Here is a 55976-nt window from a genome sequence, read left to right as displayed (position 1 = left end):
CTGCTGCTGGTGCTGCTGCTGGCCGGCGTGGGCGCCTGGGCCTGGTACAGCCTGATCGGGCGCTGGCACGAAAGCACCGACGATGCCTACGTCAACGGCAACGTGGTGGAGATCACCCCGTTGGTGACCGGCACTGTCACCAGCATCGGCGCCGATGACGGTGACCTGGTGCATGCCGGCCAGGTGCTGCTGCAGTTCGACCCGGCCGACAGCGAGGTGGCACTGCAGTCTGCCGAGGCCAAGCTTGCCCGGACCGTGCGCCAGGTGCGCGGCTTGTACAGCAACGTCGACTCGCTCAAGGCGCAGTTGCAGACGCGCCAGGCCGAGTTGCAGAAGGCCCAGCAGAACTACAACCGGCGTAAAGTGTTGGCCGACAGCGGCGCGATTGCCGCTGAAGAGATTTCCCATGCCCGCGATGACCTCACCGTGGCCCAGGCGGCCGTGAACAGCGCCCGCCAGCAGGTCAATACCAGCTCAGCGCTGGTGGACGACACCGTGGTGTCTTCGCACCCTGATGTCATGGCCGCTGCTGCCGACCTGCGCCAGGCCTACCTCGACCACGCCCGCACCACCTTGGTGGCGCCGGTGACCGGGTATGTCGCCAAGCGGACCGTGCAACTGGGCCAGCGTCTGCAGCCGGGCACGGCGACCATGGCGGTCATCCCGCTGGACGAGGTATGGATCGACGCCAACTTCAAGGAAACCCAGCTGCGCAACATGCGCATCGGTCAGCCGGTAGAGATCAGCGCCGACCTGTACGGCAGCGAAATCAAATACAGCGGCACGGTCGACAGCCTCGGTGCCGGCACCGGCAGCGCGTTCGCCCTGCTGCCCGCGCAGAATGCCACCGGTAACTGGATCAAGATCGTCCAGCGCGTGCCGGTGCGTATCCACCTGAGCGCCGATCAACTCAAGGACCACCCGCTGCGCATTGGCCTGTCCACCGTGGTCGAGGTCGACCTGCACGATCAGAGTGGCCCGGCGCTGGCCCAGCAACCGCCGCAACAGGCCAGTTACACCACCCAGGTGTATGACCGTCAGCTGGTCGAGGCCGATGGCCTGATCGCCCGGCTGATCCATGAGAACAGCGCCAACGGCAAGACGGCGCAACGATGAGCAACGCTGCCCCGGCCCAATTCACGCCGCCAAGCCTGTTGCTGACCACCATCGGCCTGTCGCTGGCGACCTTCATGCAGGTGCTCGACACCACCATCGCCAACGTGGCGCTGCCGACCATTTCCGGCAACCTGGGGGTGAGTTACGAGCAGGGCACCTGGGTGATCACGTCGTTCGCGGTAAGCAATGCCATTGCCTTGCCGCTGACCGGCTGGCTCAGCCGGCGTTTCGGTGAGGTCAAGCTGTTCATCTGGGCCACGCTGCTGTTCGTGCTGGCGTCGTTCCTGTGCGGTATTGCCCAGTCGATGCCGGAACTGGTGGGCTTTCGTGTGCTTCAGGGGGTGGTGGCCGGGCCGTTGTACCCGATGACCCAGACCCTGCTAATTGCCGTGTACCCCCCGGCCAAGCGGGGCATGGCCTTGGCGCTGCTGGCGATGGTCACGGTGGTGGCGCCGATTGCCGGGCCAATCCTGGGCGGCTGGATCACCGACAGCTACAGCTGGCCATGGATCTTCTTCATCAACGTGCCGATCGGCTTGTTCGCCGCAGCGGTGGTGCGGCAGCAGATGCGCACGCGGCCGGTGGTCACCAGCCGCCAGCCGATGGACTACATCGGGTTGCTGACCCTGATCGTCGGGGTCGGGGCGTTGCAGGTGGTGCTCGACAAAGGCAATGACCTGGACTGGTTCGAGTCGTCGTTCATCATCACCGGCAGCCTGATCTCGGTGGTGTTCCTGGCGATCTTCATCATCTGGGAGCTCACCGACCGCCACCCGGTGGTCAACCTTCGGCTGTTCGTGCACCGCAATTTCCGCATCGGCACGATGGTGCTGGTAGGCGGGTATGCGGGGTTCTTCGGCATCAACCTGATCCTGCCGCAGTGGCTGCAGACGCAGATGGGCTACACGGCTACCTGGGCAGGCCTGGCGGTAGCGCCAATCGGTCTGCTGCCGGTGATCATGTCGCCGTTCGTGGGCAAGTACGCGCACCGTTTCGATCTGCGTCTGCTGGCGGGGCTCGCGTTTCTGGCGATCGGCACGAGCTGCTTCATGCGGGCTGGCTTCACCAATGAAGTGGACTTCCAGCACATTGCCCTGGTGCAGTTGTTCATGGGGATTGGCGTGGCCTTGTTCTTCATGCCGACCTTGAGCATCTTGCTGTCGGACTTGCCACCGCACCAGATCGCCGACGGCTCTGGGCTGGCGACGTTCCTGCGCACGCTGGGGGGGAGCTTTGCGGCGTCGTTGACGACGTGGATCTGGATTCGCCGGGCTGACCAGCACCATGCCTATCTGAGCGAGCACATCAGCCAGTACGAGCCGGCCACACGGCACACGCTGGAGCAACTGGGAGGGGCGAGCCCGCAGAGCTATGCGCAGCTGGAGCAGATACTCAACGGCCAGGCGTACATGATGTCCACCGTGGATTATTTCACGTTGATGACGTGGGTGTTCGCCGGGTTGATCCTGCTGGTGTGGTTTGCCAAGCCGCCGTTCACCGCGAAGGCGGCGCCGGGCTCGGCGGGGCATTGACGGCCCGGGGCGCGCACTTGGCAGCCCCGTGTGATCTATTCCCCTGCGATTCTTTTTCCCCTATTGTCGATCTTTCCTTACCAGGCAATCGGCAGATCCATGGAGAAAGTCATCGTCATCACGGGTGCCAGCCGTGGCATTGGCGCCGCCACTGCGTTGCTGGCTGCACAGCAGGGCTACCGCATCTGTATCAACTACCACGCCGACGATCAGGCCGCGCAAAGCATTCTCGCCCAGGCCCGTGCACTGGGCGCTGAAGCCATCAGCGTGCGCGCCGACGCCAGTGTCGAGGATGAGGTGATTCAGCTGTTCCACCGCGTCGACCAGGAACTCGGCCCGGTCACCGCGCTGGTCAATAATGCCGGCACCATCGGCCAGCAGAGTCGCGTCGAGGACATGTCGGAGTTTCGCCTGCTCAAGGTGATGAAGACTAACGTGGTCGGCCCGATGCTGTGCGCCAAGCACGCGCTGCTGCGCATGGCCCACCGCCATGGCGGCCAAGGCGGGGCCATCGTCAATGTGTCTTCGGTTGCCGCCCGCCTGGGCTCACCCAACGAATACGTCGATTACGCCGCGTCCAAGGGCGCCCTCGATACGTTTACCCTGGGCCTGGCCAAGGAAGTGGCAGCAGAGGGCGTGCGGGTCAATGGGGTGCGTCCCGGTTACATTCATACCGGCTTCCATGCCCTGTCCGGCGACCCGGACCGCGTGAGCAAGCTCGAGCCCGGCCTGCCCATGGGCCGTGGTGGTTACCCTGAAGAGGTCGCCGAAGCGATCCTCTGGTTGTTGTCGGAAAAGGCGTCTTACTCCACCGGCAGTTTCATCGATTTGGGCGGCGGCCGCTGAATGCTGCCCGTCAGGGCAGCTCGTCCAGCAGCTGGCGTACGCGCTCGGCCAATGCTTCGAGTTCGAAGGGTTTGGTCAACACCTGGGTGCCTGGCGGCAGCTCGCCATCGCTCAGCGCCGCCGTTTCATCGTACCCCGTCATGAACAGTACCCGCAGGCCGGGGTACTTCAGCCGGCACTGTTCCGCTACCTGGCGGCCATTGAGGCCACCGGGCAGGCCGATGTCGCTGAGCAGCAGGTCCGGCCGCGCAGCATTGGCCAGGTGGGCCAGGGCCGCAGGGCCGTTGTCGAAGGCCTCGACTTGATAGCCCAGCTCTTCGAGCACTTCACCGACCACCAGGCGCAACGCTGCCTGGTCTTCGACCAGCAAGATGCGTTGCCCGCTCGCGTGGCTGCTCTGCAGCGACGTACGCTCAGGCTCGCAGGCGCTCGCTTCAACCGATTGGTGATGACGCGGCAGGTACAACTCTACCCGCGTCCCGTGGCCGGGGGACGAAAGCAAGCGCACGTGGCCACCGGACTGGCGCACGAAACCGTAGGTCATCGATAGCCCAAGGCCAGTGCCTTGGCCCATGGGTTTGGTGGAAAAGAACGGGTCGAAGGCGCGCGCCGCTACTTCTGCACTCATGCCGGTGCCGTTGTCGACCACCCGCAGGCACACATAGTCCCCGGCGGGCAGCTCCAGCTGCCGTGCATGGTCACTGTCGAGGACGAGGTTTTCACCTTCGATGTCGATCGCGCCCCCTTCCGGCATCGCGTCGCGGGCGTTGATGCACAGGTTGAGCAGGGCGCTTTCCAGTTGGGGTGGGTCGATGAAGGTCGGCCACAGCGGCGTGGTGAAGTGGCTGCGCAAGGCAATGCCTGGGCCAATGGTGCGGCGAATCAACTCCTCCATGCCCCTCACCAGCGTTGTGACCTGGGTGGCGTGGGGCTGCAAGGTTTGCTGACGCGAGAACGCCAGTAACCGATGCACCAGCAACGAGGCCCGCTTGGCCGAGCTGCTGGAGAGCTCCAGCAGCGGGTCAAGATCGTTGTAGCGTTTTTGGCCCAAGCGCTGACGCATCAATTGCTGGGCGTTGAGGATGCTGGCGAGCAGATTGTTGAAGTCGTGGGCGATGCCGCCGGTGAGCTGGCCGACGGCCTCCATTTTCTGCGCCTGGATCAATGCCTGTTCGGCCTTGGCCAGGCGTTGCTGTTCCTGCACCCGGTCACTGATGTCGTAGGCGAACAGATAGGCACCTTGCAGGTTACCGTCAGGGTCACGCAGGGCATTGAAGCGCAATTCGAAGTGGCGTTTGTCCGGCGCCAGGCCAAATGCCGCCACTTCGGTGAACTGCTCGCCGGCCAGCGCACGTTGCCACAAGGCCAGGATTAGCTCGCTGTCAGAAGCGATGGCACCCATCAATGTTGGTAGGTGCTCGCCGATTTCGGGCATGCGCCCGTACAGTGAATGAAACACTTGCCTGGCCTGGCGATTGACCGCCAACCAGCGCATGTGGGTATCGAGGACATGGACGTTGAACACACTGTGATCGACCAGCTCGGCGAACAGCCTGCGTTCGGCCAGGGCCTCGCTGACCCGCTGCTCAAGGTCTTCATTGAGCTGCTGCAGCGCATGCTCGGTCCTGCGGCCTTCGGTGACATCCTTGAACAGCACCGCCACCTGGCGGCGCTCCGGCGGCTCGACGCGAAAACTTGAAATGGCCAGCACACGGCCGGTGGCAATCAGTTCCTGCTCGAACTGCAAGGGCTCACCGGTGCGCAGTACGGCACCGTAGCGGGCTACCCAGTCGTCGGCCTCGTCGGGCACCATCTCGCGCACGCTCTGCCCGACCACATTGGCGATCCCGGCGTGCCTGGCATACGCAGCGTTGGCCAACACATGCACGTAGTCACTGAGCGGGCCGTGCGGGCCGTCGCAGAACTCGATGATGCAGAAGCCTTCGTCCATGGTGTCGAACAGAAAGCGAAACAGATCGCCCCCCATTGCCTGCTGCTGTGCCAGGGTCGTTTCGAGCTCGGCATTGCGCGTTTGCAGCTCTTGGAGCTGCTGACGCAGGTGAAGCAGTTCGCGTTGCGGCATCGGGGCTTCCGGGCTTGCGCTGAAGGGCATTGTGCAACTTTAGCCTGCCCAGCCAGGCGTCGGCTAGAACGATCGCACAATGCGCCCGAGGGTTTCCATGGCCCGTTCGGCATCGTCATGCCAGGGGCTGCCGTAGTTCAGCCGGATACAGTTACCAAAGCGGCGAGTGGGCGAGAAGATCGGCCCTGGGGCGATGCTGATGCCCTGCGCCAGCGCCATGTGGAACAGTTTCAGGGCGTCCATCTGCTCGGGCAGTTCCAGCCACAGGAAGTAGCCCCCGGCCGGTTGGCTGACCCGGGTCTGTGCCGGGAAATGCCGGGCGATGGCAGCGAGCATGTTGGCCTGCTGGCCTTCCAGGGCGTAGCGCAGCTTGCGCAAATGGCGGTCGTAGCCGCCGTGTTGCAGGTAATCGGCGATGGCCGCCTGGGCGGGCATCGAGGCGCACAGCGAGGTCATCAGCTTGAGCCGCTCGATTTTCTGCGCAAAGCGCCCGGCAGCGACCCAGCCGATGCGGTAGCCGGGCGCCAGGCTCTTGGCGAACGAACCACAGTGCATCACCAGGCCCTGGGTGTCGAAGGCCTTGGCCGGTTTGGGCGCCTGTTGCGAGTAATACAGCTCGGCGTAGACATCGTCCTCGATCAACGGCACCTGGTGGCGCTGCAGCAGTTCGACCAGCGCCTGTTTCTTGGCTTCGGGCATGCTGGCGCCCACTGGGTTCTGGAAGTTAGTCATGCACCACACCGCCTTGACCGGGTGCTTCTCCAGGGTTTGCGCCAAGACCCCCAGGTCCATGCCTTCGCGGGGGTGAACCGGAATTTCCACCGCCTTGAGCTTGAGCCGTTCCAGCACCTGCAGGCAGGCGTAGAAGGCCGGCGCCTCGATCGCCACCAGGTCGCCCGGTTCGGTCACTGCCTGCAGGCACAGGTTCAACGCCTCCAGCGCACCGTTGGTGATCAGCAGCTCTTCCATGGGCAGCATCAGCCCGCCGACCATGTAACGCAGGGCGATCTGCCGGCGTAGCTGCGGGTTGCCAGGCGACAGATCAGTCACCACCATGCGCGGGTCCATCGCCCGGCTGGCGCTGGCCAGCGAACGCGACAGACGCTGCAGCGGGAACAGCTCCGGGCTTGGGAAGGCCGAGCCGAACGGCACGGTGTTCGGGTCCTTGATCGACTCGAGGATGGAAAACACCAGCGCGCTGACATCCACATCGGTCGATTCGCTCAGCGGCTCCAACGCCTGCGGCTCCTTGAACTGGCGCGGCGCATGGGCGTTGACGAAGTAGCCCGAGCGCGGCCGTGCGCGTATGAGCCCGCGGCGCTCGAGCAGGTAGTAGGCCTGGAACACGGTCGACGGGCTGACCCCGTGGGTCTGGCTGGCGTAGCGCACTGAGGGTACGCGCTGGCCGGGCCCGAGCACCCCGGAGCGGATCAGTTCGGCAATGTCGTCGGCGAAGCGTTCGTAGCGTTTCATGTTGGCTCGGCAAGCAAGGTGAACAGTCAGTGTAAGGGATCAGCGGTTGACCGGTGCCACGAAGCGGGTGTGAGCCACGCTGCGCACGGCCGGTTGGTCGCTGTCCTGTATTTCGAAAGCCAGGTCCTGCGAACTGCTGGTCGGGCGCTCGGCGAGCATGGCCACCGACACCGGTAGCTCGCTCATCTCTCCGGCCGGGATGACCAGTTCGGTTTTGCCCTGCAGCGCGAACCCGTCGGCGTCCAGCAGCCGCAGGTGATAACGCTGGCTCTGCGAGGTCTTGTTGATGACCTTGAGCAGGTAAATGTTCTCGACCTGGCCCTGGGCATTCTCGCGGAACAGGCCGCGGTCCTTGAGCACGTCCAGCGACACCATCGGGCGCATCTGCAAGGCTGCGACCAGGGCCGCCAGCATGATCAGCAAGGCGACGGCGTAGCCTACAAGGCGAGGGCGCAGCCAGTGCGTGGTGCCGCCTTGCAGGCTGTGTTCGGACTTGTAACCGATCAGGCCGCGCGGGTAACCCATCTTGCCCATGACGTTGTCGCAGGCGTCGATACAGGCCGCGCAACCGATGCAGGCCATCTGCAGGCCCTCGCGAATATCGATGCCGGTGGGGCAGACCTGCACGCACAGGGTGCAGTCGATGCAATCGCCCAGGCCTTGCGCCTGGGGGTCGCTACCTTTCTTGCGCGGGCCGCGTGTTTCGCCCCGGCGCGGGTCGTAGGCAACGGCCAGGGTGTCCTTGTCGAACATCACGCTCTGAAAGCGCGCATAGGGGCACATGTGCAGGCACACTGCCTCGCGTAGCCAGCCGGCATTGAGGTAGGTGGCGGCGGTGAAGAAGACGACCCAGAACAGCGCAACGCCGCTCAGTTGCAGGCTGAACAGCTCTAGGGCCAGCGCACGGATCGGCGTGAAGTAACCGACGAAGGTCAGGCCGGTGACCACGGCGATCGCCAGCCACAGGCCGTGCTTGAGTACGCGACGGGCCAGCTTGTTCAGGCTCCAGGGGGCCGCGGCGAGCTTGATACGCTGGTTGCGATCACCCTCGGTGACCTTTTCGCACCACATGAACAGCCACGTCCAGACGCTTTGCGGGCAGCTGTAACCACACCACACACGGCCGGCATACACGGTGCTGGCAAACAAACCGAAAGCGCCGATGATCAGCAGCGCTGACAGAAGGATGAAGTCCTGTGGCCAGAAGGTGGCCCCAAAGATGTGGAATTTGCTGCTGGATAGGTCCCAGAGCACAGCCTGGCGGCCGTTCCAGTCGAGCCAGGCGGTGCCGAAGAACAGAACGAACAGTGCACCTGCAAAACCGATGCGCAGGTTGCGGTACAGGCCCGTGAAGCTTCGGGTATGGATACCGCTGACGGTAGTCGGCTTGGCGGCGGCCAGGTCGATGGCTTGAATTCTGTCGTTCATGGCGTCGGTGCTCTGTTGGCCTCGATCAGGCCTGAGCACTATGGCCCCCGAGCTGTTTTCAGCACAGGCTCAGGTTGCGCGATAAAAACCGTATCAGATTGCCGGCAATGGCCGTTGACCCCTTAGATTACGGAGCCTGGAACGCTGGCCTTCAGATGCCTGCGGCTATCCACCGCACCGGCAACCGTCAACGCGTCAGCCTCGGTTTCAGTGATAGGAACACGCTGACCGGCCAACAGCGCCACAGACATGTGCAATTGCTCGTCCGTCACGATTTCGATCGCCGAGCCTTCGCCTTCAAGGCGCAGGTCAGCGCTGATCAGGGTGCAACGGCGGGTGCTTTGATCAATTTCCACTGGCATGGGAGGGTCCTCCAGGTTGCAGTTACACGTGTGACCGCGCGTCGTGGAGGGTTGCTGCATCGTTCCGCCGGGCGGGCACTTTGCGGGCAGTGCAGAGGTCAATCTTCACAGGCAGCACACTATTGCTCTGGCCTGGAAGCGCATCAATGGACCTTATCTGGCAAACCCTGCAAGCAGAATTCGCCGACCTTACCGATGCAGGCGAAGTCACCCGTGTTCTCCTGCGCCTGCTGATGGCGGCGGTGCTCGGCGCCGTGCTGGGGTTCGAGCGCGAGCACAAAGGCAAATCCGCCGGTGTGCGCACGCACATGCTGGTGTCGATGGGCGCGGCGCTGTTCGTGCTGGCCCCCAGCATGGCCGGTGCCGATGAGCAGGCTTTGAGCCGCGTGATCCAGGGTATCGTCGCCGGTATCGGGTTTCTCGGTGCGGGCACCATCCTCAAGGGTAATGGCCAGGACACCAGCCATGTCAAAGGCCTGACCACCGCGGCGGGGTTGTGGATGACCGCTGCCATTGGCACGGCCGCAGGCATGGGGCGTGAAGCCACGGCGCTGATCAGCACCCTGCTGGCGTTGCTGGTGCTGGCGACGATGCCGTTGGTGGTGGAGAAGGTCGAGGGGCAGGACGAGGAGAAACAGAAGGAGGAGGAGGGCAGGAAGCACTGAGGGGAGCCGAAGCTCCCCTCAAAGCGTTGTTGCCTGCTCTTTTCTTATTATTGAAGACTGGCCTTTTGTTGTTTTTGTCAGCCTGTCCTGGTGTTGCGAGCGACCCCCATCCGGGGTCAAGAGCAAACGTATTTTTTTGAGCGCTGACCTGCTTTCATCCTGAAGATCCGATTCTGGCTGTTGCTGCCTCGAGGCAGTTTTATTGTTCTGTGCCAGCTCGCGGGGCGAACCCCTGAAAAGCGTGTCGACTCCAAAAAAATCTGCTTGCTACGCCTCTGCCGTGTTGTTCTTGTTATGTCAGAGCCGTTACCTGTTGTTTTTATTGGGTGTCACATTTTTTGTTGTTGTTGTACGAAAGATATAGCAGGTGCCGTGCCAACTTTTGAAATTCCTTTAAAATCAATGGCTTGGTCATGAAGGCAAAAATCTCGTGCCCTGAAATTCTGTCGATTTGTTTCCCTGTTACCCGATTTTTTGCTGGCGGCTGTGGGGGCGGTAACACTCCACCCACAGGCCTGTGACAACCGTGTGAATCACTGCGCACTGCGAGCCCGCGCCACCCGCGAGCCATTGGCACGGCCCAGCACGCTGCTGATGCGCTGCCCAGCAGCGATCAGGCGGTCGAGGTCGATGCCGGTTTCAATGCCCAGCCCCTGCAGCAGGTACACCACATCTTCGCTGGCAATGTTGCCGGTGGCGCCCTTGGCATACGGGCAACCGCCCAGCCCTGCGACCGAGCTGTCGAACACGCTGATGCCTTCGAGCAGGCTGGCATACACATTGGCCAGCGCCTGGCCATAGGTATCGTGGAAGTGGCCGGCCAACTGTGCGCGTGGCACCTGCGCCGATACCACTTCGAACAACCGCCGGGTGTCACCGGCGGTACCGGTGCCGATGGTGTCACCCAGCGAAACCTCGTAGCAGCCCATGTCATGCAGGGCCTTGGCCACCGGGGCGACCTGTTCGGCGCTGACCTTGCCCTCGTAGGGGCAGCCGAGCACACAGGAAACGTAACCGCGAACGCGCACACCGTGGCTGCGGGCGGCCGCCATGATCGGCTCGAAGCGTGTGAGGCTCTCGGCGATGGAGCAATTGATGTTGCGTTGGGAAAACGCCTCGGAGGCCGCGGCGAACACGGCGACTTCCTTCACCCCGGCCGCCAGCGCGTCCTCGAAACCGCGCAAGTTGGGCGCCAGGGCGGCGTAGGTCACACCCGGGCGCTGATGGATGCCGGCGAACACCTCGGCAGAGCCGGCCATCTGCGGCACCCACTTGGGCGAGACGAAACTGCCGACTTCGATATAGGCCAGGCCAGCGGCGGTGAGGTCATCGACCAACTGCACCTTGTCGGCCACGCTGATGGGCTGGGCTTCGTTCTGCAGGCCGTCGCGGGGGCCGACTTCGACCAGGCGGACTTTTTCGGGCATGGACATGGCGGGGTTCCTGTGGCGGGTCAACGGTTGTCGTTATTGTTCAAGGTGGTGGCCAGGGCCTGTTCGCAGCGTTCCTGGGCCGTATCGAGCTCCAGTTGCATCTGGTGGATGTCGAGCATCTGCTGTTCGAGTTGGGCGCGGCGCTCGGCGATTTTCGCCAGCATGCTGTTGAGCTGCTTGAGGTTGCCGCTGGTAGGGTCGTACAGCTCAATCAGTTCACGGCATTCGGCAAGGGAAAAGCCGATGCGCTTGCCACGCAGAATAAGCTTCAGGCTGACCTTGTCGCGGGCCGAGTAGATGCGTTCCAGGCCACGGCGCTCGGGGCTGAGCAAGCCCTGCTCCTCGTAAAAGCGGATGGCGCGGGTGGTGATGTCCAGCTCACGGGACAGGTCGGAGATGCTGTAGGTCTGGCTGCTCATGCTTGGGCTCGGCAAGGGGTATGGCGGTATCCTGAATGCAGGTTGACGTAAACGTCAAGCAGGGCGGCAGGGCTGTGTCGATTTTGCAGCCGAGAACAGACCGGGCCAGGCCGCGCGCCCCTCAATCAGGTTGCACCGAGCGGCGATACGCTTTGGGCGTCTGCCCGCTCAAACGCTTGAAGAACCGCGCAAAATACGTTGGGTCCGTGAACCCCAGGTTGTCCGACAATTGCCCGATGCTCATGCGTGTGTAGCGCAAATTGCGCCGTGCCTCCAGCAGCAGGCGCTGATGCACCACCTGCAGGGCAGTCTGCCCGCTCAACGCGCGGCACAGTTGGTTGAGGTGCAGGCTGGGGATTTGCAGCCGTGCGGCAAACGCCTCCACTGACAGGTGCTCGCGAAAATGCGCCTCGACCAGGCGCAGGTATTGCCCAAGCAACTGGCGGTCACGTTCGTCACGGTTGCGCGGTGGCTGGCCCAGTAGCTGACGGCGGCTGATCCACACCATCAGCGCCGTCACCAGAGCGTCGAGCAGAGGCGCCCGTGACGGCGCGTTGCCCTGGTATTCCTGCTGCAGCGTCTCGATCAGGTTGCGCAGGCGCACGCGGTCCTTGCCCAGTGGGTAACAGCCAGCCTTGGCCAACACACCCAGCGGAGCACCCAGGCGCTGTTCCAGGTCGGCCACCAGCGCGGTGCCAAAGGTCAGCACATGCCCCTGAATGTCGGCGCTGAAGCGAAAGCCATGCACCGTCAGTGGGGGCACCACCTGGATGGCCGCTTCGTCAATGGCGCTGCGCACGCCTTCGATCTCCACCTGGGCCTGGCCACGCTGCACGTACAGCAGCTGGAACAGCTCAGCGTGCTGGTGCGGCTTGATCTCCCAGTGGTGCAGGCGGCTGCGCGCCGGGATCGGTTCGCAGTGCAGCAGGTCGGTGCCGGGCCAGGCGTGGTTCTCACCGTACAACTGGAACAACGGGACGCCGGGGAGCGTGGATTTCATGGTGAAAAGCCCTGTCCGCTAATCGAACGATTTTTGTAAAAGTGCAGGTTTTGCATGGGATAGCACACATATTCGGCAAATTTACCCAGTAAAAATGCAGGTGCAAACCCAATAGTGCGAGACAACAACAATGAAAACTCAGGTTGCAATCATCGGTGCCGGCCCGTCGGGCCTGTTGCTTGGCCAATTGCTGGACAGGGCCGGCATCGACACGGTCATCCTCGAGCGCCAGACCCCCGATTACGTCCTCGGCCGAATCCGTGCCGGTGTGCTCGAGCAAGGCACCGTCGAGCTGTTGCGCGAGGCCGGTGTGGGCGAACGGATGGACCGCGAAGGGTTGGTTCACGAAGGCGTCGAACTGCTGGTCGGTGGCCGCCGCCAACGCCTGGACCTCAAGGGGCTCACCGGCGGCAAGACGGTCATGGTCTACGGCCAGACCGAGGTCACCCGGGACCTGATGCAGGCACGCCAGGCCAGCGGCGCGCCTATCATCTATTCGGCCTGCAATGTGCAGCCCCACGAACTCAAGGGCGAGCGGCCGTACCTGACGTTCGACAAGGATGGCCAGACCCATCGCCTGGACTGCGACTACATCGCCGGTTGCGATGGCTTCCACGGGGTTTCCCGGCAAAGCATTCCAGAAGGTGTGCTCAAACACTACGAGCGGGTGTACCCGTTCGGCTGGCTGGGCCTGTTGGCCGATACCCCGCCAGTCAACCATGAGCTGATCTATGCCCACCATGAGCGGGGTTTCGTGCTGTGCAGCCAACGCTCGCAAACACGCAGCCGCTATTACCTGCAGGTGCCGTTGCAAGCACGTGTGGAGGACTGGCCCGATGAGCGTTTCTGGACTGAGCTCAAGGCCCGCCTGCCCGCCGATGTGGCGGCGCGCCTGGTCACTGGTCCTGCCCTGGAAAAGAGTATCGCCCCACTGCGTAGCCAGGTGGTCGAACCCATGCAGTACGGGCACCTGTTCCTGGTCGGCGATGCCGCGCACATCGTCCCGCCCACTGGCGCCAAGGGCCTCAACCTGGCGGCGTCGGATGTCAACTACCTGTACCGGATCCTGCTCAAGGTATACCGCGAAGGGCGTACCGATCTGTTGCAGCAATACTCGCCACTGGCCCTGCGCCGGGTATGGAAGGGTGAGCGCTTCAGCTGGTTCATGACGCAACTGCTGCATGACTTTGGTGGGCACAAGGATGCCTGGGACCAGAAGATGCAGGAAGCAGACCGCGAGTATTTCCTGACGTCGACGGCCGGGTTGGTGAACATTGCCGAGAACTATGTGGGGTTGCCCTTCGAGGAGGTAGCCTGAGGTGCGCGCCTGGCGAAAGGTCGCCAAGGCTTGAAGTCAGGCGTGGGGATGGCGGACAGTGCGCTGCTCGATAGCTGAAGCAGGAAGCGTACCGATGACTGTCCCAACTCACCTGATTGGCGCCCTGTGCCTGGCCGCAGCCAGTAGCTGGGCCTGGGCCGACCAAGCGCTGCCTGCGCCGCCTGAGCTTGCCTCCGGCTACCGCAGCGGCTTGCAACCGGTGCAGGCCAGCCGGCACATGGTCGCCGCCGCCAACCCGCTGGCGAGCGAGGCCGGGCGGGCGATGCTGCGCGCCGGGGGCAGTGCCATCGATGCGGCAATCGCCATGCAGATGGTGCTCACCCTGGTCGAGCCGCAATCGAGTGGCATCGGCGGGGGCGGGTTCATCCTGTACTGGGATGGCCATCGTGTGCAGGCCTTCGATGGCCGGGAAACGGCCCCGGCGGCGGTGACCGAAGCCCTGTTTCTGCAACCGGACGGTTCCCCGATGCCGTTCCGGGACGCACAGATTGGCGGGCGTTCGGTGGGCGTTCCTGGGGTTTTGCGTGCCTTGAAGCTGGCGCACGACCAGCATGGCAAGCTGGCGTGGCGTGAGCTGTTCGCGCCAGCCATCGCCCTGGCGCGCAACGGTTTCCCGGTGTCCGAGCGCTTGCACACCTTGTTGGCCGCTGACCCTTTCATTGCCCGTTCGCCCGCCATGGCCCGGTACTTTCTGGATGCCCAGGGCCAGCCGCTGGCGGTCGGCACGCGGCTGCGCAATCCCGAGCTTGCACAGGTCCTTGAAGACATTGCCGAGCAAGGGGTAGAGGCCTTCTACACCGGTGAGATCGCCGAGGCCATCGTCGCCCAGGTGCGCGCGCACGCCAATGCCGGGCAGTTGTCGCTGCAGGACTTGCGCCAGTACCAGGCCAAGGAGCGCACCCCGGTGTGCGGCCCGTACAAAGCCTGGCAGGTTTGTGGCATGCCACCGCCGTCCTCGGGTGGGGTGACGGTGTTGCAGACGTTGGGCATCCTTGAAGCGGTGCAGCGTGGCGCAGCGCAACGCGACCTGGCAACCCAGTTGCCGCGCCAGGCACCCTCCGTAGCAGGCCTGGAACCCACCCCGCTGGCGGTCCATCTGCTGGCCGAGGCTGAACGGCTGGCCTACGCCGACCGCGCCCAGTACCTGGCCGACGACGACTATGTGCCGGTTCCGGTCAAGGCATTGATTGCCCCGTCGTATCTGGCCAGTCGCGCTGTGCAGGTGCGTGACTACAGCATGAAGCGCGCCCGCCCGGGCACTCCCGAGGGGGCGAACCTGGCGCTGGCACCGGACCGTTCACCGCTGCGTATTTCCACCTCGCACCTTAGCGCCGTGGACGACAACGGCCAGGCCCTGGCCATGACCACCTCGATCGAGGCAGCATTCGGCTCGCACCTGATGGTCAAAGGCTTCCTGCTGAACAACCACCTGACCGATTTCTCGTTCATCCCGCAGGAACAGGGCAAGCCTGTGGCCAACCGTGTCGAACCAGGCAAACGGCCGCTGTCGGCGATGGCACCGACGCTGGTATTTGCACGGGACACCGGGGCGCTGGTGGCCAGCCTGGGCTCACCCGGCGGCTCTCAGATCATCGGCTATGTGAACAAGGCACTGATCGGCCTGCTGGACTGGCGGCTCGACCCGCAGCAGGCTGCCAACCTGCCCAATTTCGGTAGCCGTAACGCCGGTACCGAAGTGGAGGCCGGGCTGAGCAGTGCGGCGCTGGTCAGGCAATTGACGGCCTGGGGTCATGAGGTCACGCCGATGACCATGACCAGCGGTATGCAGATCATCCAGCGCACGGCGGCAGGTTGGTCGGGCGGGGCCGACCCCCGACGTGAAGGCGTGGCACTGGGTGACTAGCCGTGGTAGAAGACAGTCTCGCCATTTAGAAGTTGAATAACCCGATGTCCATCAGCGTGAAATCGAATAGAGCCCTGTTCGACCTCGACCTGCTGCGCGCCATTGTCGTGGTCGCCGATTGCGGCAGTTTCACCACGGCGGCAGCGCGCCTGCATTCCACCCAATCGACCATCAGCCAGAAGGTGCGGCGGCTTGAGGAGATGGTGGGCCACCGCCTGCTGGTGCGTGGCAACCGCGACGTGTTGCCCACCGATGCCGGCCAGACCTTGCTTGGCTATGCCCGCCACATGCTGGCGCTCAATGACCAGATGCTCGAAGCCCTGGCCGGCGCCATGGTCGGTGTCACGGTGCGACTAGGGGTGCCCGAGGACTTCGTCGGCGGGCGTACCACCAACGCGCTGTCGGCGTTCAGCCGCCTGCACCCTCAGGTCAAGCTGGAGGTCACCAGCGGGCTGTGCCGCGACCTCAGCCAGGCCTACGACAACGGCGAACTCGACCTGGTCTTGCTCAAGCAGCGGCGCAACAGCCGCGAGGGCGTGGCGTGCTGGCCCGAGCGCCTGCAATGGATCGACAGTGCGCGAATGCCGTCCTTCGAACTCGACCCGATCCCGCTGGTCACCTTCCCGCCCCGTGGGCTGTACCGCGAGGACATGATCAGCGCCATCGAGGGTATGGGCCGGCGCTGGCGGATCAGCTTCACCAGCTCCAGCCTCAGTGGCATTCAGGCTGCAGTGGCCGACGGCATGGGCATCAGCCTGCTGCCCCCACGGGCGGCGACCCGGGAGCATCGAGTACTGGGGCCGGAACACGGGCTGCCGCAGGTCGACAGCTACGAGATTGTGATTGTGCACCGGCCGACGGCGGACGTGATGGTCAAGGCGTTGGCCGAGGTGATGACCGAGCTGCTGGCGGGCGGAGGGATCTAGTGTGCACGGTCCTTATCGCCGGGTTGCCGGCGATAAGGATGCGCCAGGGATCATGGCATCCCTAGCCATTCTGGCAGGGCCAACGAAATGAACGGCACGTAGGTCACCAGTACCAGGAACAGCAACAGGATCGACAGCCACGGCAGCGCGGCACGAATGGTCTGCCCCAGGGTCAGGCCCGTCACCGCGGAGGTCACGAACAGGTTGAGCCCCACCGGCGGGTGCACCAGGCCGATCTCCATGTTCACCACCATCACGATCCCTAGGTGAATCGGGTCGATCCCAAGCTTCATCGCGATCGGGAAGAAGATCGGCGCCAGGATCAGGATGATCGCCGAGGGCTCCATGAAGCTGCCTGCCACCAGCAGCACCACGTTGACCATGATCAGGAAACCGATCGGCGTGAGGCCTTCGGACAGCACCCACTGGGTGATCTGTTGGGGAATCTGCTCGGTGGTCAGCACATGGGCGAAGAGCATGGCGTTGGCGATGATGAACAGCAGCATGATAGTCAGCCGCCCAGACTCCAGCAGCACCTTCGGGCAGTCGCGCAGGCGCATGTCCTTGTACACGAACAGCGCAATGAATGCCGAGTACACGGCGGCCACGGCTGCGGCCTCAGTGGGGGTGAACATGCCGCTGTAGATGCCACCCAGGATGATCACCAGCAGTAACAGCCCCCAGAATGCACGGCGGGCGGTGCTGAGCCATTCGGCAAAACTGGCACGCGGTTGCGCGGGCAGTTTCTTGATGCGGGCGACGATGTAGATCGTCACCATCAGGAACACGCCCAGCAGGATGCCCGGCACCACCCCGGCCATGAACAGCTTGCCCACCGACGTTTCGGTGGCGGCGGAGTACACCACCATGACGATCGAGGGGGGAATCAGGATGCCCAAGGTGCCGGCGTTGCAGATGATCCCGGCGCCGAACTCGCGCGGGTAGCCGGAGCGCACCATGCCCGCTACGGCAATCGAGCCCACCGCCGCAACCGTGGCCGGTGACGACCCGGACAGCGCGGCGAACAACATGCACGCCAGCACCGCGGCAATGGCCAGGCCGCCGCGGATGTGCCCGACGCAGGCGTTGGCGAAGTCGATCAGCCGTTGCGCCACGCCGCCGGTGGTCATGAACGCGCCCGACAGCAGGAAGAACGGAATGGCCAGGAAGGTATAGCTGTCGGAGGTTTCGAACAGCTTGATCGCCAGCGAGCTCAGCGAGTCCTGGCTGAACAGCAGAATCGACAATGCCCCCGACAGGCCCAGCGAGATCGCGATCGGTACGCCCAGGAACATGAACACGAACAACAACAGGAACAGGCAGATAACAGTCATCAGTGGTGCTCCTCACCTGGGTTGGCCAGCTTGCTGGCTTCGGCGGCCTCGTCGGCCAGGCCCAGGCCATACTGGCGATGGGTGAACAGGCGGTAGAGGATTTCCAGGTAACGGATGATCACCAGGGCGAAACCGAGGGGTACGATCAGCGCGATGTGGCCAACCTTGATGCCGTAGCGGTCGAGGTCTTCGGCACCGATGCCGGCGACCAGCACTGCGCTCACCCACTTGATGCTTGCCACCAGAAACAGCCCGGCGTAGGCCAGGCAGCAGGCACAGGCGACCATGGCCAGCAGCCGTTGCACCGGTTTGCGGGTACGCCGCACCAGCACGTCGACGCCGAGGTGACCGGCGGTGCGCACCCCGTAGGCAATACCGAAGAAGATCAGCCAGCCGAACAGGGCCTTGGTCAGGGCGATGCTCCAGGTCATTTCCTGGGCATAGCCCATCAGGTGGTCGCCGATGCTCAGCAGCAGGTCGCTGGCAAAGGCCCAGTGGTCACTGAGCGTGTAGAACATCGTGTAGAGGTTGTTCAGCGCCACGTAGAGGAAGGTCACCAAGGTCATGGCCGCCAGGAGGAAGGCGATCATGCCTTCCTCGAAGTGCTCCCAGACACGCCTGAGCGATTGCATAGGAATTCTCCAGACAAACAGAGGGCAGGCCACCCGTGGGGCGGGTGGCCAGGGCAGGGCGCAGGGCAGGTCAGGACGCTTTGTTGGCCGCGTCGGCAGCGTTGATCAGGTCGGCGCCGATCTGGTCAGAGAACTTCTCCCACACCGGGCGCATCGCCTCACGCCATTGCTGGCGCTGCTCAGCGGTCAGCGGGTCGATCTCGCTGGTCTTGGCATCGAGGATTTTCTGCCGGGAGGACTGGTTCAAGGCTTCGGCCTGCTTGTTCACCTCGACCGTGACCTGGTCCATGAGTGTCTGCAGTTCGCCACGTATATCCTCGGGCAGGCTGTTCCAGAACGTGGCGTTGGTGATGACCATGTAGTCGATCAGGCCGTGATTGGTTTCGGTGAAGAACGGCTGCACTTCGTTGACTTTCTGGCTCTCGTAGTTCGACCAGGTGTTCTCGGTGCCGTTGACCGTGCCGGTCTGCAGGCCCTGATAGACCTCGGCAAAACTCATCTTGCGCGGGTTGGCGCGGATCGCCTTGAACTGCTCTTCAAGCACACTGGAGGCTTGCACACGGAATTTCAGGCCGCGGGCGTCCTTGGGCAGGATCACCTTCTTGTTGGCCGACAGCTGCTTGAGGCCATTGTGCCAATAGGCCAGGCCACGGATGCCTTTGTCTTCCATCGAGGTCAGCAGCGCCTTGCCTTGCGGGCCCTGCTGGAAGCGGTCGACAGCGGCCAGGTCATCGAACAGGAACGGCAGGTCGAAGATCTGCACCTGCTTGTTGTAGTGCTCGAACTTGGCCAGCGACGGTGCCAGCATCTGTACATCGCCCAGCAGCAGCGCTTCCATTTCCTTGCCATCGCCAAACAGCGATGAGTTGGGGTAGACCTCGACTTTTACCTTGTCCTTGAGCTGAGGGTCGGCAGCCACCAGCTTTTGGAACATCAGCGCGCCCTGGCCTTTGGGCGTGCTGTCGGCCACCACATGGGCGAACTTGATGATGATCGGGTCGGCGGCCTGGGCCAGGCTGGCCATGGACACAGCAGCGGCGCAGAACAGCGCCTGGGTCAGCTTCAACATCGATGTCACCTCGGATTTATTGTTGTAGGAGGAGTGTGGGTAAAGATGGACCAACGGCCTGTGTGTGGAGAATCAGCATTTGTGTAAGGCGGCGTTCGGTTTAGCTGAACACAGGGCTGTTAATGGGCGTTGTCGGCTGCTTCATGGGTTTATCCGCGAAGCGGCCTTCGGATTCAACGCGTCTGATGCGCGAGCAGGCGCTGCGCCCGCAACAGCACCGGTGCATCGACCATCTGCCCGTCTAGCTGGAACGCTCCGGCCCCGTTCGCCGCGGCGCTGGCGTTCACCACCCGCCGTGCCCAGGCCAGCTCATCGTCGCGGGGGGCGAGCGCTGCATGGATCACCGCCACCTGTTTGGGATGAATGCACAACGCCCCGCCATAGCCCAGGTCATACGCATGCCGCATTGCCTGCTGCAGGCCTTCGGCGTCGTCGATGGCGGGGAACACGCCATCCAGGGGTGGCAGCAGGTCGGCCGCACGGGAATGCAACTGCACGGCCATGCGCGCCTGGTCGAGGAACTGCCGGGCAGCCGCACTTTCGGTGTTCAAATGCAGATCCAGCGCCAGGTCCAGGCTGCCGAACGACAGGCGCTGGACCCCTTCGGCATGGGCGATCTGCTCCAGCGCCAGCAGGCCCTTGGCACTTTCGATGATCGGCCAGAGCGGTTTGGCAATGTGTCGGGCAACCGCCACCTGGGCGGTGTTTTCGACCTTGGGCAACAGCACCCCGGCGACACCGGGCTGGCACGCGCAGAAAGCCAGGTCTGCTGCATGCTCCGGGTGCTGCGGCGCATTCACCCGCACCCACACCGCAGGCTGCGGCGCCGCTTGCAGAAAGGTCGCCAAGTTGGCGCGGGCCTGGCGCTTGAGGGGTTCTTCCACGGCATCCTCGAAATCGACGATGACGGCATCGGCACCGGCGGCCAGCGCCTTGGCAAATCGGTCCGGCCGGCTACCGGGCACGAACAGCGCGCTGCGAACAGTGCTCATACCGCACCGCTCGCGGCCAGGCGGGCCTGTTGTGCTGCACTCAAACCCAGCTCGTCGAGAATACCCTGGGTATGTTGCCCCAGCCCGGGCACGGCATCCATGCGCGGGCTGAAGGCGGCGTTGCGCCCCGGTGGCAGCAATGACGGCAGCTTGCCGGCCGGGCTGTCCACGTCGCGCCAACGGTCACGTGCCTGCAATTGGGGGTGCTGCCAGACCCCGTGCATGTCGTTGACCCGGGCGTTGGCGATCTGTGCCTCTTCAAGGCGCGCCACCACCTCGTCCAGCGACAGGCTGGCGAAGCCGTCGATGATGATCTGGCGCAGCACGTCGCGGTTTTCCGAGCGCTTGTAGTTGGCGTTGAAGCGTTCATCGCGGGTCAGTGACGGGTCGAGCAGCACCTTGTCGCAGAACAGTGCCCATTCGCGTTCGTTCTGCAGGCCGAGCATGATCGTGCCGCCACCGCCGGTGGGGAACGGCCCGTACGGGTAGATGGTCGAGTGCGCGGCACCGGCACGCGGGGGCGGTGGCGCGCCGTTGTAGGCGTAGTACATCGGATAGCCCATCCACTCCACCAGGCTTTCGAGCATTGACACATCGATACGGCTGCCGACGCCCGTCTTGTCCCGCAGCAGCAGCGCTGACAGTACGCCGGTGTAGGCATACATGCCCGCCGCGATATCGGCGATCGAGCAACCGGCCTTGGCCATGTCGGTGTCGCCTGGCCCGCCAGTTACCGAGAGAAAGCCACCCTCGCTCTGGATCAGCAGGTCATAGGCCTTTTTCTTTTCATACGGGCCACCTTCGCCATAGCCGGAGATGTCGCACACGATCAGCCGCGGGAAGCGTGCATGCAGCGCCTCGAACGACAAGCCCATACGTGCCGCGGCGCCCGGTGCGAGGTTTTGCACCAGTACGTCGGCCTTGGCCAGCAGCGCGTCGAGGATGCCGTGCGTGGCGTCCTGCTTGAGGTCCAGGGTCAGGCTTTCCTTGGAGCGGTTGGTCCATACGAAGTGCGAAGCCAGGCCGTCGACGCGCTGGTCGTAGCCACGGGCGAAGTCGCCGCTACCCGGGCGCTCGACCTTGATCACACGGGCGCCAAGGTCGGCCAGTTGGCGGGTGCAGAAGGGCGCCGCGATGGCGTGCTCCAGGCTGATGACGGTGATGCCGTCCAGTGGGCGGGGCGTTGCTTGGGTCATAAGGTCACCTGTCATCATCAGTGCAGATCGGCCAGGGAGCGGGCGTCGCGCAGTTGCCACACCCGTTCGATCAAAACCTGGCCCTGGGCCGGGCTACGGGCGCCGGCGTAGGCCAGCAGGCGCTGGAACTTGGCTTCCAGCTCGGGGCGCGAAAGGGTGTTGCCTGGGTCGCCCTTGGGGTCGTCGATGGCGGCGCTGAAGGTGCGGCCATCGGTACAGGTCACCTCGACACGGCCCAGCCAGCGGGCGGGGTAGGCGGCGTCGACTTCGGCGTCCAGTTGCATTTGCACCTTGTCGCGAAAGCGCGCCACCCGTGGGTCGGTCAGGGCCAGGTCGCGGAATTCCAGCAGTTGTGCGCTGCCATGCACAGCGATCAGGCCAAGCACCGTGCCCATGGAGAATTTGGCCTGATGCACGGTGGCTGGGGTGGTGACCCGGCCGAGCACATCGATGGCGCCCTGGTGCACGCGGGTGACGACCCGGGCGATCTGTGCATGGTCCAGCCCCTCACGCTGCATAAGGTGCAGCAGGGCATCGGCGGCGGGGTGGGTATGGCGGCAGGAGGCGTGGTACTTGAACGAAGTTTCAACCAGCGCCCAGCGCGTGCCCAGGCGGTCGCTCAGGCGTGCCGGGTCGGCATCGCTGGACATGCCTGCGGCCAGGCCTTGTTCGCCTTCGAGGATGTTGCGCGCGCCGGTCAGGCCATCGGCAGTCAGGTAGGCGGCCAGCAGGCCATCGGCAGCCGCCTTGGCGGTGTGCAACTGTTTGGAATCGGCGGCGTCGCGCAGGAACTCCCACAACCCGGCAGCCTGGGTGCCGGCACTGCCTAGCAGGTTGATGAACTGCGCCCGGTCGAAGCCCAGCAGCTTGCCCACCGCAACTGCTGCAGCCAGGGTGCCGACGGTGGCGGTGGTGTGGAAGATGCGGTAATGCGAGCGGCCAAGAAACTCGCCGATGCGAATACCCGCCTCGTAGCCGGCCACGGCCGCCAGCAGCAAGTCCTGCCCAGACTTGCCCAGGTCCTGGGCCGCGGCCAGCGCTGCGGAAAACACCACAGTGGCCGGGTGCAACACCGAGCTGTTGTGCAGGTCGTCCTGCTCGACCAGGTGCGAGGCGGCGCCGTTGACCAGGGCGGCAAAGTACGGCGAGGAGCTGCGCCCGCTGGTCAGCACCCGAGCCATGCCTTGGGCCGGGCCCATGCGTTGTGCGTAGCGCTCGAACAGCGGAATCGGGTGTGCCCCCTGGCTGGCCAGGGCCGAGCCGAGCCAGTCGAGGAACAGGTCTTCGGTACGGTCCAGCACATGGCGGGGCACCTGGGCGTAGTGCAGGTCGGCGAGGAAGGTGGCCAGGGCCTGGGTATGGTGCATGGTCAGGCCCTCAGAAGCTGCGCGGCAGCTCGAGCAGGTGCTCGGCCACGTAGGACAGGATCAGGTTGGTCGAGATCGGCGCCACCTGGTACAGGCGGGTTTCGCGGAATTTGCGCTCGACGTCGTATTCGCAGGCGAAGCCAAAGCCGCCGTGGGTCTGCAGGCAGGCATTGGCGGCTTCCCACGAGGCCTTGGCGGCCAGGTACTTGGCCATGTTGGCGCTGGCCCCGGCGTTCTGCCCGCTGTCGTATTCGGCGCAGGCACGCCAGCGCATCAGGTCGGCTGCTTCGATTTCGATATGGGCTTGGGCGATAGGGAACTGCACGCCCTGGTTCTGCCCGATCGGTCGGCCGAACACCACGCGGTCGCGGGCATACGCGCTGGCCTTTTCGATGAACCAGCGACCATCGCCGATACACTCGGCGGCGATCAGCGTACGTTCGGCATTGAGGCCATCGAGGATGTACCTGAAGCCTTTGCCTTCTTCACCGATCAGGCTGCTGGCCGGCAGCTCGAGGTTGTCGAAGAACAGCTCGTTGGTTTCGTGGTTGACCATGTTGGCGATCGGCTGCACGGTCAGCCCATTGCCGATGGCCTCGCGCAGGTCGACCAGGAAGATCGACATCCCCTCGGACTTCTTCTTTACCTCGGCCAGCGGTGTGGTGCGCGCCAGCAGGATCATCAGGTCGGAATGCTGGACGCGTGAAATCCACACCTTCTGGCCGTTGATCAGGTACTTGTCGCCCTGGCGCACGGCAGTGGTCTTGATCTTGGTGGTGTCCGTGCCGGTGGTGGGTTCGGTCACGCCCATCGACTGCAGGCGCAGCTCGCCGCTGGCCAACTTGGGCAGGTAATGGCGCTTTTGTTCCTCGCTGCCATGGCGCAGCAGGGTGAACATGTTGTACATCTGGCCGTGCACGGTGCCGGAGTTGCCGCCGCAGGCGTTGACCTCTTCGAGAATCACCGAGGCCTCGGCCAGGCCAAGGCCGGAACCGCCGAACTGTTCCGGGATCATCGCCGAGAGCCAGCCGGCGTCGGTCATGGCTTTGACGAACGCTTCGGGGAAGCCCTTCTGTTCATCGATCTTGCGCCAGTAGCTGGCGTCGAATTCGGCGCACAAGGCGCGCACCCCTTCGCGGATGGCGGTGAGGTCATCGCTGTCGTACGTATGCATGCGGGTGTTCCCTGTCTGGTATCAGTCGAAAAGCACGTCGGCGCTTTGTGCCACGCCGTCGGCATTGCTGGCCCACAGTTGCGCCTGGCCGGGCTCGCCGAGGCAGCCGGCCACGACGAAGGGCGTAGGCACGGTGAGCGGGCGCACGCCGCGGTAGGCGAAATGCCGTACCCGCTTACCGGGGTTGGCGCGGATGAAGGCGCGCAGGTTGAGGGCGGCAATCAGTGGGCCGTGCACCACCAGGCCGGCATAGCCTTCGGTATCGGTGACGTAGGGGTGGTCGTAGTGGATCCGGTGGCCGTTGAAGGTCACCGCGCTGTAGCGCATCAGCAAGGTGGGCGTGGGCGTTACCGCTTCGCTCCATTGCGCTGGCACAGGCGCTTGAGCACTGCCGAGCTTGGGCGGGTTGGGTTCGCGGTAGACGATATCCTGCTCTTCGCGCACGCACAGCGCGCCGTGCTGCGAGTACTCGTGGCGCACGGTGACGAACAACAAGGCGCCGGTGCGGCCGTGTTTTTCCTCGATATGCACGATGGTCGACAACCGGTGAGCCTCGGCGCCGACCTTGAGCGGCGCGATGAACTCAACTCGGCCACCGGCCCACATGCGGTTGCGGTTGTCGGCAGGGGGCAGGAAGCCGCCGCGCGCAGGGTGGCCGTCAGTGCCCAGTTGCGTTTCAGCCACCGGCTCCTGGAAGAAACACCACATCCACAGGGGGGGCAGGGGTTGCCCCACGGCGGGTGCGGTTTCGCCGAAGGTGGCGGCGATGCGCTTGATGAGGTTGCGGCTGAGCTCGTCGACGGCCTCTTCCGTGCGGCCGATCCAGGCGCTGTAATCCGTAGCGGTCATAACCATTGGCCTCTGCATTTGTTGTTATGCCGCGATCATGCGAGGCGCCTGGCATTCTGTGAATTTGCATTTGTGTAAAGCAGCGTTCAGGTATGCTGAACGCCCGCACGACGACTGGACACGCCCATGCACTTCGATCTGGCTGATTTGCGGCTTTTCATTCACATCGGTGAATCACCGAGCCTGACCCAGGGCGCGCGCCGGGCGTTTCTCTCGCCGGCCGCCGCCAGTGCGCGGATCAAAGCGCTGGAGGCACAGCTCGATACGCGGCTGTTGTACCGCGACAGCCGGGGTGTGGAACTGACCCCAGCGGGGCAGAAGCTGTTGACGCATGCGCGGCTGATCATGCGCCAGGTGGATTACCTGAAGGCGGAATTCACCCAGTTCGGCACCGATTCGGCGGGGCACATCCGTATCTTTGCCAACACCACTGCCGTGACCGAGTTCCTTCCCGAAGTGCTGGCCGGCTTCCTGGCGCAGCGCCCTGGGGTGACAGTCGACCTGCAGGAGCGTTTGTCGCGGGATATCGTGCGCGGCGTGCTCGATGGCAGCAGCGACATGGGCATCATTGCCGGGCCTGTGGAAGCCAGCGGGCTACAAGTGATGCACTTCAGCACCGACCGGCTGGTGCTGATCGTGCCTGCCGGGCATGAACTGGCAGGCTGCAAGCAGGTTTCGTTGAAGCAGACGCTGGCCTTTCAGCACATCGGGCTGCATGACGGCAGCACACTGCTGAGCTTCTTGCGCGACCATGTCGAACGCATGGGCCTCAACCTGTCGTTGCGGATCCAGCTGTCGAGTTTCGAGGCCATTTGCCGGCTGGTGGAAGCCGGGGTGGGGATTGGCATCATTCCCGAGTCGGCCGCGTTGCGGCACAGCCAGACCATGGGGTTGGTGACCATTACCCTGGACGAGCCATGGGCGGTACGTGAGCGCAGCATCTTGGTGCGCGAGCTGGATGCATTACCGGGGACGGTCAGGGCGTTGATCGCTACCCTGATGCCTGAGGGCTAGCGCAATGCATGAAGGGCCGGCGCCTTCAAAAGAAGCTGCGCTGTGCCTTCAGCGTCACCATGCTCTGGCAGTAGGTGTTGATCCCGGCATACGCATCGCACCCACCACCGCTGAGGCTGGAATTGCTGTAGATCAGGTTGAGGTCAATGCCCAGCCAAGGTCGCGACAGTTCTAGCGACCAGTCAGAAAAACCGTTGACCTGGCTGCCATCGCCGATGGTGAAGGGCGTCCCCAGGCGGTGATGGGCAAGTTTTACCGTGAAATCGACATCGAACAGCGGCAGTTGGCCGAAATCGGCAAACAGGGTGCCCGTGCGGTTGCCCGGGTTGTCCCGCCAGGCGCCGCCAATACGGCTGCCCAGCAGCGACACGCCGCCATACAGGGCATAGCTGTCCGGCCCGGCGATGTTCGGTTGGCTGTAGTGGATCAGGCCTACCTCATACCCCAAGGTGCTGTCGAAGCGGTGCTTGTACCCCAGGTAGTTGTCCAGGCGCAGGGTGGAGTTGGGGGCCACGCCCATGCTCGGGGCGTACTGGCCGACATACCAGCCGCTGGGGTGACTGAGGTCGAGGCCGCCGTGGAAAGTGCCCACCGCACTGGGCGAGATCAGCCCCTGGGCCATGCTGCGCGCGGGTGTGGTGCCGAGCTTGAAGTCGAAGTCGCCCAGCTGGCGTTGGATCTGCTGTGCTGGCAGGGCCGGGCTGAAGAGGAGGGCCGCACTCAGCAACAGAAGGGGCCTAGTCATGGTCACCGTCCTGGAAGGCTTGCGCTTGAGCGGTAGAGAATACCTGGGTTGGCAGGCAGGGAAAACCACACGGGTACCTCAGAGGGGTTGCGAGATCTCGATCAGGTTAAGGTCCGGGTCACGAACGTAGACCGACAGAATCGGCCCGGTGGCGCCTGTACGCTGTATAGGCCCTTGCAGAATGGGCCATTGCGCCTGCTGCAGATGGGCGATCACCTGCTCCAGGGGGATGCTGGCGATGAAGCACAGGTCCAACGCCCCGGGCACGGGCAGATGCGCCTTGGGCTCGAATTCATGGCCGCGCACATGGACGTTGATCTTCTGCTTGCCATAACGCAAGGCCAGGCGGCCGGCACCGAAGGTTTCCAGCTGCATGCCCAGCACGCGGGTGTAGAAGTCGGTGCAGGCATCCACGTCGAAGGTGGTGAGTACCAGATGGTCCAGGTGGTCGATCATGGGCTACCTCGCTGGCAGGGGCTGAAACCGGTCACTCCGGCACCGGCCATGATAGTGCGACCCGCCAGCCTTTCAACTCAGCCTTTGATCGAAGGCCCCGGTGCGGCGCGCTCGGTGACCACCTGTGGGTCGGCAGCGCGCTGGATGATGCGCTTGTGTCGCTCGTATTCGTCAAGCGAAAGGCCTTGGCGTTGCAGGGCCTCCAGTTGCAACTGGCGCGTTTCTGCGCCGGTGTAGGGGCGCAGCTCAGGGTGGCTGGCGCAGCCGCTGAGCACGGCGATGCCGACGGCAGTCAGGGCAGCGAACAGCAGGCGGGCCAGGTTATTCATCGGGAGGCTCCAGGATTCTGGGGGCAGCAGGTATCGCAGCGCATGGAGCAAGGGTATTGAGCAGGCGCCTTCATTGGAAATTGTCGTTCTCGATAGTGACTATCGATAGCGCTGTGGCGGGGCTGGCGTTTGGCACCGGCGTGGCGATTGTCGATTGGCTCTGGGGCAACTGCGACTGGGGGCGTTCAGGACAAAAGCTGTTGCACCAGCCATTGCCCGGCAGGGCCAAGTGCGCGTCGGCGCGACCAGGCCACATCCATGGCGACCCGGCGTGGATAGCCCGGTAATGGCAGTTCCACCAGGCCACTGCCAAAGCGGCTGACCAGCGCCTTGGGCAGTTCCGCCCAGCCGAACCCGCGCACGGCAAATTCCAGCAGGGTCAGGTAGTCCGGCGCCGACCAGGCCTGGCCGCGCCCCTGGTGCAGACTCGGCGCGTAAGTCTTGATGTATAGCTGGCGCTCGTTTTCCAGATGCTGTAGCTGCACGAGCGCTTGCCTGGCCAGTGGGTGGTCAGTACCGACGTAGACGGCAAACTCTGCCTGTTCTGGAAGGCGTGCCACGGCCACATCAGCCGGGTAGCGCTGCTGCGCCGCAAGGATGCCGATGTGGGCCATGTCCAGCTGGACCATTTCGATCACATCGGCATCTTCCGACGGCCCACAGCGCAGTTCGGTGTGCGGATAGCGCGCGGCGAAGCGGCTCATCACCGCGCCCTGGAAGGTGACGCTGTAGCTGTCGGACATTACCACCGAAACCAGCGGCTCGACCTGTTCGGCCAGGCGCACCGCCAAGGCGTCGAGCCGGCCACTGGCATCAAGAATGGCCTCGACATGCGTGAGCACCTGGCGGCCGGCTGCATTAAGTGTGGGATGGCGGCCTGCCCGGTCGAACAGCTCGCAGCCAATGTCCGCTTCGAAGTTGGCGATGGCGATGCTGATGGTCGACTGGCTTTTGCGCAGTTTGCGCGCCGCAGCGGAAAACGAACCGAGGGCAGCGGCTTCGACAAAGGCAACGAGAGCTTCGGGTGAGTAGCGCATAAGTATTGATAAAATCGATAGCTGCTATGTCGCGAGTATCAATTCCATCAAAGAGAATGTGAAGCACGCATTCACTCTTGGATGGAAAACCACCATGAAAAAAGTCTCTTTCACCGAGCGCCTGGTCCATGCCGTTGGCTATGAAGCCTTCGCCGTGCTGCTGTGTGCCCCGCTGTTGTCCTGGGTAATGGGCAAGTCGCTGGCCACCGCCGGTAGCCTGGCCGTCATCTTGTCGTTGATCGCCATGGTGTGGAACATGCTCTACAACGCGCTGGTCGACCGCTGTGTCAGTACCCCCCGCATCCGTTGGAAGGCATCGACACGCTTTGCCCACGGCCTGGGCTTCGAAGCAGGTCTGGTCGTATGGTGCTTGCCTGTAGCAGCCTGGATGCTGGAAATCTCGCTGTGGCAGGCGTTGCTGGTTGAGCTGGGCTTCTTCGTGATCATCCTGCCCTACACCGTGGTGTACAACTGGGCGTTCGACAAGGGCCGGCATGTGCTCATGCAACGCCGGGTTGCCACCTGAGCAGACAACCAAGCAAGACGCACCCGCCTGTGAGAGGATGTCCGCCTTCTTAGCCATAAGCCCCGACAGGACCCCGAACACTAGCCTGATGAAGACGCCAAAACGAATCGAACCGCTGATTGAAGACGGACTGGTCGACGAAGTGCTGCGACCCTTGATGAGCGGCAAGGAAGCAGCCGTCTACGTGGTGCGTTGCGGCGCCCAGGTACGCTGCGCCAAGGTCTACAAAGAGGCCAACAAGCGCAGTTTCCGCCAGGCCGCCGAGTACCAGGAGGGCCGCAAGGTCCGCAACAGCCGTCAGGCCCGGGCCATGGCCAAGGGCAGCAAGTACGGGCGCAAGGAAGCCGAGGATGCCTGGCAGAACGCCGAAGTGGCGGCGTTGTTCCGCCTGGCCGGTGCCGGCGTGCGGGTGCCCAAGCCGTACGACTTCCAGGACGGCGTGCTGCTGATGGAACTGGTCACCGACGCCGATGGTGATGCTGCACCGCGGCTTAACGATGTGCACCTGGAGGCGCAAGAGGCACGTGAATACCACGCGTTCGTCATCCGCCAGATTGTGCTGATGCTCTGTGCCGGGCTGGTGCATGGCGACCTGTCCGAGTTCAACGTGCTGCTGGGCCCCGACGGCCCGGTCATCATCGACCTGCCGCAGGCAGTGGATGCGGCGGGTAACAACCATGCCTACAGCATGCTGCAGCGTGATGTGGCGAACATGGCGCACTACTTCGGGCGCTTCGCCCCGGAGTTGAAAGACACCCGCTACGCCCAGGAAATGTGGGCGCTGTACGAAGCCGGGGAGCTGCGGCCGGACAGCCCACTGAGTGGCGAGTTCGAGGATGATGAGCATGTCGCGGACGTGGGCGGGGTGATGCGTGAGATCGACGCCGCCCGCCTGGACGATGCCCGTCGCCGTGCCGCGCGGGCTGAAGCGGAGCATGGGCCAACCAAGGCCGAAGAGCCTCCACCCCCTTGGCTGCAGTGATTGCGGGCCGCTGCTGGCGGTCAGTCAGTCCGCTGACGGCCCGAAGTCGTTGCGCTGGTAGAAGCGCTCCAGCTCCTGCGCGGTCGGTTCTTCGCCGGTAAACACCCGCAGATACTCGGGGATGAAGCGCATGCGCTGGGCCAGCGGCTCATCGGTTTTCATGCTGATGTAGCCGATCTGGGTCAGGTAGATCGAACGGGCGCGGGTCGTTGCGGCGTCGTCGCTGAAGCCGAAACGGTCGAACATCTGCTTCAGCGCGTCGATGCGCAGGCTGTCGGCGTGCTTGATTTCCTCGGCCACCTGCTGCGACTGCAGCGCCCAGCTGCGCATGGCGAACTCGCACTGCGAATCGAACAATGCATCGTTCAGCCAGCAATCGAACACATTGAGAATTGCTTCGGTAATGGTGGCCGCATACGCCTGTGACTGGTTCACCAGGTTACGCGTGTTCTTGTGCTTCCATTGCTCGATCAACGCCAAGAGCAACGCTTCGCGGTCTTCGAAATACCAGTAGAAACTGGTGCGGGCGAGGTTGAGCTTCTTGGCCAGGGGCATCACCCGCACCGCATCCACCCCCGATTCCTTGAGGGTTTCGAACGCTGCGTTGAGCCAGCTCTCGATCGAGCCGCGGGCGGCGTTTTCCGGGGTGTTAGAGGTCATGTTCATGGCCGCATTGTTCCGTATCCACGGGGGGCTGGCAAGCGTCATGTACACCACTGTCTATTTTATTGACACTGGTGTACATGGGGGCTAATGTCGATTTTGCCTGATGACCTGAACGCGAGAACGACCATGTCCAATGATCCGTTGCTTCAGCCGTATGCACTCAAGCACCTCACCTTGCGCAACCGCATCATCACCACCTCCCACGAGCCCGCTTACGCCGAAGACGGCATGCCCAAGCACCTGTACCGTGCCTATCACGTGGAACGGGCCAAGGCAGGTGTTGCCCTGACCATGACGGCAGGGTCGGCCGCCATCTCGCGTGACAGCCCACCGGCGTTCAACAACGTGTTGGCCTACAAGGACGAAGTGGTCGGCTGGATGAAGGACCTGACCGACGCATGCCACGAGCACGGCGCGGCGGTGATGATTCAGCTCACCCACCTGGGGCGACGCACGCGGTGGGACAAGGGGGACTGGTTGCCCGTCGTGTCGCCGTCGCACAACCAGGAACCGGCGCACCGGGCCTTCCCCAAGCGCCTGGAAATCTGGGACATCGAACGCATCATCAAGGACTACGCTGATGCCGCCGAGCGCATGCAGGCCGCCGGGCTCGACGGTATCGAGCTGGAGGCTTACGGGCACCTGATGGACCAGTTCTGGTCGCCACTGACCAACGAACTGCAGGACATCTACGGTGGCTCCCTGGAAAACCGTCTGCGTTTCACCTTCGAAGTGCTTGCGGCCATCCGCCAGCGGGTCGGTGACCGATTCATCGTCGGCATCCGCTACACCGGCGACGAAGCGCTGGCCGGCGGCCTGACCCGGGAGGAGGGGATGCAGATTTCGCAACGGCTGCAGCACAGCGGCATGATCGACTTCCTCAACGTGATCCGCGGCAACATCGCCACTGACGCCGGCCTTACCGATATCATCCCGGTCCAGGGCATGCGCAATGCACCGCACCTGGACTTTGCCGGGGAGATCCGTGCGCTGACGGGCTTCCCGACCTTCCATGCGGCAAAGATCCCGGACGTCGCCACTGCTCGCCATGCCATTGCCGCCGGCCTGGTGGACATGGTCGGCATGACCCGCGCGCACATGACCGACCCGCACATCGTACGCAAGATCATCGAAGGCCGCGAAGACGACATCCGCCCTTGCGTCGGCGCCAACTACTGCCTGGACCGCATCTACAACGGCGGTGCTGCCTACTGCATCCACAATGCGGCCACTGGCCGTGAAACGACCATGCCGCACCTGATACCCAAGGCGGCGCAGCGGCGCAAGGTGGTCATCATCGGTGCCGGCCCTGCGGGCCTCGAGGCGGCACGGGTGGCGGGCGAGCGGGGCCATGAAGTGGTGGTCTACGAGGTGGCCGACAAGGCCGGTGGGCAAATCCGCCTGACCGCGCAATCGCCACGGCGCAAGGAAATGATCAGCATCGTCGACTGGCGCCTGGCCCAGTGTGAACGGCTGGGGGTGACCTTCCACTACAACGTCTGGGCCGACCGCCAGATCATCCTTGACCAGGCCCCTGATGTGGTCATTGTCGCCACCGGCGGCCTACCGCACATCGACGTGCTGGAGCAAGGCAACGAGCTGGTGGTGTCGAGCTGGGACATCATCGCTGGCGACGTCAAGCCTGGGCGCAATGTGCTGGTGTACGACGATGCCGGTGATCATGCCGCGCTGCAGGCTGCAGAGTTCATCGCGCAAAGTGGGGCACGCACCGAAATCATGACCCCCGACCGGGCGTTCTCGCCCGAGGTCATGGGCATGAACCTGGTGCCTTACATGCGGGCACTGCAACAGCTGGACACAACGTTTACCGTGACCTGGCGGCTGAAGGCCGTGGCCCGGACTGATGGCGGTTTGCTGGCGACCATCGGCACCGACTACAGCGAGCTGCGCCAGACCCGCCTGTTCGATCAGGTGGTGGTCAACCACGGCACCCGGCCACTGGACGAGCTGTATTTTCAACTGGTCCCGCTGTCGAGCAATGAAGGCGCGGTGCAGTACCTGGACCTGATTGCCGGCCGCCCGCAGGCTGTCACGCGCCGCGACGAGGGGCGCTTCCAGTTGTTTCGCATTGGCGACGCGGTAGCCTCGCGCAACACCCATGCCGCCATTTATGACGCGTTGCGTCTGGTGAAGGACCTCTGAACCTCTTCGGCGCTGGAAGGCTGATCGCACGGGGGAGGGGCATCCTCCTCCCTTCAGTCGAGGCTGGCTTGTAGCGCCTCGATGAACACCGCTTCCGCCCGGCTCAGGCGCTGGTCCCTGTTCCACAGCAGGTGGATGTCCACATCGGCGATTCCCTCCTGGGGCGGTAGCTTCCACAGCAGCCCCGCTGCCACATCGGCCGCCACCACGTGCTCTGGCAGGCAGCCGATGCCAAACCCGGCGATCACCAGGCGGCGCACCTCTTCAAGGCTTGGCGAAGACGCCACGATCCGCCCGGAAAACCCCTGCTGGTCACGGAAGATGGTCAGCGGTGAAAGCATGCCGCCAATCTGGTCACTGGTAAAACTGACGAAATTCTCCCGCTGCAGGTCGCCTTCCGCCTGGCCGAACAGGGCGTGGTGCTTGCCGCAGAAAAACGCATAGCGCTGGCGCAGGAACAACCGCTGCTCCAGGCGCGGTTGCGCACGACGGTTGAGGCTCAGCCCTGCGGTGGCGGTTTTTTCCTGCAAGGCAGCGACGATATCCGAGCTGCGCATCACATCGATTTCCACGTCCACCCGCGGGTGCTGGCGGTGGAAATCGGCAAGAAAGGCATCGAAGCGTTCGCTGACGATCCGGCTGATCATCAGTAGCCGGACCTTGCCCACCAACGCGTCCCCGGGCTGTTCCAGCAGGCCGCCGATCTGCGACATCTGCCCGTACACCTCTCCCGCCAGTTGGAACAGTTGCTCGCCCATGTCGGTGAGTACGAAGCGTGGCCCGCGGCGGGCGATCAACTGGCGGCCAAGCTGTTCCTCGAGGCGCTTGAGTGCCTGGCTCACCGCCGGCTGGGTCAGGTGCAGGCGCGCTGCCGCGCGGCTGATGGACAGCTCCTGGCCGATGATGCGAAAGGTGCGCAGCAGGTTCCAGTCGAGGCGATCGTTGAGCAGGCGGTCGGACATGTCAGGGCTCTATGATAAGCATGGCTAATAGTGCAAATAATAAATAGAAAATTGACTAATCATAGCCCTGGGACGATAAATCGCACTCAAGCGCCAGCAGAGCGCCACCGTGACCTATCAACTCCTGCCAGAAAAACAAGCAAAGGAGCCCCCCATGAAGCCCACCGCTTCGCCCCAGCCGCGCCGTGCCGCCGCGGCCGCGTTCATTGGCACCATGATCGAGTGGTACGACTTCTACATCTACGCCACCGCCGCCGCGCTGGTGTTCGGTGCGTTGTTCTTCCCTTCCGACAACAGCCTGTTCAGCACCATGGCCGCGTTCGGCACCTTCGCCGTGGGCTTCTTCGCCCGGCCGCTCGGTGGCATCGTCTTCGGCCATGTGGGTGACCGTATCGGCCGCAAGAAATCGCTGGTCATCACCCTGCTGATGATGGGCATCGTCACCGTGTGCATCGGCCTGCTGCCGACCTATGCGCAAATCGGAGCCACCGCGCCGGTGCTGCTGATCATCCTGCGGGTGATCCAGGGTATCGCCGTGGGGGGCGAATGGGGTGGGGCAGTGCTGATGGCCGGCGAGCATGCGCCCAAAGGCCGACGCAATTTCTTCGCCTCGTTCGCCCAGCTGGGCAGCCCGGCCGGGTTGATCCTTTCGCTGCTGGCGTTCGGCGCTGTCACCCGCCTGCCCGAGGAAGACCTGATGAACTGGGGTTGGCGCGTGCCGTTCCTGGCCAGCGCCTTGTTGCTGCTGGTGGGCCTGGCGATCCGCCTGGGGGTCAATGAGTCGCCTGAATTCATCGCCAGCCGCGAGCAGGCCGCGAAGGCCAAGCGCAAGGAGCAGGCGCCGGTACTGGAAGTACTGCGTACCGCCTGGCGCCCGCTGCTGCTGTGCATCGGTGCCAATACCTTGGGCATCGCCGGGGTCTATTTCACCAATACCTTCATGATCAGCTACACCACCCAGCAACTGCACCTGGAGCGTTCGCTGATCCTTGAATGCCTGTTCTTCGTGGCGATCATCCAGTTCTGCGTTCAGCCGATGGCTGCGTGGTTGTCGGAAAAGATCGGTGCCACGCGTTTCTTGGCCCTGGTTGCAGTGTTGGCCATGGCCTCGCCCTACCCGATGTTCGTGCTGGTCAGCTCAGGCCAAGGCCCGCTGATCGTGCTCGGCATCGCACTGGCAGCGGCCTGCATGGCGTCGTTCTACGCCGTGATTGCCGGTTACGTCAGCGGGATGTTCGAAACCCGCGTGCGCTACACCGCCATTTCCCTGGCCTACCAGGTGTGCGGCGCCATCGCCGGTGGCCTGACGCCACTGATCGGGACCTGGCTGGCCCATACCTTCACCGGTCAGTGGTGGCCGATGGCGGTGTTCTACACCGTGATCGCCACCCTTTCGCTGGTTTGCGTGCTTGCCCTGGCGCGTCAGTACGCCCTTAGCCAGCGCCTTGAGCTGGCCTGATTCAACCGCTTTGTTTTTGGAGTACCCGCACATGTTGAAAAGCAATGGCGAACGCCTGTGGGCGAGCCTGATGGCCATGGCTGAGGTCGGTGCCACCGCCCGCGGCGGCAGCTGCCGGCTGGCCCTGAGCGACGAGGACAAGGCCGGCCGCGAACTGTTCAGCCACTGGTGCCGCGAGGCGGGGCTGAGCCTGACGGTGGATGCCATCGGCAACCTGTTCGCCCGCCGCCTGGGCTCGGACCCGGATGCCGCCCCGGTGATGATGGGCAGCCACCTCGATACCCAACCTGAAGGCGGCCGCTTCGATGGCGTCTACGGCGTGTTGGCAGGTCTGGAGGTGGTACGTCGCCTCAATGACCTGAACATCCAGACCCGCAAACCGCTGGAAATTGCAGTGTGGACCAACGAGGAGGGCGCGCGCTTCACCCCGGCCATGTTCGGCTCGGCGGTGTTCACCGGCACCCTGGCCCTTGAGCAGGCGCTGGCCATCCGCGATGCCGATGGCATCAGCGTGGCCGATGAGCTGCAGCGCACCGGTTACGCAGGGCAACGCCCACTGGGCGGTAAGGTCGATGCCTACTTCGAGGCGCATATCGAGCAAGGCCCCATCCTTGAAGACAACGCCAAATGCATTGGCGTGGTCAGTGGCGGCCAGGCCATACGCTGGCTCGACGTAACGGTCGAAGGCATGGCCGCCCACGCCGGCACCACGCCGATGCCGCTGCGCAAGGACGCCCTGTATGGCGCCGCAAGGATGATCCAGGCGGTGGAGCAACTGGCTGCCGATTTCGCCCCCGAAGGCCTGACCACGGTGGGTGAACTGTCGATTGCCAAATCCTCGCGTAACACCATCCCAGGCGTGCTGCGCTTCACCGTCGACCTGCGTCATCACCGTGATGACGCCATCGAGGCGATGGAACGTGAGCTTGGGCTCACGCTGCAAGCCATCGCTGCGCAACGGGGCTTGCAGGTACGCATCGTGCGCCATTGGGTCAGCCCGGCGACCCCGTTCGACGCCGACTGCGTGGCTGCCGTGCAGCAGGCGGTCGATGGCCTGGGCTATACCCAGCAGTCGATCGTCAGTGGCGCCGGCCACGACGCCATTCTGTTGGCCCGTTACTGCCCCACGGCCATGGTCTTCATCCCCTGTGTCGGTGGCCTGAGCCACAACGAGGCGGAAGACGTGCTGCCCGAGGATGCCCGCCAGGGTGCTGACGTGCTGCTTAACGCCGTGCTGGCCCGTGCTGGCCGTGTAGAACAAGGAGAAGCCTGATGCGTTGCTACTTTCACCCTGAACAGTTGCTGCACCATCCACGCAGCTACTACTCGCGCGGCGCCATGCGCACCCCCCAGGAAGTCCCCGAGCGCGCCCAGCGCCTGCTGCAGGCGGCCAAGGGGCTAGGCTTCGACATGCGCCAACCCGAGGATGCCGGCCTGGATCCGCTCAAGGCGGTACACGGCGAGGCCTACCTGGCATTCCTCGAAGAAGCCCATGCACGCTGGAAGGAGGTGCCCGAGGACTGGGGCGACGAGGTCATGTCGAACATCTTCGTGCGCGAGCCCAACGCCCTGCGCGGCATCCTCGCCCAGGCCGGGCGCTATCTGGCCGATGGCAGCTGCCCGGTAGGCGAACACACCTGGCACTCGGCCTACTGGTCGGCGCAGAGCGCTGTGGCAGCGGCCAAGGCTATCCTCGATGGCGAGCCCGCCGCCTATGCCCTGTGCCGCCCACCGGGGCACCATGCGCGCTTCGATGCCGCCGGTGGCTTCTGCTACATCAACAACGCCGCTGTCGCCGCCCAGGCCCTGCGCAGCCGCTACAGCCGCGTGGCGATCCTCGACACCGACATGCACCATGGGCAGGGCATTCAGGAGATCTTCTACGAGCGCAACGATGTGCTGTACGTGTCGACCCATGGCGACCCGACCAACTTCTACCCCGCCGTTGCAGGCTTCGCGGATGAGCGCGGCAGCGGTGCGGGGAAGGGCTATAACCTCAACCTGCCGATGGCCCATGGCGCCAGCGAGGCGGAGTTCATGGCCCAGCTGGAGGTCGCACTGGCTGCAGTGAAGGACTTTGGTGCCCAGGTGCTGGTGTTGTCGCTGGGGTTCGACATCTACACGCTGGACCCACAGAGCAAGGTGGCGGTGACCACCGAAGGGTTCGCGGCGTTGGGTGAGCGGATTCGGGCGTTGCAGTTGCCGTGCGTGATCGTGCAGGAGGGTGGGTACCACCTGCAGAGCCTGGAAGCGAATGCGCAAGCGTTCTTCGCCGATAAGGCGGACTGGCGGTAGGGCGCAGGGGCCGATAATGGCGTTGTCGCTGCCGGCCCTTTCGCGGGCGTGCCCCGCGAAAGGGCCGGAACAGACGAGGCGCTCAGCGCCCCGCAGCTGTTGGTGCTGTTACGCCCACCACTGGGCGCCGCCTTTGGGCCAGCTGATGCCAGGGTATTCAAGGCGCACGAACGGATCATTCGCCCACTCCATGCCCATTTCCCAGAACACGCCGCCCGAGACGTTGTCGAGGTCTGTGTCGCTCAGCACTTGAAGGGTATCGGTGTTGGTTGTGTCCTGAGGTGTTGGTGTCTTGAACATGCTTGTCTCCTGATTTGTCCATGCAATGCGCGCCTGCGCAGCGCAGGGACAATCTAGGGGCGTACGCCCTACGGCCTCAATAGTACGGGTGTCCTAGGTCAACCGTGTGGTGCCTACAGGCTGGCACGCCGTACATGCTTCACCAGCACTTTCTCCAGCAGCTCCCACATCGCCGGGTCGGTACTGAACGCCACATTGAACCGCATCCACCCGGTCGGCTTGGCATCGACCATGAACAACTGCCCAGGCCCAAGCATGATGCCTTTCTCCAGCGCATCATCCAGCAGCGCCGCGCTGTCGGGAATCGCCGGGTGGCGGGTCCAGATGTACATGCCTTCGTCCGACTCGATGAACAGCTCGAAACCCAGCCGGTGCAGGTGGCGGCCGACTTCCTGGTGCGCCTCCGCCAGGCGCTGGCGCAGGCGCTTGAGGTGCTTGCGCCAGCGGCCGTCGATGATCGCGGCGTACACCACGCGCTCCATTACCTGCGAGGTAGTCAGGCCCGAGCGCATCTTCAGGTGCAACAGCTGTTGCGAAAGCTCCGGGTTAGCCAGCAGGTAGCCGACCCGTACGTTGGGCGAGATGCTCTTGGAGTAGCTGCCCACGTACACCACTTGCTGCAGGTGATCGAGGCTGGCCAGGCACGGTTGTGGCTCGGCGACCATGTCGGCGTACAGGTTATTTTCCACCAGGCGCAAGCTGTGCTGGCTGGCCAGTTGCAGCAGCCGGTGCAGTTGGGGCAGGGGCGTGCGCGAGCAGGTCGGGCTGTGCAGGTGTGGCTGGGTGAAAAAGGCCGTAGGGCGGTGATGCGCCAGCAGGTGTTCCAGGTGGTTGAGGTCATAGCCCGTTGGTGTGCGCGGCACACCGATGAGGGTGGCGCCCTGGGTGCGCAGGATGCTCATCAGGTTGGGGTAGCCGGGGTCGTCCACCAGCACCACGTCACCGGGCCGCACGAGGGTGCGCACGGCAAGGTCCAAGGCCTGGCTGGCGCCGTGGGTCAGCATCAGTTGCGCCGGGTTGGCCACGATCGACAATTCCTGCTGCAGGTTCTGCGCGGTCAGTGCACGCAGCTCCGGCAGGCCCATGGGGTCGCCATAGCCCGACAGCTCCAGCGGGCTGCCGGCCACCTGGCGCAGGCCGCGACGCAGCCCGTCTTCGTACATCCAGTCGTTAGGCAGCCAGCCACACCCCGGTTTGAACGGCAGTTGGCGGGTTTCGAAGATCTGCTGCAGGTACCATTCGGAGTTGAACGATGGTCGACTGGCGTCAGCTTCGCTGCTGTGGTTGTCCAGCAACTCGGCCACCGCGCGATTGACGAAGAACCCGGCATTGCCCTTGCTCACCAACAGGCCTTGGGCCACCAGCCGGTCGTACGCTTCCACCACGGTGAAGGTACTGACCGAATAGGTGGCGGCAAAGGCGCGAATTGACGGGACTTTGGCGCCTGGCTTGAGGGTCTGGTTGTCGATCAGCTCGCGCAGCCCGTCGATGATCTGGTTGACCAACGGCGTCGAGGAGTCTGGGTGTAATTCGAGCATTCGGGTGCCTTGAGGGGTGCGTAACGCTAGGCGCCGGCAAGGTGTATTGCATTGGCGGCCTGTACAGTGCAGTGCGAGATTCATGCCACTGTGCATGGCTCTCTGTGGCGGACATTTTTACATTAGGTGTCAGATATCGCCACATAAAGCATGTTCAGTTCGCCCCTGGGGCAAACCCTGGGGCGCGTCAGCAGGCCGCCACGGAAGGCCTGCGTGTGTATTTGCACACCTCCTGCCCGCATTAGCACTGATGTACAGGTGAGCCGATGACCATCGCGGACTCACAGTTTTCCTTGGATAAAAAGAAGCACGGGGTACACAACTGATGGACGCAACATCCACAACCACCACCGCGAAAAGCGGGCACGAGAGCAAACTCAGTGCCTCGCTCAAGTCGCGCCACCTGACGATGATGTCGATCGCCGGGGTTATCGGCGGCGCCTTGTTCGTCGGTTCCGGCAGCGTGATCCACAGCGCCGGCCCGGCCGCTGTCCTGGCCTACCTGGCAGGCGGCATCCTGGTGGTATTGATCATGCGCATGCTCGGTGAAATGGCGACATCCTCGCCCGACACCGGCTCGTTCTCCACTTACGCTGACCGCGCCATTGGCCGTTGGGCCGGCTTCACCATTGGCTGGCTGTACTGGTGGTACTGGGTCATCCTCATGGCCTGGGAAGCCTATGTGGCGGGCAAGATCCTGCATGGCTTCTTCCCGGATGTGAGCGTCAACGTGTTCGTGCTGGCCACGACCCTGTTGCTGATCACCGTGAACTTCTTCAACGTCAAGCATTACGGTGAATTCGAGTTCTGGTTCGCGCTGATCAAAGTGGTGGCGATCATCTGCTTCCTGGTGGTGTGTACCGCCGCGGTGATGAACATCTGGCAGTACGGTGAAGTGCGTGGCATGACCCACCTGACCGCCGAAGGCTTCATGCCCAATGGCATCACGACGGTGATCGGTGCGTTGCTTGGGGTGATGTTCGCCTTCCTGGGCGCTGAAATCGTCACTATCGCCGCCTCTGAAGCCAAGGACCCGGCCACCCAGATCGTCAAGGCCACCAACTCGGTGGTATGGCGTGTGTGCCTGTTCTACGTCGGTTCGATCTTCCTGATCGTCTGCCTGGTACCGTGGAACGACCCGCAACTGGGCGTTTCCGGCTATGGCGCCTACCGCCGCACCCTGGAATTGCTGGGCGTACCGCACGCCGAGCTGCTGATGAACTTCGTGGTGTTGACCTCGGTGAGCAGCTGCCTGATCTCGGGCCACTACACGGCCTCGCGCATGCTGTTCTCCCTCGCCCAGCGTGGCGACGCGCCATCGTTCTTCAAGATCACCCGCGCTGGCACTGGCGTACCGGTCTACGCGATCATCGGTTCCTGCGCCGTGGCCGTGGTCTGCGCGCTGATCAACTTCAGCGAGACCCTGCGCCCGAAAGACGTACTGGAAACCCTGATGAACACCACCGGCATGATCGCCTTGCTGGTGTACCTGGTGATCGCCTTCTCGCAACTTCGCATGCGCCGCAAGCTGATCGCCGAAGGCAAGGAAGTGCGCCTTAAGATGTGGCTGTTCCCTTGGCTGACCTACCTGGTGATTGCCTTCATCATCGCCGCCCTGGTGACCATGGCCTTCATGCCTGACTACCAGATCCTGGTGATCTCCACCGGTATTGCCGCCGCCATCGTGGTGGCCATGGGTGTGGTGCATCAGATCCGCAGCGCCAGGCAGCACTAAGCGCTAGTGGTGGTTCGAAACGGCCGGCTCCCTTGGGGACCCGGCCGTTTCGCGTTGTTGGGCCGGGGTTTGGTCCGCAGGCATATGGAAGCGTCCGTTCATCCACGGTGAGCCGAGGAGGGCGGCGGCAGCGATCAGCGCCAGGATGGCGAGGGTGAGGAATGTTTTCATGGGCATGCGCGTGTCGGGTCAGACCTCAAGCATAGGCTGCCGGGCCGTACCGGGCACGGCCACCTGGGGATTTCTGAAGGTGGCAAAGCGGCCCTAAGGGCTGGCACATGGCTTATGCTGTGCACACTGTCCGCCAAAAGGAGGCCCCCATGGCCTGGTCTGCCACTCAGTATTCCCTGTTCGAAGACGAGCGCACCCGCGCTGTGCGTGACCTGCTGACCGCCGTGCCGCCGCGCCCGGTGCGCCATGCCACCGACCTGGGCTGCGGCCCCGGCAACTCCACCGAGGTGTTGTTGCAGCGCCATGGGGATGCCCAGGTGACGGCACTGGACAGCGACCCCGACATGATCGAAAAGGCCCGCGAGCGGCAGCGCTTGCGGGTCCCGCGTGTGCGCTGCGAAATCGCCGACATCGCCAGCTGGGCCGCGCCCGAACCGCAGGACCTGATCCTGGCCAACGCCTCACTGCAATGGGTGCCCGATCACGGTTCGCTCTACCCGCACCTGGTGCGCCAGTTGAGCGAAGGCGGCAGCCTGGCCGTACAGACCCCGGACAACCTTGACGAGCCCGCCCACCGCCAACTGCGGGAGGTCGCCAGCCGTGGACGCTGGGCGGACAAGTTCGCCGACTTCAGCTTGCCGCCCCGGCACAATGCCGCGTTCTACTACGACCTGCTCAGCCCGTTGTGCGCCCGGGTGGATGTGTGGCGCACCACCTACCATCACCCGCTGCCGGGCGGCGCCGAGGCGGTGGTGGAATGGTTCAAGGGGTCGGCGCTGCGCCCCTATCTGGCAAAGCTGGACGAGCAGGAGCAGGCGGACTTCCTGCAGATGTACCTGCAGGCCATGCAGCGCGACTATCCGCCGGCCAGCGACGGCAAGGTGCTGCTGCCGTTCCCGCGGCTGTTTGTGGTTGCCACCCGCTAGCGGTGGCGCCAGCGCCAGATCACGTAACCGTAGACGCCGAGGTTGAGCAGCAGCACCAGGGTGGCCAGTAGCAGCTGGATCTGTGGGGTCAACCCGGCGGGGTAGATCAGCGGCCAGAGGTAATGCTCGACGAAACCACCGTGATAGCCGGCATCGCCGGCGCCCTCGCGCATGCGATTTTCCCAGTCGGTCAGCGGGCATTGCAGGTGCAGCCCCTCCACCGCCAGGCCCCAGGCCAGGGCGGGGAGGTGGACGAGCAGGGCGGCGCGCCATTTGAGCACCAGCAGGCCGCCGAACAGTACCAGCAGGATGAAGCCCAGGTGCAGCAGGACCAGGGTGTCGGCGGCTAGGCGAAAGAGCATGGCTGCCTCTTGATGGTGGGTAGAACCAGAATAGTTGTACGGCCGTGCGCCGCTACATCGCTTCCTGCACCACCTGCAAGAAGGTCGCCACCACCCGCCGCGTCCGCTGTTCGCTCAGGCACACCAATGTCTCGGTCAAATGCCGCTGGCAGTCGACGATCGGCAATGCACATACCCGTGCGTCCGCACCAAACTCGGCCGCCGACACCACCCCAACGCCAATCCCCACCACCACGGCCTCGCGCGCCGCTTCCCGGCCTTCGACCTGGATCGCCGGGCGAATCCGCAACCCGGCGCGCTGCATCTCTTCTTCCAGCGTCTGCCGTGTCACCGAGCCCGGTTCACGTAGCACCAGCGGCGTGTCGTCCAGGTCGGCCAGGTTGATCGAACCACGGCTGGCCCACGGGTGGTTGTGCGAGACGAACGCCACCATCGGGTCGCGGCGCAGGGGCACGCAATACAGCCGCTCATCGTCGACATCGCGACCCAGCAGCGCCAGGTCGGCCTGATAGCTGAACAGCCTGGCCAGGGACTCGTCGGTGTTGCCCGTTTCCACCTTCACCTGGATGCCGGGATATCGCTGGCAGAAGCGCGCGACCTGCGGCAGCACGTGGACCGGGGCATCCACCGCCAGCACCAGGCTGCCGGTGTGCAGTGCGCGGGAGTCCTGCAGCAGTTCGTGGGCTTCGGCCTCGCAGGCGAACAGGCGCTGGCTGATGCCCAGCAGGCGCTCGCCCAGGTCGGTCAGTTGGACCGAGCGCTTGTTGCGGTGAAACAGCAACACGCCAAAGCGCTCCTCGAGCTTGCGCACCTGATCGGACACCGCCGGTTGGGTGAGGAACAGCTTTTGCGCGGCGCGGGTGAAGCTGCCGTGCACGGCCACCGCGTGAAAGGCCTTGAGTTGAGCGTGGGACACCGACATGTCGACTCCAGTAACAAGCTGAGCTTATGTGTGAAATACGATAAATCGATTTTATTTATCAGTCACCAGCTGTTTCCATGTTCTGCAACCCCACGCCGCCCTAAGCGGCCGCCGGGCCATGGCGCACGTTCCTGCGCCATCTGACCAGATGACGAGCCACGTCATGCAGTGCGCAACACAACAACAAGACAGGCGTTTCTTCACATTCTGCCGGCACACTTGAACAAGAGGTCAGACTCACCATGAACCAATCCCTAGCCGCGTTCAAACGCTGGCGCATTCAGATTTTTGCTATCACCTGGCTGGCCTACGCCGCCTTCTACTTCACCCGCAAGGCCTTCTCCGTGGCCAAGCTCGGCATTGGTGAAGACCCGACATTCATGCTCGACAAGGCCGCCATGGCCAACCTTGACGCCATCTACCTGGCCGCCTACGCCGTGGGCCAGTTCACGTGGGGCATGCTCGCCGACCGCTTCGGCCCGCGTGTGGTGGTGCTCGGCGGTCTGCTGATTTCGGCGGCAGCGGCGGTGGTTATGGGCAGTTATGCAACCTTCCCGATCTTCGCTACCTGCATGCTTGTCCAAGGCCTGGCGCAATCCACTGGCTGGGCCGGGTTGTGCAAGAACATCGGCAGCTTTTTCCCCGCCTCGCAGCGTGGCCGCGTGTTGGGCCTGTGGAGCTCCTGCTATGCCTTCGGTGGTCTGGTGGCCTCGCCGTTCGCCGGCTGGTGGGCCTACACCCTGGTCGGTACCTGGCACGCAGCGTTCTTCTCCAGTGCGGCAGTGGTGGCAGCGGTGGCGGTGCTGTTCTTCTTTCTGCAGCGCAACAAACCCGAAGATGTCGGCCTGCCGGCGGTAGAGCCCGAGCCCCAGAGCATGGCGCCAGGCAGCCATCTGTGCAGTGTGTGGGCACCGCTGCGCGAGATCCTGCGCAACCGCACCGTACTGACCCTGGGGCTGGCGTACTTTCTGCTCAAGCCGGCGCGCTACGCCATCTTGCTGTGGGGCCCGGTGATCGTCTTCGAGCAGATGCCTTCGGTGGGCAAGGTTGGCGCAGCCATCATTCCCACGGCCTTTGAACTGGCCGGGTTGCTAGGCCCGATCATGATCGGGCTGGCGTCGGACAAACTGTTCGGTGCCCGGCGCATGCCGGCCTGTGTGATCAGCCTGGTGTTGCTGACGGTGACCCTGGCGGCGTTCATGGCGGCCATGCACAGCGGCAGCATCAGCCTGGTGGTAGGCCTGTTGTTCGTCATGGGCCTGACCTTGTACGGGCCGGACTCGATGATCAGCGGCGCGGCGGCCATCGATTTCGGTACGGCCAAGGCTGGCGCGACGGCGGCCGGTTTTGTCAACGGCTGCGGCTCGGTGGGCGCGGTGCTGGGCGGCCTGCTGCCTGGCTACTTCGACAGCGTCACGGTGTTCATCGTGTTTGCCGGCTGCGCCCTGTTCTCGGCCTTGGTGCTGTTGCCGCACTGGAACAGCCGCCCGGCCAGCGTAGCCCAGGCCAATGATGTGGCACCCAATACCAGCATGGCGATCAAGCCACTGCGTACCTAAAGGAAAGCGAGCGAATGAGACCCTTCTGGCTGCAACAGGCTTTGGATTCAGCGCAGGATGCGGCATGCCCGCCGCTGCAAGGCGATGCCCGTTGTGACGTGTGCATCGTCGGCGGCGGCTATACCGGGCTGTGGACTGCACTGATGCTCAAGGAAGCGGTACCGGCGCTGGATGTGCTGCTGCTCGAGGCGGACATCTGCGGTGCGGGTGCCAGTGGGCGTAACGGCGGATGCGCGTTGTCCTGGTCGGCCAAGTACTTCACCCTTGAGCGCCTGTTCGGTGCGGCCGAGGCGGTGCGCCTGGTCCGTGAGTCGGAGCGCAGCATCGGTGCCATCGGTGCGTTCTGCGCCGCCAACGGCATCGATTGTGACTACCGCCTGGACGGCACCCTGTACACCGCCACCAACCAGGCCCAGGTCGGCGCCACCGATGCGGTAATCGCTGCGCTGGAACGCAAGGGGATCAATTCGTTCGAGCGCCTGGCGCTGGACCAGGTGCAGCGCCTGGCAGGCTCTGCGCGGCACCTGGAAGGCTGGTTCTCGCCGGCCGCCGCCACCGTGCAGCCGGGCCGGCTGGTGCGCGGCCTGCGCCGTGTGGCCCTGCAGCGCGGGGTGCGCATCCATGAAGGCACGGCCATGACCGGCCTGGCACATGGCAGCCCGGTGCAGGTACGCACAGCCCATGGCACAGTGCGTGCTGACCGCGTGGTGCTGGGGCTCAATGCCTGGATGGCGCGGGCCTTCCCGCAGTTCGAACGCAGCGTGGCGATCGTCTCCAGCGACATGGTCATCACCGAGCCGTGCCCCGAGTTGCTGGGCGAAATTGGTCTGAACACGGGCGTCAGCGTCCTCGATTCGCGCATTTTCGTGCATTACTACCACAACACCAGCGACGGTCGCCTGATGCTGGGCAAGGGCGGCAACACCTTTGCCTATGGTGGGCGCATGCTGCCGGTATTCGACCAGCCCTCGCCGTACCAGCCGCTGCTGCGCGAAAGCCTGGGCGAGTTTTTCCCCGCCCTGGAAGAAGTGCCACTGGCGGCCAGCTGGAATGGCCCGTCGGACCGCTCGGTGACCGGGCTGCCGTTCTTCGGCCGGCTGGACGGGCAAAGCAACGTGTTCTATGGCTTCGGTTACTCCGGCAGCGGCGTCGGGCCGTGCCACATGGGCGGGCAGATTCTCTCGTCGCTGGCCCTGGGGCTGGACAACCCGTGGACCCGCTCGCCCTTGGTCAAAGGCCCGCTGGGCTGGTTCCCGCCTGAGCCGATCCGCTACCTCGGCTCGCTGGTGGTGCGCAACGCCATCCGCCGCAAGGAGCGGGCCGAGGACCGTGGGGTGCGGCCACGCCACCTGGATGTGCGGCTGGCGCGGTTTGCAGCGGCGGCGGGCAAGGCCGACAAAGCGTGAGATTTCTTGTCGAACAGGGGGGCGAGGGCGTATAAACTGCTCCCACTTTTTGGCCGGTCGCTTCCTGAACCGGCCGCTGAAACAAGAGAGTCGACATGGGCGCACAGTGGAAAGCCAAACATAAAGAAGCCGCGGCCAACGCCAAAGGCAGGATCATGGGCAAGCTGTCCAAGGAAATTCAGATCGCCGCCAAATCTGGCGCCGACCCGGACATGAACCCGCGCCTGCGCCTGGCCATCGAGCAGGCCAAGAAGGCCTCGATGACCCGCGAAACCTTGGAACGCGCGATCCGCAAGGGTGCCGGCCTGGACGGTGATGCGGTGCAGTACCATGCGGTGAGCTACGAAGGGTTCGCGCCGCACCAGGTGCCGCTGATCGTCGAGTGCCTAACCGATAACGTCAACCGCACCGTTGCGCAGATCCGCGTGCTGTTCCGCAAAGGCCAGCTGGGTGCCAGCGGCTCGGTGGCGTGGGATTTCAACCACGTAGGCCTGGTCGAGGCGACGCCCAACGGTGACGCCGACCCCGAAATGGCGGCTATCGAAGCCGGTGCGCAGGACTTCGAAGAAGGTGAAGAAGAGGGCTCGACTCTGTTCATCACCGACACAACCGACCTGGACGCGGTACAGAAGGCCCTGCCAGACCATGGTTTTACCGTCACTTCGGCGAAGATCGGCTATACCCCGAAGAACCCCGTGAGCGCTGGCAGCCTGAGCGCCGAGGCGTTGGCCGAGGTTGAAGCGTTTCTTGAAGCGATCGACGAGAATGACGACGTGCAAAACGTCTATGTCGGCCTGACCGACTGAAACCAGGGCCGCTTTGCGGCCCGAACGCCGGCAAGCCGGCTGCGCGGCTACGGCACAGGCCTTCAGGCGTGTGGGGTAGTGGCGGGGCCGGCTTGTTGGCGATCGGGCCGGTGAATGCAACCAGGGAGCCTGCATGAACCCGACCTTCGCCTCCCTCAGCCTCGCCCACCTGCGTACCCTTGACTGCCTGCTTCAGCTCAAGAACCTCAGCCACGCTGCCGAACGGCTGGGCGTCAGCCAGTCAGCCCTGAGCCGGCAGCTGGCTCACCTGCGCGAAGCCTTCGACGACCCGTTGCTGGTGCGCCAAGGCCGTGGCTACGTGCTCAGCGAGTACGCCGAAGCGCTGGTCGAACCCCTGCGCCAGGTCCTCGAAGAGCTTCAGGCCCTGCGCCAGCCTGCTTCCTTCGACCCTGCGCGCTGCGAGCGGCGCTTCTGCCTGGCCGCTTCGGACTATGTCGCCGAGCACATGCTGCCACGGTTGGTGGCCGCGCTGGAGCAGGAGGCCCCCGGCGTGAGCATCGAGTACCGCACCTGGCAGGCCGGCCAATACGCCTTGCTCGCCAGTGGCGAGATCGACCTGGCCACCACACTGTTCGACGAGTCGCCGCCCAACCTGCATGGTCGCCTGCTGGGCGAGGACCGCGCGGTGTGCCTGATGCGTCAGGATCATCCGCTGACGGCCTGCGCAGCGTTGAACCAGGACGATTACCTGGCGTTCAAGCATGTGCGCATCTCTGGCGGGGGTGACAAGGACAGCTTCATCGACCGCCACCTGCGCGGCCAAGGGCTGCAGCGGCGGGTGAGCCTGGAAGTGCCGTTCTTCTCGGCCACCGTGCAGGTGATCGGCAACAGCCAGGCGCTGGCCACCGTGCCCGAGCACATTGCCCGTCAGTTGAGCCGCCTGCACGGCCTGGCCTGGCGGCCGCTGGGGTTCGTCGACCACACCCAGCGCTACTGGGTGGTGTGGCACCAGCGCTTGCAGGCATCGGCTGAGCATCGCTGGTTGCGCAACCGCGTGTTCGAGTTGTGGCGCCAGTCGCAGTTCGGCGTGCAGGGTGGGCATGCGGATTTGCCATAGCAGGTATGCGCGAAGCGGGGTTATTCGCCAGGCTGCAGCGGCCTAGACTGTGAGCATTAGGGTGTCTGTGCCGGCCCCTCTCGCGGGGCCTCCACCGATCTTGGGCAATGCCAGCCCCTGTGGGCGCCGGCTGCCGGCGATTGGGCCAGCACGAGCACCCATGAGCCCACAGGAGACCGCGCGTGACCCCAGAACAATTCCGCCAGTACGGCCACCAACTGATCGACCTGATCGCCGACTACCGCCAAACCGTCGGCGAGCGCCCGGTCATGGCCCAGGTCGAACCCGGCTACCTGAAAGCCGCCTTGCCTGTAGCTGCCCCGCAGCAGGGCGAGCCGTTCGACGCGATCCTCGATGACGTCAACCAGTTGGTGATGCCTGGCTTGTCGCATTGGCAACACCCGGACTTCTATGGCTACTTCCCGTCCAATGGCACCTTGTCGTCGGTGCTCGGCGACTTCCTCAGCACCGGCCTGGGCGTGCTGGGCCTGTCGTGGCAGTCCAGCCCGGCGCTGAGTGAGCTGGAGGAAACCACCCTCGACTGGCTGCGCCAGTTGCTAGGCCTGTCGGCGCAGTGGAGCGGGGTGATCCAAGACACGGCCTCTACCAGCACCCTGGTCGCCTTGATTTGCGCCCGCGAGCGTGCCACCGATTACGCCTTGGTGCGCGGTGGCTTGCAGGCCGAAGCCAAGCCACTGATCGTCTATGTCAGCGCCCACGCCCATAGCTCGGTGGACAAGGCTGCCTTGCTGGCGGGCTTCGGCCGCGCCAACATCCGCCTGATTGCCACCGATGAGCAGTTCGCCATGCGTCCGGAGGCCTTGCAGGTGGCCATCGAGCAGGACATTGCCGCCGGCAACCAGCCCTGTGCGGTGGTCGCCACCACCGGCACCACGACGACCACGGCGCTGGACCCGCTGCGTCCGATCGGCGAAATCGCCCAGGCCAAGGGTTTGTGGCTGCACGTTGACTCGGCCATGGCCGGCTCTGCGATGATCCTGCCCGAGTGCCGCTGGATGTGGGACGGCATCGAACTGGCCGATTCTGTGGTGGTCAACGCCCACAAATGGCTGGGCGTGGCGTTCGACTGCTCGATCTACTACGTGCGCGACCCGCAGCACCTGATCCGGGTGATGAGCACCAACCCCAGCTACCTGCAATCGGCGGTCGATGGCGAGGTGAAGAACCTGCGCGACTGGGGTATCCCGCTGGGTCGCCGGTTCCGCGCTTTGAAGCTGTGGTTCATGTTGCGTAGCGAAGGGGTAGAGGCGTTGCAACAACGCTTGCGGCGTGACCTGGACAATGCCCGTTGGCTGGCTGAACAGGTCGAGGCAACGCCGGACTGGGCCCTGTTGGCGCCAGTTCAGTTGCAGACCTTGTGCATCCAGCATCGGCCGGCGGGGCTGGAAGGGGAGGCGCTGGATGCGCATACCAAGGCCTGGGCCGAGCGGCTCAACGCGTCCGGTGAGGGGTATGTAACCCCGGCGACTTTGAATGGGCGCTGGATGGTGCGGGTGTCGGTGGGGGCGCTGCCAACGGAGCGTGAGCATGTGGAAGCGCTGTGGCAGCAGTTGCGGGCAGTGGTTAACGGCTGAACGTGCCGGGGCCGCTGTGCGGCCCCGGCGATCTGTCAGTGGCTCACTGCCTGAAAGCTCCCCTTGCGGCTGGCTTCAAAGGCCTCTTTTTCCATAGGCTTGGCCTGCGGATTGCCCAGGTCTTCCATCGCCAGGCGATGGGTTTCTGGCGCGATGTACGCAGCCAGGGCACACACGCAGGTAATAAGGAATGCCAGCCCACCCACCACCAGCGGAATGTTTTGCGAACCTGGCGGTGCCACCAGGGCGAACAGTGCAGGCAGCATGGCCGTCAGCATGGTGCCGATGTTCTGTGCGATGGCCATGGCCGACACGCGGTAGCGGGTGTGGAACAGCTCAGGGTAGAAGCTTGGAAATACCGCGTTGTAGCCCTGGTACACCATGCCCCACATGACGATGGAGGCGGCGAAGGCCAGGGGTACGTTCTGAATGCTGATCGCATACAGGTAGACGAACGCCAGCAGCCCTGAGCCCAGGCAGCCAGCGATCATGGTCGGGCGACGGCCGATCTTGTCAGAGAGGTTGCCCATGAACGGGATCACCAGTACCGCGACGATGTTGCCCACCACCGGGATCCACAGGTACACGCTCTTGTCGAAGCCGATGCCGTAGGCAGGCTGCACCGCATACGCGGCGCCGAAGATGGTCGCGACCACCGGAATCACGTTCATCAGGGCCATGAACATCACCAGCACCATGTGCTTCCAGCTATGGCGGAAGGCCTCGCTGATGGGCGACTTGGCGACTTTGTCCTGCTGCTCTTCCTTCACGAACGCTGGGGTTTCATGCACTTCCTTGCGGATGATGAAACCGGCAATCAGCACCACCGCACTCATCAGGAACGGGATGCGCCAGCCCCACTCGTTGAACGCCTCGCTTGGCATGAAGTAGGCCAGTGGCAGGAACACGGCCGCTGCCAATACCTGGCCAGCCTGCACGCCCTGCAGGGTGAAACTGGCGTAGTAGCCGCGTCGACCGAACGGTGCGTGCTCCATGATCATCGAACTGGCCCCGGAAATCTCACCGGCAACGGCGAAACCTTGGATCAGCCGCAGCACCACCAGCATCGCCGGGGCGAGCAGGCCAATGTCGTGATAAGTCGGCAACAGGCCCACGGCCATGGTCGACAGGCCCATCAGGAACATGCACAGCAGCAGCACGTTCTTGCGACCACGGGTGTCGCCCCAATGGCCAAGCACGAAGGCGCCGACCGGGCGGGCCAGGTAGCCCACCCCGTAGGTGGCCAGCGAGGCAATGATGGCCATCTTCGGGTCGGTGTTGGGGAAGAAGATCTGCGGGAAGATCAGTGCCGCCGCCTGGGCATAGATGAAAAAGTCGTAGTACTCGAGTGCCGAGCCTATCCATCCGCTGGCGGTCGCTTTCTTGGCTTGAGAGCTTGAGTGGGCCATCGTTGTCTCCGTTGTTCTTGTTGGTCGCCGCACTGCTGGCGCCGTCCGGCGGCGGCCAGTGGTTGTGCAGTCGCTATCGGGAGTCTGGGTGCGCTTTCAAAGGGCGGACGATCGCAGGTGGCGTCGGGGGCAACAGGAGAGCGAACGAGCAGGTGCGCGGTACAAGGCGAGCGAAGTGTGCATAGGTCGGTACCCGTTTTATTGAACTTATTATGTTGTGCGTTGGGCTTGTCAGCGCGGGCTGCACCGAACTGCCGGCAGGGCCAGGCGGTGGCGGTCGGTATGCCTGCGTCTGGTTTTCATGGTTGCCCACGGGTTGCGCTGAATCAATTCGTAGAAACGGGTTTTGTTCGGTAATCGAACGCAAAACTAACCATTCCGTACAAAGTCATTGATAGGGTGACTTTACCTGCGAATAATCGAGGGTGCCAAGCAGTCAGAAGGTGCATTGCCAGCCAACTCGCGTAGCGGCGGGTACAGACGCACCACGACCTGCCAGCCCCGTAGCCCCTAACAAGGAATTCACCATGCAGCGTTCGATAGCCACCGTGTCCTTGAGCGGCACCTTGCCGGAAAAGCTCGAAGCCATCGCCGCCGCCGGTTTTGACGGCGTCGAGATCTTCGAGAACGATCTGCTCTACTACGCCGGTAGCCCCCGTGAAGTACGGCAGATGTGCGCCGACCTCGGCATCGCCATTACCTTGTTCCAGCCGTTCCGCGATTTTGAAGGCTGCCGCCGCGACCGCCTGCAGAAGAACCTCGACCGCGCCGAGCGCAAGTTCGACCTGATGCAAGAGCTGGGCACCGACCTGGTGCTGGTGTGCAGCAACGTGCAGGCCGACGCGCTGGGCGATGAGCAATTGCTGGTGGACGACCTGCGCCTGCTGGCCGAGCATGCCGGCCAGCGCGGCCTGCGCATCGGTTATGAGGCCCTGGCCTGGGGCCGCCACGTCAACACGTACCAACAGGTGTGGAACCTGGTGCGCCAGGCTGACCACCCGGCGCTGGGGGTGATCCTCGACAGCTTCCACACCCTGTCGCTCAAGGGCGACCCTGCTGCGATTCGCGGGATCCCCGGTGACAAGATCTTCTTCGTGCAGATGGCCGATGCGCCGATCCTGGCCATGGACGTGCTGGAGTGGAGTCGTCACTTCCGTTGCTTCCCAGGGCAGGGCGAGATGGACCTGGCGGGCTTCCTCGCGCCCATCCTCGCCACCGGCTACCGTGGCCCGTTGTCGCTGGAGATCTTCAACGACGGTTTTCGCGCCGCGCCGCCCAGGCAAAATGCCGCCGATGGCTTGCGTTCGCTGTTGTACCTGGAGGAACAGACCCGCTTGCGCCTGCAACAGGAAGGCACGGCCCTCGAGCCGGGCGTGCTGTTCGCCCCGCCCGCCGCCAGTGGTTATGACGGGGTGGAATTCCTTGAATTTGCCGTCGACGAAGCGGTCGGCGCGCGTCTGGGCAGTTGGCTCAAACGCCTGGGCTTTACCGAAGCCGGCAAGCACCGTAGCAAGGACGTGCGCCTGCTGCGCCAGAACGACATCAATATCGTGCTCAACGCCGAACCGTACTCGTTTGGCCACAACTTCTTCGAAGCCCATGGCCCGTCATTGTGCGCCACCGCGCTGCGGGTCAAGGACGAGCACGCGGCGCTGCAACGCGCTACCGACTTCCGGGGCCAGCCGTTTCGCGGCTTGGTCGGCCCCAATGAATGTGAGGTCCCTGCCGTGCGCGCCCCGGATGGCAGCCTGATCTACCTGGTGGAGCAGGGCAAGGAAGGCCCGTCGCTGTACGATACCGACTTTCTTCTGGACCAGGCCGTCACGACCACCGGCGGCCTGCAGCGCATCGATCACATGGCCTTGGCCCTGCCGGCCGAGGCGCTGGACAGCTGGGTCCTGTTCTACAAGAGCCTGTTCGACTTTGCCGCCGATGACGAGGTGGTGCTGCCCGACCCCTACGGCCTGGTCAAGAGCCGCGCCCTGCGCAGCCAATGCGGGAGCCTGCGCCTGCCGCTGAACATCTCGGAAAACCGCAACACCGCCATCGCCCATGCGCTGTCCAGCTATCGCGGTTCTGGCGTGCACCACATCGCTTTCGATTGTGAGGATATTTTCCGTGAAGTGGCCCGCGCCAAGGACGCCGGTGTGCCGCTGCTGGAGATACCGCTGAATTATTACGACGACCTGGCGGCGCGGTTCGATTTCGACGACGAGTTTCTCAGCGAACTGGCCTACTACAACGTGCTGTACGACCGCGATGCCCAAGGGGGCGAGCTGTTCCACGTGTATACCGAGGCGTTCGAGGACCGTTTCTTCTTCGAGATCATCCAGCGCAAGGGGGGCTATGCGGGGTATGGGGCGGCAAACGTTGCAGTGCGCCTGGCAGCGATGGCCAAGCGGCGTAGCGGGGTGGCGCGCAAACCGGTGCTGTGAGCAGCGCGTCCGGCCTGCCGGGTGCAGGAACGGCCCTTGCGATGCACGCCAGGGCCGCTCCTGGCAGCCGTCAGCGCCGGAGCAGGCGGCTGACGACCAGCGTGATGGCTGCGCCGACCGCCAGTGCAGTCAGCGGTTTTTCTCTCACAAATGCAGATACATTGTTCAGCGCGTCACCATAGGTCTGGGTGAGCTGTCCTGATGCCTGGCGCACATCACCCTCGGCTTCCATGGCCTGATCTTCAAGAAACTGGCCTGCCGCACTCTGTGCCTTGCCTGCCACTTTCTGTGCAACCCCTTCGATCTGTTCACGTTTCATGATTGATAACACCTTCCTTTGATTGGCAATGGGCATATCGCACAGGGTTAGGGGGCACGGCTGCTGGAATAGTTCCAACTGGTTGTCTGCGGTTTTGCGTGGCCCTAGGGCGTCAAGATTTTTGCCAACCCGCTTGGTACACTCTGCAAAAGTCGTAGAGATCGCTGTGCATGTTCAATCTGATCCAGTCAATAAAAGAATCACGGTATAAAAAACGCATCAGACAGTTAGGCGGCAAGATCGCGGGTGGCTCAAAGACCTTCAATAAAGTTGCCGAAGCGGATATTGAAGCCTTCGTCCAACTGGGCCACATACACATCGAGTCCACACGTGTGAGCATTGGTGCCCACACCTACATCCGAAGCCATTCAAGGCTTTCGCTGGTGTCTTCGATAGGCCGGTTCTGCTCGATAGGGTCCGGTTGCGTGATTGGGCAGGAGAAGAACACTCACCCGTCCAACTGGGTCAGTTCGCACCCCTTCCAATATGAAAACAACCACCTGACCTATCGGCCTGACCAGTCCTTTGCGACCATTGGCCATGATGTGTGGATGGGGGAGGGGGCGACCATCCTGGAAGGCGTGAAGGTCGGCACAGGCGCTATTGTGGGCACCCGGGCACTGGTGACCCGTGATGTACCGCCCTACGCCATTGTCGGCGGAAACCCGGCAAAGATCATACGTTATCGCCACCCCGAAGGCGTGATCAGCCGGCTGCTGGACAGCCGCTGGTGGGAGCTGGACATGGCCACGCTCAAGGCACTTCCCCTTGATAGCCCGCTGGCGTTTCTCGCCTCGATTGAAAAGCTCAACGCCACGCAGCCCGCCCGTTATACAACGCTGAGAGTGAATCGGCGCAGCGTGACCGAGGTTGGTATCGCCAGTTCAGGGCCTGGCAAGCTGTCGCAGGCAGCAGGTGCCAAATAGCCCGCACGGTGCAGGTAGGCACAACTCACTCAGCCAGGAACGCTCGACTTGATCGGTTAATTGGCAGAGGATCCACACTCCACCACAGCGCGTGCTCAGGAATGATGCTATGGAATGCCTACCGACCCTGTATACAAAACGCCTTGTCCTCACCCCGCTGCAGTTGGAGGATGCCCCCGAGATACAGGAATTGTTCCCGCAATGGGAGGTTGTCCGCTATCTCGACCGTCGTGTGCCCTGGCCGTATCCGGACGATGGGGCGCTGGTGTATGTGCGCGATATTGCCTTGCCTGCCATGGCGGCGGGCCGCGAATGGCACTGGATGATTCGCACCATCGACAACCCCCAACGCAGCATCGGAAGTATCAGCCTGTACGAGCAAGCCGGGAACAACAGAGGCTTCTGGCTCGCGCCCCAGTGGTGGGGCAAGGGTTACATGCGTGAGGCATGCGAGGTCATCAACACCTACTGGTTTCAGACCCTGGCGCGCCCGCTCATGCAGGTGCCCAAAGCCGTTGATAACGATGCTTCGCGCAAAGTATCGGAGCGCGAGGGGATGCGCAGGGTAGGCGTGCGAGACGGGCATTTTGTCTGTGGGCCTATGCAGCTCGAGATCTGGGAGCTGACACGCAGCGAATGGCTCGGCACCGTGTAAAACCTGGCTGCAGGCCCCTGCATAGGGCGGTGCGGGCCAATGCGCCGCGCCGCTGACCACTCGACCAACAGCGCGCTTCCCCCCGCACCCCCACTCACGGA

51 protein-coding genes (1 of these 51 running past the window's edge) are annotated in these 55976 nt (G+C 63.8%); 24 read left to right on the top strand and 27 right to left on the bottom strand.

Features of this window, described 5'->3' with window-relative positions:
* The 3 genes from L6D80_RS14630 to L6D80_RS14620 all read left to right on the top strand — a co-directional run.
* Positions 1-1116, top strand: the 3' portion of a protein-coding gene (locus L6D80_RS14630; protein WP_054901803.1) for an HlyD/EmrA/EmrK family protein. It extends 78 nt beyond the left edge of the window; the window shows 1116 of its 1194 coding nt (coding positions 79-1194); the start codon falls outside the window, past its left edge; it ends in the stop codon at positions 1114-1116.
* Positions 1113-2648, top strand: coding sequence for a DHA2 family efflux MFS transporter permease subunit (locus L6D80_RS14625; protein WP_176512675.1), 1536 nt, complete (start codon positions 1113-1115; stop codon positions 2646-2648). Before L6D80_RS14630 ends, L6D80_RS14625 begins: the two co-directional genes overlap by 4 nt.
* 99 nt (positions 2649-2747) lie before the next feature.
* On the top strand, positions 2748-3494 hold the full coding sequence (locus L6D80_RS14620; protein ID WP_054901805.1) for an SDR family oxidoreductase: 747 nt from the start codon (positions 2748-2750) through the stop codon (positions 3492-3494).
* 10 nt (positions 3495-3504) lie between these two features.
* Here L6D80_RS14620 and L6D80_RS14615 read toward each other — a convergent pair whose 3' ends face one another.
* The 4 genes from L6D80_RS14615 to L6D80_RS14600 all read right to left on the bottom strand — a co-directional run bounded on the left by L6D80_RS14615 (position 3505) and on the right by L6D80_RS14600 (position 8840).
* Positions 3505-5577, bottom strand: a complete 2073-nt coding sequence (locus tag L6D80_RS14615; protein ID WP_176512674.1) for a PAS domain-containing protein — start codon at positions 5575-5577, stop codon at positions 3505-3507.
* Between the two features lie 63 nt (positions 5578-5640).
* Positions 5641-7050, bottom strand: a complete 1410-nt coding sequence (gene mapR, locus L6D80_RS14610) for a GntR family transcriptional regulator MpaR (RefSeq protein ID WP_176512673.1) — start codon at positions 7048-7050, stop codon at positions 5641-5643.
* Between the two features lie 39 nt (positions 7051-7089).
* On the bottom strand, positions 7090-8478 hold the full coding sequence (gene ccoG / locus L6D80_RS14605) for a cytochrome c oxidase accessory protein CcoG (RefSeq protein WP_176512672.1): 1389 nt from the start codon (positions 8476-8478) through the stop codon (positions 7090-7092).
* Between the two features lie 122 nt (positions 8479-8600).
* Positions 8601-8840, bottom strand: a complete 240-nt coding sequence (locus L6D80_RS14600) for a DUF3203 family protein (protein WP_054901809.1) — start codon at positions 8838-8840, stop codon at positions 8601-8603.
* A 146-nt stretch (positions 8841-8986) separates the two neighbouring features.
* Between L6D80_RS14600 and L6D80_RS14595 the strand changes: the two genes are divergently transcribed.
* Positions 8987-9505 (top strand): MgtC/SapB family protein, encoded by a 519-nt coding sequence (locus tag L6D80_RS14595; protein ID WP_054901810.1) that lies wholly within the window; start codon positions 8987-8989, stop codon positions 9503-9505.
* Between the two features lie 533 nt (positions 9506-10038).
* Here L6D80_RS14595 and L6D80_RS14590 read toward each other — a convergent pair.
* The 3 genes from L6D80_RS14590 to L6D80_RS14580 form a co-directional block, all read right to left on the bottom strand.
* Positions 10039-10938 (bottom strand): hydroxymethylglutaryl-CoA lyase, encoded by a 900-nt coding sequence (locus tag L6D80_RS14590; RefSeq protein WP_176512671.1) that lies wholly within the window; start codon positions 10936-10938, stop codon positions 10039-10041.
* Between the two features lie 20 nt (positions 10939-10958).
* Entirely contained in the window at positions 10959-11357 is a 399-nt protein-coding gene (locus tag L6D80_RS14585) for a MerR family transcriptional regulator (protein WP_054901812.1), read from the bottom strand.
* 121 nt (positions 11358-11478) lie between these two features.
* Positions 11479-12357 carry a helix-turn-helix domain-containing protein gene (locus L6D80_RS14580; protein WP_054901813.1) on the bottom strand — a complete coding sequence of 293 codons (879 nt, stop codon included), beginning with the start codon at positions 12355-12357 and terminating at the stop codon, positions 11479-11481.
* A gap of 130 nt (positions 12358-12487) precedes the next feature.
* Between L6D80_RS14580 and pobA the strand changes: the two genes are divergently transcribed.
* From pobA to L6D80_RS14565, 3 genes are all read left to right on the top strand, one after another.
* A complete protein-coding gene (gene pobA / locus L6D80_RS14575; RefSeq protein ID WP_054901814.1) occupies positions 12488-13675 on the top strand; it encodes a 4-hydroxybenzoate 3-monooxygenase in 1188 nt (395 codons plus the stop codon).
* Positions 13676-13769: 94 nt separating this feature from the next.
* Complete coding sequence (gene ggt, locus L6D80_RS14570; protein WP_176512670.1) at positions 13770-15560, top strand: gamma-glutamyltransferase; 1791 nt, start codon at positions 13770-13772, stop codon at positions 15558-15560.
* A 44-nt stretch (positions 15561-15604) separates the two neighbouring features.
* Positions 15605-16486, top strand: a complete 882-nt coding sequence (locus L6D80_RS14565; RefSeq protein WP_176512669.1) for a LysR substrate-binding domain-containing protein — start codon at positions 15605-15607, stop codon at positions 16484-16486.
* Positions 16487-16536: 50 nt separating this feature from the next.
* Here L6D80_RS14565 and dctM read toward each other — a convergent pair whose 3' ends face one another.
* From dctM to L6D80_RS14525, 8 genes are all read right to left on the bottom strand, one after another.
* Positions 16537-17820, bottom strand: a complete 1284-nt coding sequence (dctM, locus tag L6D80_RS14560; RefSeq protein ID WP_054901817.1) for a C4-dicarboxylate TRAP transporter large permease protein DctM — start codon at positions 17818-17820, stop codon at positions 16537-16539.
* Positions 17820-18452, bottom strand: a complete 633-nt coding sequence (locus L6D80_RS14555; protein ID WP_054901818.1) for a TRAP transporter small permease — start codon at positions 18450-18452, stop codon at positions 17820-17822. The genes dctM and L6D80_RS14555 overlap by 1 nt, the downstream gene beginning before the upstream one ends.
* A gap of 70 nt (positions 18453-18522) precedes the next feature.
* Complete coding sequence (locus L6D80_RS14550; protein WP_176512668.1) at positions 18523-19521, bottom strand: TRAP transporter substrate-binding protein; 999 nt, start codon at positions 19519-19521, stop codon at positions 18523-18525.
* A gap of 173 nt (positions 19522-19694) precedes the next feature.
* A complete protein-coding gene (locus tag L6D80_RS14545; RefSeq protein WP_176512667.1) occupies positions 19695-20513 on the bottom strand; it encodes an HpcH/HpaI aldolase/citrate lyase family protein in 819 nt (272 codons plus the stop codon).
* Positions 20510-21709 (bottom strand): CaiB/BaiF CoA transferase family protein, encoded by a 1200-nt coding sequence (locus L6D80_RS14540; RefSeq protein WP_176512666.1) that lies wholly within the window; start codon positions 21707-21709, stop codon positions 20510-20512. Before L6D80_RS14540 ends, L6D80_RS14545 begins: the two co-directional genes overlap by 4 nt.
* A 17-nt stretch (positions 21710-21726) precedes the next feature.
* Entirely contained in the window at positions 21727-23076 is a 1350-nt protein-coding gene (locus L6D80_RS14535; protein WP_176512665.1) for an MmgE/PrpD family protein, read from the bottom strand.
* A 10-nt stretch (positions 23077-23086) separates the two neighbouring features.
* Positions 23087-24250: an acyl-CoA dehydrogenase family protein gene (locus tag L6D80_RS14530; RefSeq protein WP_176512664.1), complete on the bottom strand. Its 1164-nt coding sequence runs from the start codon at positions 24248-24250 to the stop codon at positions 23087-23089.
* A gap of 21 nt (positions 24251-24271) precedes the next feature.
* The gene (locus tag L6D80_RS14525) at positions 24272-25099 is read right to left on the bottom strand and encodes an HTD2 family dehydratase (RefSeq protein ID WP_176512663.1); all 828 of its coding nucleotides are present in this window, start codon (positions 25097-25099) and stop codon (positions 24272-24274) included.
* A gap of 126 nt (positions 25100-25225) precedes the next feature.
* Here L6D80_RS14525 and L6D80_RS14520 point away from each other — a divergent pair, with 126 nt between their 5' ends.
* Positions 25226-26113: a LysR family transcriptional regulator gene (locus L6D80_RS14520; RefSeq protein WP_054901825.1), complete on the top strand. Its 888-nt coding sequence runs from the start codon at positions 25226-25228 to the stop codon at positions 26111-26113.
* Positions 26114-26138: 25 nt separating this feature from the next.
* On the opposite strand, the gene L6D80_RS14515 is transcribed toward L6D80_RS14520, so the two are convergent.
* From L6D80_RS14515 to L6D80_RS14500, 4 genes are all read right to left on the bottom strand, one after another.
* Positions 26139-26858, bottom strand: coding sequence for a TorF family putative porin (locus L6D80_RS14515; protein ID WP_054901826.1), 720 nt, complete (start codon positions 26856-26858; stop codon positions 26139-26141).
* A 78-nt stretch (positions 26859-26936) separates the two neighbouring features.
* Positions 26937-27314 (bottom strand): VOC family protein, encoded by a 378-nt coding sequence (locus L6D80_RS14510; protein WP_054901827.1) that lies wholly within the window; start codon positions 27312-27314, stop codon positions 26937-26939.
* Positions 27315-27391: 77 nt separating this feature from the next.
* Positions 27392-27643 carry a hypothetical protein gene (locus L6D80_RS14505; protein WP_054901828.1) on the bottom strand — a complete coding sequence of 84 codons (252 nt, stop codon included), beginning with the start codon at positions 27641-27643 and terminating at the stop codon, positions 27392-27394.
* 185 nt (positions 27644-27828) lie between these two features.
* Positions 27829-28680, bottom strand: a complete 852-nt coding sequence (locus L6D80_RS14500; RefSeq protein ID WP_176512662.1) for a LysR family transcriptional regulator — start codon at positions 28678-28680, stop codon at positions 27829-27831.
* A gap of 94 nt (positions 28681-28774) precedes the next feature.
* Between L6D80_RS14500 and L6D80_RS14495 the strand changes: the two genes are divergently transcribed.
* The gene (locus L6D80_RS14495; RefSeq protein WP_176512661.1) at positions 28775-29206 is read left to right on the top strand and encodes a multidrug/biocide efflux PACE transporter; all 432 of its coding nucleotides are present in this window, start codon (positions 28775-28777) and stop codon (positions 29204-29206) included.
* 88 nt (positions 29207-29294) lie between these two features.
* Positions 29295-30188 (top strand): PA4780 family RIO1-like protein kinase, encoded by an 894-nt coding sequence (locus L6D80_RS14490; RefSeq protein ID WP_176512660.1) that lies wholly within the window; start codon positions 29295-29297, stop codon positions 30186-30188.
* A 24-nt stretch (positions 30189-30212) separates the two neighbouring features.
* Here L6D80_RS14490 and L6D80_RS14485 read toward each other — a convergent pair whose 3' ends face one another.
* Complete coding sequence (locus tag L6D80_RS14485) at positions 30213-30854, bottom strand: TetR/AcrR family transcriptional regulator (RefSeq protein WP_054902792.1); 642 nt, start codon at positions 30852-30854, stop codon at positions 30213-30215.
* 126 nt (positions 30855-30980) lie between these two features.
* On the opposite strand from L6D80_RS14485, the gene L6D80_RS14480 reads away from it, so the two are divergent.
* Positions 30981-33017, top strand: coding sequence for an NADH:flavin oxidoreductase (locus L6D80_RS14480; RefSeq protein WP_176512659.1), 2037 nt, complete (start codon positions 30981-30983; stop codon positions 33015-33017).
* Between the two features lie 53 nt (positions 33018-33070).
* On the opposite strand, the gene L6D80_RS14475 is transcribed toward L6D80_RS14480, so the two are convergent.
* Positions 33071-33979 carry a LysR family transcriptional regulator gene (locus tag L6D80_RS14475; RefSeq protein ID WP_176512658.1) on the bottom strand — a complete coding sequence of 303 codons (909 nt, stop codon included), beginning with the start codon at positions 33977-33979 and terminating at the stop codon, positions 33071-33073.
* 154 nt (positions 33980-34133) lie between these two features.
* Here L6D80_RS14475 and L6D80_RS14470 point away from each other — a divergent pair, with 154 nt between their 5' ends.
* Genes L6D80_RS14470 through L6D80_RS14460 form a run of 3 tightly spaced genes read left to right on the top strand, consistent with a single transcriptional unit; the run spans position 34134 to position 37733 of the window.
* Positions 34134-35438 carry an MFS transporter gene (locus tag L6D80_RS14470; protein WP_176512657.1) on the top strand — a complete coding sequence of 435 codons (1305 nt, stop codon included), beginning with the start codon at positions 34134-34136 and terminating at the stop codon, positions 35436-35438.
* A 31-nt stretch (positions 35439-35469) separates the two neighbouring features.
* On the top strand, positions 35470-36711 hold the full coding sequence (locus tag L6D80_RS14465) for a Zn-dependent hydrolase (protein ID WP_054902788.1): 1242 nt from the start codon (positions 35470-35472) through the stop codon (positions 36709-36711).
* Positions 36711-37733, top strand: coding sequence for a histone deacetylase family protein (locus L6D80_RS14460; protein WP_176512656.1), 1023 nt, complete (start codon positions 36711-36713; stop codon positions 37731-37733). The genes L6D80_RS14465 and L6D80_RS14460 overlap by 1 nt, the downstream gene beginning before the upstream one ends.
* 108 nt (positions 37734-37841) lie before the next feature.
* Here L6D80_RS14460 and L6D80_RS14455 read toward each other — a convergent pair whose 3' ends face one another.
* Together L6D80_RS14455 and L6D80_RS14450 are read right to left on the bottom strand one after the other, a co-directional pair.
* On the bottom strand, positions 37842-38033 hold the full coding sequence (locus L6D80_RS14455) for a hypothetical protein (protein ID WP_054902786.1): 192 nt from the start codon (positions 38031-38033) through the stop codon (positions 37842-37844).
* A gap of 113 nt (positions 38034-38146) precedes the next feature.
* Positions 38147-39571, bottom strand: coding sequence for an aminotransferase-like domain-containing protein (locus L6D80_RS14450; RefSeq protein ID WP_054902785.1), 1425 nt, complete (start codon positions 39569-39571; stop codon positions 38147-38149).
* A 325-nt stretch (positions 39572-39896) separates the two neighbouring features.
* Here L6D80_RS14450 and L6D80_RS14445 point away from each other — a divergent pair, with 325 nt between their 5' ends.
* On the top strand, positions 39897-41306 hold the full coding sequence (locus tag L6D80_RS14445) for an amino acid permease (RefSeq protein ID WP_054902784.1): 1410 nt from the start codon (positions 39897-39899) through the stop codon (positions 41304-41306).
* A gap of 320 nt (positions 41307-41626) precedes the next feature.
* Positions 41627-42403, top strand: a complete 777-nt coding sequence (gene tam / locus L6D80_RS14440; protein WP_054902783.1) for a trans-aconitate 2-methyltransferase — start codon at positions 41627-41629, stop codon at positions 42401-42403.
* Here tam and L6D80_RS14435 read toward each other — a convergent pair.
* Together L6D80_RS14435 and L6D80_RS14430 are read right to left on the bottom strand one after the other, a co-directional pair.
* Positions 42400-42765 carry a DUF2784 domain-containing protein gene (locus L6D80_RS14435; protein ID WP_054902782.1) on the bottom strand — a complete coding sequence of 122 codons (366 nt, stop codon included), beginning with the start codon at positions 42763-42765 and terminating at the stop codon, positions 42400-42402. The genes tam and L6D80_RS14435 overlap by 4 nt on opposite strands.
* A 52-nt stretch (positions 42766-42817) precedes the next feature.
* Positions 42818-43687 (bottom strand): LysR substrate-binding domain-containing protein, encoded by an 870-nt coding sequence (locus tag L6D80_RS14430; RefSeq protein WP_176512655.1) that lies wholly within the window; start codon positions 43685-43687, stop codon positions 42818-42820.
* Between the two features lie 242 nt (positions 43688-43929).
* Between L6D80_RS14430 and L6D80_RS14425 the strand changes: the two genes are divergently transcribed.
* The 5 genes from L6D80_RS14425 (at position 43930) to L6D80_RS14405 (ending at position 50131) form a co-directional block, all read left to right on the top strand.
* Positions 43930-45246 (top strand): MFS transporter, encoded by a 1317-nt coding sequence (locus L6D80_RS14425; RefSeq protein WP_054902780.1) that lies wholly within the window; start codon positions 43930-43932, stop codon positions 45244-45246.
* Positions 45247-45260: 14 nt separating this feature from the next.
* Entirely contained in the window at positions 45261-46652 is a 1392-nt protein-coding gene (locus tag L6D80_RS14420; RefSeq protein ID WP_176512654.1) for an FAD-dependent oxidoreductase, read from the top strand.
* A 95-nt stretch (positions 46653-46747) separates the two neighbouring features.
* Complete coding sequence (locus tag L6D80_RS14415; RefSeq protein WP_054902778.1) at positions 46748-47458, top strand: YebC/PmpR family DNA-binding transcriptional regulator; 711 nt, start codon at positions 46748-46750, stop codon at positions 47456-47458.
* A gap of 133 nt (positions 47459-47591) precedes the next feature.
* Positions 47592-48536 (top strand): LysR family transcriptional regulator, encoded by a 945-nt coding sequence (locus L6D80_RS14410; RefSeq protein WP_054902777.1) that lies wholly within the window; start codon positions 47592-47594, stop codon positions 48534-48536.
* Positions 48537-48718: 182 nt separating this feature from the next.
* Positions 48719-50131, top strand: a complete 1413-nt coding sequence (locus tag L6D80_RS14405; RefSeq protein ID WP_176512653.1) for a DOPA decarboxylase — start codon at positions 48719-48721, stop codon at positions 50129-50131.
* A gap of 35 nt (positions 50132-50166) precedes the next feature.
* Here L6D80_RS14405 and L6D80_RS14400 read toward each other — a convergent pair whose 3' ends face one another.
* On the bottom strand, positions 50167-51540 hold the full coding sequence (locus L6D80_RS14400) for an MFS transporter (protein ID WP_176512652.1): 1374 nt from the start codon (positions 51538-51540) through the stop codon (positions 50167-50169).
* Between the two features lie 527 nt (positions 51541-52067).
* Between L6D80_RS14400 and quiC the strand changes: the two genes are divergently transcribed.
* Complete coding sequence (gene quiC / locus L6D80_RS14395; protein ID WP_176512651.1) at positions 52068-53975, top strand: 3-dehydroshikimate dehydratase QuiC; 1908 nt, start codon at positions 52068-52070, stop codon at positions 53973-53975.
* Between the two features lie 70 nt (positions 53976-54045).
* Here quiC and L6D80_RS14390 read toward each other — a convergent pair whose 3' ends face one another.
* Positions 54046-54294 carry a CsbD family protein gene (locus tag L6D80_RS14390; RefSeq protein WP_176512650.1) on the bottom strand — a complete coding sequence of 83 codons (249 nt, stop codon included), beginning with the start codon at positions 54292-54294 and terminating at the stop codon, positions 54046-54048.
* Positions 54295-54464: 170 nt separating this feature from the next.
* On the opposite strand from L6D80_RS14390, the gene L6D80_RS14385 reads away from it, so the two are divergent.
* Entirely contained in the window at positions 54465-55220 is a 756-nt protein-coding gene (locus tag L6D80_RS14385; protein WP_176512649.1) for a CatB-related O-acetyltransferase, read from the top strand.
* Positions 55221-55329: 109 nt separating this feature from the next.
* Positions 55330-55875, top strand: coding sequence for a GNAT family N-acetyltransferase (locus L6D80_RS14380; protein ID WP_054902771.1), 546 nt, complete (start codon positions 55330-55332; stop codon positions 55873-55875).
* Positions 55876-55976: the final 101 nt, after the last annotated feature.

The sequence above is a fragment of the Pseudomonas ceruminis genome (genome assembly GCF_021602025.1).
Lineage (GTDB): Bacteria > Pseudomonadota > Gammaproteobacteria > Pseudomonadales > Pseudomonadaceae > Aquipseudomonas > Aquipseudomonas ceruminis.
This window is presented reverse-complemented; position numbering and strand designations above follow the sequence as displayed.

Bases quoted from the DNA above. Each gene is read 5' to 3' on its own strand.
- L6D80_RS14625 (WP_176512675.1), top strand. From the start codon at position 1,113: ATGAGCAACGCTGCCCCGGCCCAATTCACGCCGCCAAGCCTGTTGCTG.
- L6D80_RS14620 (WP_054901805.1), top strand. From the start codon at position 2,748: ATGGAGAAAGTCATCGTCATCACGGGTGCCAGCCGTGGCATTGGCGCC.
- L6D80_RS14615 (WP_176512674.1), bottom strand. From the start codon at position 5,577: ATGCCGCAACGCGAACTGCTTCACCTGCGTCAGCAGCTCCAAGAGCTG.
- mapR (WP_176512673.1), bottom strand. From the start codon at position 7,050: ATGAAACGCTACGAACGCTTCGCCGACGACATTGCCGAACTGATCCGC.
- ccoG (WP_176512672.1), bottom strand. From the start codon at position 8,478: ATGAACGACAGAATTCAAGCCATCGACCTGGCCGCCGCCAAGCCGACT.
- L6D80_RS14600 (WP_054901809.1), bottom strand. From the start codon at position 8,840: ATGCCAGTGGAAATTGATCAAAGCACCCGCCGTTGCACCCTGATCAGC.
- L6D80_RS14595 (WP_054901810.1), top strand. From the start codon at position 8,987: ATGGACCTTATCTGGCAAACCCTGCAAGCAGAATTCGCCGACCTTACC.
- L6D80_RS14590 (WP_176512671.1), bottom strand. From the start codon at position 10,938: ATGTCCATGCCCGAAAAAGTCCGCCTGGTCGAAGTCGGCCCCCGCGAC.
- L6D80_RS14585 (WP_054901812.1), bottom strand. From the start codon at position 11,357: ATGAGCAGCCAGACCTACAGCATCTCCGACCTGTCCCGTGAGCTGGAC.
- L6D80_RS14580 (WP_054901813.1), bottom strand. From the start codon at position 12,357: ATGAAATCCACGCTCCCCGGCGTCCCGTTGTTCCAGTTGTACGGTGAG.
- pobA (WP_054901814.1), top strand. From the start codon at position 12,488: ATGAAAACTCAGGTTGCAATCATCGGTGCCGGCCCGTCGGGCCTGTTG.
- ggt (WP_176512670.1), top strand. From the start codon at position 13,770: ATGACTGTCCCAACTCACCTGATTGGCGCCCTGTGCCTGGCCGCAGCC.
- L6D80_RS14565 (WP_176512669.1), top strand. From the start codon at position 15,605: ATGTCCATCAGCGTGAAATCGAATAGAGCCCTGTTCGACCTCGACCTG.
- dctM (WP_054901817.1), bottom strand. From the start codon at position 17,820: ATGACTGTTATCTGCCTGTTCCTGTTGTTGTTCGTGTTCATGTTCCTG.
- L6D80_RS14555 (WP_054901818.1), bottom strand. From the start codon at position 18,452: ATGCAATCGCTCAGGCGTGTCTGGGAGCACTTCGAGGAAGGCATGATC.
- L6D80_RS14550 (WP_176512668.1), bottom strand. From the start codon at position 19,521: ATGTTGAAGCTGACCCAGGCGCTGTTCTGCGCCGCTGCTGTGTCCATG.
- L6D80_RS14545 (WP_176512667.1), bottom strand. From the start codon at position 20,513: ATGAGCACTGTTCGCAGCGCGCTGTTCGTGCCCGGTAGCCGGCCGGAC.
- L6D80_RS14540 (WP_176512666.1), bottom strand. From the start codon at position 21,709: ATGACCCAAGCAACGCCCCGCCCACTGGACGGCATCACCGTCATCAGC.
- L6D80_RS14535 (WP_176512665.1), bottom strand. From the start codon at position 23,076: ATGCACCATACCCAGGCCCTGGCCACCTTCCTCGCCGACCTGCACTAC.
- L6D80_RS14530 (WP_176512664.1), bottom strand. From the start codon at position 24,250: ATGCATACGTACGACAGCGATGACCTCACCGCCATCCGCGAAGGGGTG.
- L6D80_RS14525 (WP_176512663.1), bottom strand. From the start codon at position 25,099: ATGACCGCTACGGATTACAGCGCCTGGATCGGCCGCACGGAAGAGGCC.
- L6D80_RS14520 (WP_054901825.1), top strand. From the start codon at position 25,226: ATGCACTTCGATCTGGCTGATTTGCGGCTTTTCATTCACATCGGTGAA.
- L6D80_RS14515 (WP_054901826.1), bottom strand. From the start codon at position 26,858: ATGACTAGGCCCCTTCTGTTGCTGAGTGCGGCCCTCCTCTTCAGCCCG.
- L6D80_RS14510 (WP_054901827.1), bottom strand. From the start codon at position 27,314: ATGATCGACCACCTGGACCATCTGGTACTCACCACCTTCGACGTGGAT.
- L6D80_RS14505 (WP_054901828.1), bottom strand. From the start codon at position 27,643: ATGAATAACCTGGCCCGCCTGCTGTTCGCTGCCCTGACTGCCGTCGGC.
- L6D80_RS14500 (WP_176512662.1), bottom strand. From the start codon at position 28,680: ATGCGCTACTCACCCGAAGCTCTCGTTGCCTTTGTCGAAGCCGCTGCC.
- L6D80_RS14495 (WP_176512661.1), top strand. From the start codon at position 28,775: ATGAAAAAAGTCTCTTTCACCGAGCGCCTGGTCCATGCCGTTGGCTAT.
- L6D80_RS14490 (WP_176512660.1), top strand. From the start codon at position 29,295: ATGAAGACGCCAAAACGAATCGAACCGCTGATTGAAGACGGACTGGTC.
- L6D80_RS14485 (WP_054902792.1), bottom strand. From the start codon at position 30,854: ATGAACATGACCTCTAACACCCCGGAAAACGCCGCCCGCGGCTCGATC.
- L6D80_RS14480 (WP_176512659.1), top strand. From the start codon at position 30,981: ATGTCCAATGATCCGTTGCTTCAGCCGTATGCACTCAAGCACCTCACC.
- L6D80_RS14475 (WP_176512658.1), bottom strand. From the start codon at position 33,979: ATGTCCGACCGCCTGCTCAACGATCGCCTCGACTGGAACCTGCTGCGC.
- L6D80_RS14470 (WP_176512657.1), top strand. From the start codon at position 34,134: ATGAAGCCCACCGCTTCGCCCCAGCCGCGCCGTGCCGCCGCGGCCGCG.
- L6D80_RS14465 (WP_054902788.1), top strand. From the start codon at position 35,470: ATGTTGAAAAGCAATGGCGAACGCCTGTGGGCGAGCCTGATGGCCATG.
- L6D80_RS14460 (WP_176512656.1), top strand. From the start codon at position 36,711: ATGCGTTGCTACTTTCACCCTGAACAGTTGCTGCACCATCCACGCAGC.
- L6D80_RS14455 (WP_054902786.1), bottom strand. From the start codon at position 38,033: ATGTTCAAGACACCAACACCTCAGGACACAACCAACACCGATACCCTT.
- L6D80_RS14450 (WP_054902785.1), bottom strand. From the start codon at position 39,571: ATGCTCGAATTACACCCAGACTCCTCGACGCCGTTGGTCAACCAGATC.
- L6D80_RS14445 (WP_054902784.1), top strand. From the start codon at position 39,897: ATGGACGCAACATCCACAACCACCACCGCGAAAAGCGGGCACGAGAGC.
- tam (WP_054902783.1), top strand. From the start codon at position 41,627: ATGGCCTGGTCTGCCACTCAGTATTCCCTGTTCGAAGACGAGCGCACC.
- L6D80_RS14435 (WP_054902782.1), bottom strand. From the start codon at position 42,765: ATGCTCTTTCGCCTAGCCGCCGACACCCTGGTCCTGCTGCACCTGGGC.
- L6D80_RS14430 (WP_176512655.1), bottom strand. From the start codon at position 43,687: ATGTCGGTGTCCCACGCTCAACTCAAGGCCTTTCACGCGGTGGCCGTG.
- L6D80_RS14425 (WP_054902780.1), top strand. From the start codon at position 43,930: ATGAACCAATCCCTAGCCGCGTTCAAACGCTGGCGCATTCAGATTTTT.
- L6D80_RS14420 (WP_176512654.1), top strand. From the start codon at position 45,261: ATGAGACCCTTCTGGCTGCAACAGGCTTTGGATTCAGCGCAGGATGCG.
- L6D80_RS14415 (WP_054902778.1), top strand. From the start codon at position 46,748: ATGGGCGCACAGTGGAAAGCCAAACATAAAGAAGCCGCGGCCAACGCC.
- L6D80_RS14410 (WP_054902777.1), top strand. From the start codon at position 47,592: ATGAACCCGACCTTCGCCTCCCTCAGCCTCGCCCACCTGCGTACCCTT.
- L6D80_RS14400 (WP_176512652.1), bottom strand. From the start codon at position 51,540: ATGGCCCACTCAAGCTCTCAAGCCAAGAAAGCGACCGCCAGCGGATGG.
- quiC (WP_176512651.1), top strand. From the start codon at position 52,068: ATGCAGCGTTCGATAGCCACCGTGTCCTTGAGCGGCACCTTGCCGGAA.
- L6D80_RS14390 (WP_176512650.1), bottom strand. From the start codon at position 54,294: ATGAAACGTGAACAGATCGAAGGGGTTGCACAGAAAGTGGCAGGCAAG.
- L6D80_RS14385 (WP_176512649.1), top strand. From the start codon at position 54,465: ATGTTCAATCTGATCCAGTCAATAAAAGAATCACGGTATAAAAAACGC.
- L6D80_RS14380 (WP_054902771.1), top strand. From the start codon at position 55,330: ATGGAATGCCTACCGACCCTGTATACAAAACGCCTTGTCCTCACCCCG.